This is a genomic window from Arthrobacter sp. AZCC_0090, from assembly GCF_014207375.1.
Classification (GTDB): domain Bacteria; phylum Actinomycetota; class Actinomycetes; order Actinomycetales; family Micrococcaceae; genus Arthrobacter.
On the sequence record NZ_JACHEE010000018.1, the window covers coordinates 1 to 57,411 of the forward strand.

Below are 57,411 nucleotides of genomic sequence, written 5' to 3' on the forward strand. Positions count from 1 at the left end.
ACCCGCACAACCTCACGCAACACCTCAGGCCGACCAACACCCACCACAACACCCACCAATCACTCAGGTGTTGCAACGACCCCCTGAACCCGCCGCCGAAAAGTACGCTAAAAGTGAGCGGGGATCGGATCTACGCGGCCGTGATGCGCAGCGGGAGGGAACGCCATCCTCGGAGGGTGTTGTGCAGGTATGGCAAGGGCTCGCCCACCAGCTCAATGCCTTTGATCCGCTTGGCCATGGCCGTGAAGAGCACGTCCATCTCGAGCCGGGAAATCGGCTGGCCCACGCATTGATGGATGCCCATGCCGAAGGCGAGGTGGCCGCCGGCGTTCCGGTCGATCATGAACTCGTCGGCCGTGGCTCCCCAGTGCGCGGCATCCCGATTGGCAGAGCCCATGAACAGCAGCACCTTGGCTCCGGCCGGCAGCGGGATTCCCCGGAATACGGTGTCCGTTGCGACGGTCCGGAAGAAGGACTGGAACGGCGATTCGTACCGGAGGGCTTCGTCAATGGCGAACTTTGCCAGCCGCGGATTCGCGTGCAGGCTGGCCCACTGTTCGGGGTGTGCCGCCAAAGCCTGCAAAGTGTTCCCGATGGAGAACACCGTGGTATCCAAGCCTGCGGAGAGCATGGCCCGTACTAGCAGGGCGGCCTGTTCGGGAGTGATCTCGCCGCGATCGGCGAATTCCCAGATCTGGGCTCCCATGCCATCCGGGGAGAGGTTTTCCCGGGCGCAGTTGTCCATAACCCACTTGTGGGTGGGTTCGCCTTTTTCGAAGAACTCGCGGGACCGTTCGTCGTCGGGCCCGAAGGAACTGAAGTTCATGGCTCCGTGCGGCAGCAGATTGGCTTCGCGGCCTTCCCGCGGGATCCCGACGGCGTCGCCGAAGACCCGGATGGGAAACAACTCGGCGAGGTCGGTGACGCCGTCGAACGTTTCCCGCTCGATGAGGCTGTCCACCAGCTCGTCGGCGAACTCTTCAAACCTGGCCCTCAGGGAGCGCACTCCACGCGGAGAAATGACACCTGACATTGCTGCGCGCATGGGCCCGTGGACCGGGGGATCCGATTCCAGGATGCCTTGGGGACGCCAGGCGGGCTCGTGGTGCAGGTTCTTGGGGCCCACACCCGCACTTGAGATGAACGTACGGTAGTCCTCCAGAATCTCCTTGCACTCCTCGAAACCGGCGAAGGCCAGGACCCCGTACTTCCCAAGCCACACTGCCGGTCCGGCCGCCCGCATGCGTTCGAACAGGGGATACGGGTTGGTGAGGTTTTCGTCCGTGTACGGATCATCGTGCAGACCAGAGAGTACGGGAATGGCTTGCGGGGGAGTGCGTAGTGACATCGTGGGCCTCATTACCGTCGATTTTTGCCGAGATCCAATCTGCGGGCCAACCCCTGCAAGGGACCGGACAAGCGGATTCGTGGCATCAAAGTATCGGTCTCAAAGAGCAACGGTTAAACATGATTCTCACTCTGTGGGAATCTGGTTTGTCGCAATGCTTTGCCGCCCTGCACGATCAGTTCATGAGCGGCGACACAGTGTGACCGATCCAGGAAGGAGGCATACCGTGGCAACCCACACTTCATTTGAACGGGGCCTCATGATCCTCGCGGAAATCGCGGACAGCGGAGATGCCACCGTGGAGGGTGTGGCCCTCAAGCTGGGCATTCCCGTCAGTACCACCTATCGCTATTTTCGCCAGCTTCGCGAACGTGGATTCGTCCAGGAGGACGCGGGAATCTATCGGCCGGGTCACGCGCTGTTGGCCTTGACCGGACGGCACCTGACGCAGAGCCATCTCGCGGAAGTTGGCACGGCTGTGCTAAAAAGCATCGTTGATGCCGTGGGGGAAACGGCCGTGATGGTGATTCGGGTGGGAACGCAGGCCATGTGCCTGCGCCGAGCGGAACCGGACAAGGCCTTCAAGTACACGTTCGCCGTCAATGAGCTCCTGCCCCTGACGGCTGGCGCAGGCCCCCGGACGCTGCTCGCTTGGGCGCCGTCCGACGTCGTACGCCAAGTGCTCGACGGCGACCTTCCGCGCTTCACTGAAAACTCACCTTCCGCTGAGCAGATTCTGCTCAGCCTGGCGCAGATCCGATCTTCCGGCTGGGCAGTCTCCCGAGGCGAGCTGGATCCGGGTGCAGTCTCGGTGGCCGTACCGGTGATGCTGGACGGCGAGGCGGTATGCGCGCTCAACGTGGCCGGCCCGGAGAACCGCTGCGGTTCCCGGGCCTGGCTGAATTCGACTTTGAAGACAATGAACGAGGCAGCGGAGAACCTGGCGGCGTCGCTTGGTTCCCTCGCAAGCCGCAGAACAACCCGAGAGGTAAGCGATGACGCTCAAAACTCTGCTTGACACGGCACCAGTGGTCCTGGGGACGCACCGCGCAACCCTGCAGGATCTGATCCAGGTTGCGCGCCACCGGCGTCCCGTTGTGGTGGACGAGCAAGCCTTGGCGCGGATGAAGCCCAGTCAGGACTGGCTGGACGGCGTCATGGATGACATGCGGGCCGGAAAGGAAACGGCGCCGATCTACAGCATCAACACCGGTTTTGGTTCCCTCGCTGGCCGCAAGGCCTTCGATGAGCCGTCCGACGCCGCCGAGCTCTCCCGGCGCCTGGTCCTCTCCAACGCTGCCGGGGTTGGCCGCTACGTGGACGAAGAAGTGGTGCGGGCCACCATGTTCATCCGGATCGTCAGCCTGACACAGGGCTACTCCGGCGTACGGGCGGACATCGTGAAGACCCTCGCCGAGATGCTCAACCGCGGCGTGTACCCGGCTATCCCGGAATACGGTTCGCTGGGAGCTTCGGGCGACCTTATTCCGCTGGCCCACGTGGCGATTGTCATGTCGCGCTCCCACACCGGCGAGGATGAGGAGCTCGACTCCGGCGAGGCCTTCGTGGACGGTACTGTGGTGTCCGGGATCGCGGCCATGGCCCATGCGGGAATCGAGCGGCTGCCGCTGGGTGCCAAGGACGGCCTTGCCCTTTTGAACGGCACCTCGTTCTCTTGTGCCCAGGCTGCGTTGGCCCTGTACGACGCCCAAAACCTCCTCGAAACCGCCCAGATCACCGCGGCCATGACCATCGAGGCACTCCTGGGCTTCGGAGATGCCTTCATCGACGAGCTCCACCAGGCCCGCGGCCAGCGCGGCCAGATCGAGGTGGCCGCGCGGTTGCGCGAGCTCCTCTCGGGCAGCGGTTTGGTGGATGGCGACGCTGGACAGGACCCCGTGCGACAGCCGCCGCAAGACGCATACTCGCTGCGCTGTATTCCGCAGGTTTTCGGTCCGGTCAAGGACACCTTGGAATTCGCCGCAGGCATCATCGATAACGAAATCAATGCCGCCACCGACAACCCCCTGATCTTCCCTTCGCTTCCTTCCACTCGCACCCTCAAGGCGGTCTCGGGCGGCAACTTCCACGCCGAATACGTGGCGTTCGCGGCAGACTTCATCTCGATCGTGGTCACCGAAATCGGCAACATCACCGAGCGTCGGCTCTTCAGGCTCGACGACGGCACCCTCAACCGGGGCCTTCCGGACATGCTTGTTGCCAGTGAGCAGATCGGGATGGACTGCGGCTACATGCTGCCCCAATACCTTGCCGCTGCCTTGGTGTCCGACTGCAAGACCCTCGCGCACCCGGACAGCGTGGACTCCATTCCGACGTGCGCCAACCAGGAAGATCACGTGTCCATGGCCAACAACGCCGGCCGGCACGCGCGCCAGATTGTCGCCAACATCGAGTCCGTGGTGGCTGTGGAGTTGCTGATGGCAGCCCAGGCGTTGGAACTACGGATGGACATGTCCGCCACGGCAGGCGCCAAACCCGGAGCAGCGAGCTTGGCAGCATTGGCGCTGCTGCGTTCCACCGCCGCAGCCGACGGCCGGGCGATCGACTACATCAAGCAGGACGTTGTCCTGTATCCGCGGCTACGCAAAGCCGGGGAACTCGTTCACGATGGCGCCGTCGTGGCCGCTGTGAATGCCGCGATCGGCGGAGGCAGCGATGACGCTCCAGGCCACTGACGCCGCCAAACCGGGCACTCCGACGCTCGCCGCAAAGGGCTTTTTCCAGCTAGCGGCCAGCGAGCTCCGCACGGAGGCGGACGGTGTCGTTTCGGTGATTCTCAAGGATCCCGACGGCGGTGCGCTACCGGTATGGGAGCCTGGTGCCCACGTTGACGTGCTGTTTTCCAACGGAATGCTGCGCCAGTACTCGCTGTGCTCCGAACCTGCGGATCGGTCCGCGTGGCGCATCGCAGTGTTGCGTGAGCAAACCAGCCGGGGCGGTTCGAGTTTTGTCCATGAGGTGTTGCGGGCCGGGGACGTCCTCGATGTTCGGGGCCCCAAGAACAATTTCCGTGGCACCGCGGGCTCCGGGGAGAAGCTTTTCGTCGCCGGCGGGATCGGAATCACGCCCCTGCTGCCGATGATCCGAGCAGCGATCCGGGCAGGGGAGCCTTGGCGCCTCTTGTATCTGGGGTCCAATCTCCGTTCCATGGCTTTCCTGGACGAGATCGCCGGACTTGACCCGGTGGGGCACAGAACCAGGATCCATGCCAAAGAGGGATCCGGCGCCCTGGACTTGGCCGGGTACCTTCGCAGCGAAGGACTCGCTGCGGACTCGACCGTCTACGCTTGCGGTCCGCCGCGGTTGCTCAGCGAACTCCGCTTGGCCCACGAGGCTGGTCTGGTTCCGCAGTTGCTCTTTGAGGACTTCGGTCAAGACGAGCCCGACGCCGGAACCCGCCCAGGCGGCGCCGTTCCAGGCAGCGGCGCACAAGGCGGTTCCGGGCAGGAAAGCCGGAACACTTCCGGCGATAACTCGCCTTTCGTCGTGGAAACAGCCGACGGAATGGAGATCGATGTTGCGGAAAATGAAACAATCCTCGATGCCCTCCAGCGATCAGGAGTTCCCGCGTTGAATTCCTGCCGAAAAGGAACGTGTGGGACGTGTGAAACGGTGGTGCTGGACGGAATTCCCGATCATCGCGATGAAATTCTCAGTGACGAAGAACGTGCGTCAAATGAAACAATGATGATTTGCGTTTCACGCTGCCGCGGGGAGAGGTTGGTGCTGGAACTCTAGGCCGGGCAAGCGCGATTTTCCCTTTGTTTGCGGGGGAATGTAGGCCACATTCGCTCTCCTGTGTGGAGCCGTGTGCCCGCGGCGGAACGGGGATTTCAACGTTTTGCGATGTAGCTTGCCCATTTTCAAATGCCGGATCCGATGCTCTTCGGACCCGCATTTGTCATTTAAGAATACTTTGTGAATTCGCGTTGAATGGCTATTGTGATGCGCGTCATTCATCTCTATGCTGAATCAAGATCGCGCAGATTCATTCTGAATTTCCATCCCGGTAGCAGTTGTCCCGTGGTTCGCCGAAGCCGTAATAACCCAAGGAGCACACATTGAGTATTTTCGAATTCTCCCTCCGCAAGCCGGCCCTCTCGGCCATTGCACTCGCCGCCGTCGTCGGGCTGACCGCTTGTGGCGGCTCGGCGAGTGCGGGTGGCGACGCAAGCGCGGCGGCAAATGCGGCAAAGGCGCCGCTCTTCAGCCAGTTGCCCAAAGAGATCCAAAGCGCGGGCACCATCAAGGTGGCCAGCAACGTCGAGTACCCTCCGTTCGAGTCCATCGACAAGGACGGAAAGACCATCGTCGGGATTGACCGTGAGCTCGCGGACGCCATCGAGAAGAAGCTCGGCGTTACGCTCGCCTTCGACAACATCGCTTTCGATGCGATCATCCCGGGCCTGGCATCGGGCCGCTATGACATGGGCATGTCCGCGATGTCGGACACTCCCGAGCGGCAGAAGCAGGTCAGCTTCCTGGACTACTTCTCGGCAGGTGCGGGCATCATGACCACCAAGACCAACCCGCACAACGTGAAGTCGCTTGACGATCTGTGCGGCGCAAAGGTGGGCATCGTCAAGGGCACCACCGAAGACGCCGATGCCGCGGACCAGTCCAGCAAATGCCAGGCCGCGGGGAAGGACCAGCTCGCCATCACCATCTATGCCGGGCAGAACCAGGCAGTCCTGGCGCTGCAGAGTGGACGGGTGGACGCCTTCCTGCTTGATACGACGTCAGGTTCCGTAGTCGCCGCCGAGAGCAACGGCGACTTGGTGATGGGCAAGCCGTACCAGCAGGGATTCTTCGGCATCGTGTTCCCCAAGGAGAGCACGGACCTGACCAACGTGGTGCAGAAGGCCATGGAGCAGATCAAGGCAGACGGTACCTACAAGGCCATCCTGACCAAGTACAAAATGGATGACCACGTCATCGAGAAGTTCACCGTCAACGGAGCTACCAAGTGACCCTGTACACGGCAACGGAGGAGGAACAGAATCTCTCGATTGTCCCGGCCCGCTACCGCGGGCGCTGGGTCATGGCCGGAGTGGTGGTCCTTGGCGTAGCGCTCATGGTCTACGGCATGGTCACCAATCAGCGGTTCCAGTGGGGCACGGTGGGAGAATACCTGTTTGCCGCTCCGGTGCTGGCCGGATTGGGCAATACCCTGATGCTGACTGCTGTTTCGATGGCCATCGGCATCGTCCTGGGAATCGCGGTGGCCGTCTGCCGCCTGTCCCCGAATCCCATCCTGTCCTCCGCTGCGTGGGCTTACTCCTGGTTCTTCCGTGGCACCCCGCTCATGGTCCAGCTCCTTTTCTGGTTCTTCATGGCGGCACTCATACCGAAGCTGGTTCTCGGCGTTCCATTCGGCCCCAGTTTCTTCGAGATCTCCACCAACACGCTGATCTCCCCGTTCACCGCGGCCATCTTGGGCCTGAGCCTCAACGAAGGCGCGTACATGGGCGAGATTGTCCGCTCCGGCATCCGGGCTATCCCGGCGGGCCAGACCGAGGCAGCCAAAGCCATGGGAATGACGAGGCTGCAGACGATGCGCCGCGTGATCCTCCCGCAGGCCATGCGCGTCATCATCCCGCCCACCGGCAATGAGACCATCGGCATGCTCAAGTACACCTCCCTGGTGATCGTCATCGGCTACAGCGAGCTCTTGACGTCGGTTTCGATCATCTACTCGCGCACGTTCCAGACCATTCCGCTGCTGATCGTGGCGGCCCTTTGGTACTTGGCCGTCACAGCGGTCCTGTCCGTGGGCCAGTACTACTTGGAACGGCATTTTGAACGGGGCTTCACACCAATGAAAGCCGCCAAATCACTCCCGGGGGCCGCAGCCAACGCCCGCTTGAAGAACGGTCTCCCGCCGGCGTCGAGCGCCTCTTTGGCGATCCCAAACGGTCCCGCAGAAGAACTGGAGAAGGTCAAGTGAAGGAACCAATCGTTCGGGCCCGCGACATCCGCAAGTCCTTCGGACATCTGGAGGTCCTCAAAGGCATCAGCCTGGATATCAATGCGGGCGAGGTCGCATGCCTGCTGGGGCCGTCGGGCTCGGGAAAGAGCACCTTCCTTCGGTGCATGAACCACTTGGAAAAGATCGACGGCGGCCAGCTTTGGGTCCAGGGTGAACGCATCGGGTACCGGCGCTCCGGCAACAAGCTCCACGAACTCAAGGAGCACGAGACCGCGAAGCAACGCGCATCCATCGGCATGGTCTTCCAGCAGTTCAACCTCTTTCCACACCGCACTGCGCTGGAAAACGTGATCGAGGGTCCCACAGTGGTCCAGCGCATCCCCAAGGAGCAGGCCGTCGAGGAAGGCCGGCAGTTGTTGGCGCGCGTGGGGCTGGCCGACAAAGCGGACCACTACCCGGGCCAGCTCTCGGGCGGCCAGCAGCAGCGCGTGGCGATCGCGCGCTCGCTCGCGCTCAAACCCTCGGTCATGCTTTTTGACGAGCCGACCTCGGCCTTGGATCCCGAGCTCGTGGGTGAGGTGCTGGACGTGATGCGCTCGCTGGCGGACTCCGGTATGACGATGATTGTGGTCACCCATGAGATGGGTTTCGCCAAGGAAGTTGGCAACGTGGTTCACTTCATGGCCGACGGACAGCTCGTGGAAAGCGGCGATCCGCACCAGGTCCTTGAGGACCCGCGCGAGCCGCGCACCCAGGCGTTCTTGTCCAAGGTCCTTGCATGAGCATTCCGGCGCAGTTGGGTGCATTGCTGGAGGTCAGTGATGTGGAGCGCCCGACGGCGGCCGCGTCCGCCGTCGTCGAACTCCAGCTGGCGCTGGGCGGCAAGGTCGCCGTCGATACCCCCGTCCGAGCAGCCCGTTCACATGACCGTTCGCACCTTCCGTCCGGGCTGCCGGCCGCCGTCGTGCGTCCGTCCTCCACGGAAGATGTTGCGACGGCGGTGCGGATCTGTGCCGCCCACGGCGTGGCCGTGGTTCCGATCGGGGCCGGAACGGGCCTCGAAGGAGGTGCCAACGCCCGGGCCGGGGTGGTCACGATCGATCTTTCCGGAATGACCGGCATCCTGCGGCTCAGCCCGGCGGATCTGGATGTCACGGTCCAGGCCGGAGTGATGAAGAGTGCCCTCAACGCGGAACTGGATCCGCATGGCCTGTTCTTCCCGGTCGGCCCCGGCGTGGACGCGAGCGTCGGTGGCATGTGTTCCACGCGGGCCAGCGGCACCACGGCAGTCCGCTATGGGACCATGCGGGAAAGTGTTCTGGGACTGACGGTGGTTCTTGCCAGCGGCGACATTGTGCGCACGGGCGGCCGGGCGAGGAAATCCGCGGCCGGTTACGACCTTACGCATCTTTTCGTCGGCGCGGAGGGCACGCTGGGGATCATTACCGAGGTGACGCTCCGCGTCTACGGCCAACCGCAAGCGGTCTCGGCCGCCGTGTGCGGATTCCCTTCGCTCGAAGCGGCTTCCCTGGTGGTGCAGGAAGCCATTCAAAAAGGTATTCCGTTGGCTCGCGTGGAGTTGATGGATGACACCACCATCGCCGCCGTCAACGCGTATTCCGCGCTCGAAGTGTCGGGAACCGCCAGCTTGCTGTTCGAGTTCCACGGGACCCCGCGCGCAGTGGAGGAGCAGACGGGGCAAATCCAGGCCATCGCCGTCAGGCACGGTGGAAGTGGCTTCGAGTTCGCCACGGAGGAGACGGACCGCCAGCGGCTGTGGCAGGCCCGGCACGATGTCCTCCCGGCCTGCCAGGCCCTCGTGGACGGCGCGCACACCTGGTCGACGGATGTGTGCGTACCCATTTCACGGCTGGCCGAATGCATTGCCGCCACCAAGCAGGACATTGTCGCCTCGGGACTAGTGGCTCCGATTGCGGGGCATGCCGGCGACGGAAATTTCCACCTGGCCATTGTCCTCAAACCCGGAGACAAGGATGCCTTGGTTGCGGCCTCGGCCCTGAATCAGCGACTCGTGGCCCGAGCCCTCTCGATGGGAGGCACCTGCACGGGCGAGCACGGCATCGGTGCAGGCAAAATGGACTCGCTCCGCGCCGAACATCCTGCCGGGGTGGGCGTCATGGCCGCCATTAAGGCAGCTCTGGACCCGCACAGCCTGATGAACCCGGGCAAGGTCCTGGCTCCTGCCGGTACTTCCCGGCGGGTTTCGCAGACTCTTTCGGGCAGGTCGTCGCATCCGGCACCTCGACCCGAAATAGCGGCGCTTCCAAGCTATTCCCGGGCCTCAGGCTTGGGCAGCGTCACCTGGGTGGCGTCTTCCAACGAGTCTTCCGTGCCGCCGTCGTCCGCTGTCCAGAACGCCATGGCGGCGGCGACCGTCGGTCTGAACCGCTATCCGAGCCTCTTTGGCGACGAACTGGTGGCGGCGATCGCCCGGCGCTTGGGGCTGGGCGATGGGCAAGTGCTGGTGGGGGCCGGCTCCCTAACCCTTCTCCAGCAGCTGCTCACGGCGTACAGCGGGCCCGGCGCCGAGGTGGTTCATGCCTGGCGCAGCTACGAGGCATATCCGATTCTGGTGACGGTGGCAGGGGCGGCAAGCACTCGGGTGGCGCTCGACGCCGGGCTCCGGCACCGGCTTGACGCCATGGCGGACGCGATCACAGAGCGCACGAAAGTGGTGATTGTCTGCAACCCGAACAACCCCACGGGCACCGTGATCCAGCACGATGAACTGCTCCGTTTCCTGCGTCGGGTGCCCGCAAACGTGGTGGTGGTGCTCGATGAGGCCTACCGCGAATTCACCCAGCCGGAAGAGGACGAAGTAGCACTGCTGGCGACGTTCCCCAATCTGGTGGTCCTTCGCACCTTTTCCAAGGCCTACGGGCTCGCCGGCGCGCGGGTTGGATACCTGGCAGCGGCCCCGGAAATTGTTGGCAACCTGCGGAGGTCGGCGCCGCCGTTCGGCCTGAGCAGGGTGGCCGAGGCAGGGGCTGTTGCAGCCTGGGCAGAAGATGAAGTCCTGCGGGACACCGTGGCGGGTGTGGTGGCCGGGCGGGAATTCCTGGCCGAGGAACTGCGGAACCGAGGCTTTCGAGTGCCGGAAAGCGGCGGGAACTTCGTGTGGATTCCCGTGGAGCAGGCGCGGGAATTGGAGCAAGCCTGTGTGCGCCACGGCGTTTCGGTCCGGGCGTTCGACGGCGAGGGCGTGCGCGTGACTATCGGCGGACGGGAGGCGTCGCAGGCTGTGTTGGCAGCAGTGGACTCGTGGCTCCGGTGTTGAGGGAAGCCTGGATGGTGGGAACCGCCGTCTCTCTCGCCGGTCACGTTCGCCGTGCCGTCACCGGCCGCAGACGCTCGCTCACCTTTGGCGGGTTTTTCCCAGACGCTCGCTCGCCTTTGGCAGGTTTTTCCCAGACGCTTGCTCACCTTTGACGACCGCGCGGGCAATTGCTCATTTTTGGTGAGCGAGTGTTGGGTGGGATGCGCTCAAAAGTGCAGGAGGGTTGTCGAAAAGTGCGCCAGAGGTGAAGGAGCGTCGGGGAAAAGCGCCCTAAAGGTGAGCGAGGGTAGCCGGGGCGCGTGAGTAATTTTCCAACATTCCGTCCGTAAGTTACCCTGCGTTAGCCTTTTGTCTGGTTGGATTGGGTTTATTGGGGCAGACACTGGAGGCGCCGTCTCCTACCGACCCGAAGGTAGTAATGGAGCTCATCGAGGCTGAATATCCTCGGCCAGGACACGTCCTTCTGCACCTTAGCGACTCCCATCTGGTGGGAGGGTCGGAACCCCTTTACGGCGCGGTAGACAGCGAAGCCCATCTCAGACAACTCTTTTCTGAAGTTCATGCGTCAAAGGTCCGCCCCGACGCCGTGATCTTCACGGGTGACCTGGCAGATCAAGGCGAGCCGGAAGCCTACGCCAAACTCCGGGCGATCGTCGAGCCTGCCTGCCGCGAGATGGGCGCACGCGTGATCTGGGCGATGGGAAACCACGACGACCGTGCCAATTTCCGTGCGGGCCTGTTCGACCAAAGCGGTAATGACGCCTCGGTGGATCACAGCTACTTCGTCAACGGGCTGCGGATCATCACGCTGGATACTTCCGTGCCGGGCTTCCATCACGGTGAACTCAGCCAGGGCCAGCTCGACTGGTTGGCGTCGGAGCTCGCAACCCCTGCCCCCGACGGCACCATTCTTGCCCTCCACCACCCGCCGGTCCCGAGCGTCCTTGACCTCGCCATCCTGGTGGAGCTGCGCGGCCAAACGGCGCTGGCCGACGTCGTACGCAATTCCGATGTCCGTTCCATCCTGGGCGGCCACTTGCACTACTCCACCACAGCCACGTTCGCGGGCGTCCCGGTATCAGTGGCTTCCGCGAGTTGCTACACGCAGGACCTCAACGTTCCGCAGGGCGGTACCCGAGGACGGGACGGTGCCCAAGCATTCAACCTGGTGCACGTCTACGAGCAAACGATTGTGCATTCGGTGGTGCCGTTGGGGAAGTCACCGACCGTTGGCGACTACGTCAGCCCGGAAGCCACCAGGCGTCGGCTTGCCGAAGCAGGCGTACGGATTCCCCAGCGACCAACCCACGAACGCGGCGTCCGGGTGGACGCGAAGCGCCCGGAGATGACCCGGCGCTAGCGGCCTACTTCTCCCACGGAGCCTTAACCGGGAAGTACTTCTCCATGAAGTCCGTCACGAGCCCGGCCCGTTCATCGGCAGCCACCTCGGGGAAGCTGCCGTCGTTGAGGCAGAAGAAGTCCACGTTGCGTTTCGCCAGCAGCGTTGGCAGGTAGTGCAGCCCGGACCACAGGGTGGTATCCACATATCTGACTTTGGCGGCCGTCTGCGTCACCGCCCGGCCCGTGAGCAACGAGTAGTAGTGGTAGAACGAGTTGGTCACGGAAATGTTGTCCGCCGCGCGGAACCTGCTGCCGGCCGTCTTGGCGAACTCGGCCGGAAACTCGCGCTCCATCTCTGCGACCACGCTGCGGCGCAACGGAGCGGCGGTGTGCTCCAAGTGGCGCGTGGTGATGCGGCCGAACCGCTCCCAAAGGAGCTTTCGGTTGACGCGGGCGGCATTCTCGAAGCCGCTGCGTTCGGCGTCGTTCCCTCCCAGCCCAATCCTGGTGGAAGCCTCGATGAACTTGGTGATTCCGCCGGGAGTGAAGAACATGTCCGGTGCTACGGGGCGGCCGAAGAACATGTCGTCGTTGGAATACAGGAAGTGCTCGGACAGGTCCGAAATGTGGTGCAGTTGGGATTCCACGGCTTGCGAGTTATGCGTGGGCAGCACTGAGGGGTCCTTGAAGAACTCCTCGCTTCGCACGATCCGGACGTCCGGGTGTTCAGCCAGCCACTCGGGCGCGGGGGAGTCCGTGGCGATGTAGATCCGGCGAATCCAGGGCGCATACATGTACACGGAACGAAGGGCGTATTTGAGTTCGTTGATCTGCCGGAAACGGGCCTCGTGGGCGTCGCCCTCGCCTAGGACGACGTCCTTCATCTGCTGACGGCGGGCCGCGATATACGCAGGATCGTTGCCGTCCACCCACGAAAAGACGATGTCGACGTCGAAGTCGATGTCGCTCGCATGGTCCGCGAACATGTTCTCGATGGTCGGCCAGTTCAGACCGTGGCGATTCACAGTTCCCCGAACGGCGTCCTGGCGCAGCATGGTTCGCCGAGTCAGCGAGTTCTCCACGGGCAACACGAGTTGATCGCCGTCGAACTCCCACAATTCCAGCTGCACGCCGAGGGAGGGGCCGTAGGTCAACCCGCCCCCGGGTTCCACACGTGGACGGAAGAGCCTGAAGATCCGTGCCTTCCGGTTGCTGGAAAGCTCGCCGTCCGCCACCAGCAGCGTGGACTTCTTCCTGGCATCCACGGTCATGGAGTAGAACGGTTCGTTCCGGAAAGCGGCGACCAAAGCCTGGCGCAACTTCTTGCGGAGCTTCCAATCAACGGCGATCACGGGCCGGTGATCGTTGCCGCGGACCAGGATGAAATCCAGTCCCGCCGCGTCCAATGCCGCGCGAATGAAAAGGAGGTCTTCGACCATCACCTGCTGCGGCGTGCGGTTCTGGTTCAGCAAGCTGTATCGGCCACGATGGCGGACGACGTCGGCGCGGTGCTTGAGGCGCGCCTCGACGGCGGGCGACGTCGGCTCAGGAACGACCGCGTCGTCGTCGGAGGCGGGGCTACCGAAGTAAATCGCTTGCTGGTCCATGACTGTGATGGCTTTTCTCCGAAAGGTTGTGGTGAAGCGTGGGCTTAGCGGACTCAGCCCACCAAGGCTTCGCGCCAGCTGCGCAAGAATGCGCCGCCGGCGTCGTCGTGAATGACGTCCTCGCCCAGGCCGAGGTCTGTGGCTGTAAGAACATCGTATGGCTTGTTGGGCACACCGTCTGCGGGGCGGACATCGATGTGCTTGACGCTGTGGTCATTGTGGTGGAGCCAATCGGCCATGGCGTAGTCGGTGCGCGAATCGCCCACCGTCCGCCAGGCCTGCGGGGTGATTCCCTGGGCGGCGAGGAGTTCCACCGCACGGCTGGCGCCCAGATCCTTGCCGAGCCGGACGGACTCGATGTCCGTGGAGATAATGGTGGGATCCAAGCGGTAGTCGGCGGCGTCGTCGGACTCTGGTGCGTGGTGGTCAAGGAGCGCGGCGGAGAGCCCGTGCCTGCCCATGAGCTCCAAAGCGTCGGCGTCGAAGAGCTTCTGCTCGGCCAGGTAGTCGTCATTTGAGACGTCCAGATGCTGCTCCACGGACACCATGGCCCGCTTGGTCTCATCGAAGAACATGTGGGCCGCGTAGTCCTCTGCCACCATGCGGCGGACGTCGTCGCCGTACGCTTTCGGGACAGCGAGTTCATGGTCCATATGGATGGGTCCCGGGCCGCCCGAGGTGTAGCTGAACCACACAGCGCCCTTCTCGCAGATGGCGTGGACAACGGTTCCTGTGGGCATTCCCGCTGCGATCATGGGCACCATGACCTGCTCGCGGATGAAAGCGTCGGAACGGCCGGTGTTGAAAATGACGGGGATGCCGGCGGACGCCAAACTGACAAGATCGGCGATGATTTCCGGCTTCACGTCCCGCGTCACGGGACTCGCGACGGGGCCGTCAACGTCGAGGAGGAGTGCGAGGGCGGGAGTAGCCGGGTGAGTGGCGCCGGGCATCGGAGCAGTCATGCTCCCATTCTGTCAGCCCCGCGCCTCTGTTAGTCCCGCTGCGGGGACAGCGGTGCGACGGCCGACGGCGGCAGCGGGCTCCGACTGTGGGAGTACCGGCCGCCTACGGTTACCATTTGGCCACAACCTTGGCGGGAGTCTTCCTGTAAGTTCCCTTGGACGGCTTACTTCTTTAGGCTTGCAAAGTGATCTTCAAAGCTGTGGGCGAGGGACGCCCGTACCCCGACCATGGTTTTTCCACGCCCAAGGACTGGGCCTCGCTGCCGCCACGTCCGGTTCGGCTCGACGAACTTGTCACCACCAAGCGGACGCTTGACCTGGAAGCGCTGTTGGCCGAGGACTCAACTTTTTTCGGGGATCTTTTCCCGCACGTGGTGCAGTACCAAGGTGTGTTATATCTCGAAGACGGACTTCACCGGGCCGTCCGTACTGCGCTCCACCAACGCACGGCCATCCACGCCCGGGTGCTGGTGATAGATGGTTAACGAGACACTCCCGGAAGAGCAGGTGGACGTGCCCCAGAACGGTGCTCCGAAGAAGTCCCGGAGGCGTCCAAACGACGTGACGCGTCTGCACGGGCATCGCATTGTCACCGGCCCGGAACTGCGGGCCACTTTTGCCGAACCACCCGGGCCCGAAAACCATCCGGGGTGGTTCAGCCGCCGCCTTTTGCACGGCATCGTACTCGTGCTGCTCGTGGGGGTGATCGTTGCCGGGGTGGTGGGGGCCTGGGCAGTCATGAACGGAGTGATCCGCTTCCCCTCGGCCGTCGCCAGCAAGGCTCCGACGACCCTTTGCCCGACGACTGTCTTCGACTACACGCCCAACAACAAGGTCAAGGTCAATGTCTACAATGCCGCTGGCAAGGCTGGCCTGGCGAAGAGCGTGGCTGACCAGCTGAAAGCGCGGGGATACAACGTTGCCGGCGTTGACAACACCACAACTAGCTACACCGGATCGGCGGTAGTTGTTTCGGGATCCGGCGGCCAAGCGGCGGCGTTCAACATCCAACGGAACATCGCGGGCACCGACTACTTCCAGGACCAACGCACGGATGCCTCCGTGGACCTCATTCTCGCGCCCGCTTTCTCTGCCCTGGTCCCGCCCGAACTCGTGGACAACACGCCGGGCAAGCTCAGTTGTCCCCGCGAAGACCAACGGATTGCGGACAATTCGAAGCTGCCGGTACTACCGAAGCCGACGCCTTAGCCGCGGGCCGCGGGCGGCGGGCTCTGCGGGTGACGCCGGCCCCAGCGGGAGTGTCACGCTAGGCGCGCGGGCCGGCCGCCGTCGTCGAACCTTGCTCCCGCGCCCAACTGGATGAACCGCACCGTCTGGACCAACCGCTCCTCAAGCTCGTCCGGCTCCGCCCCGTTGACCGCGTTGCCCCGAGCCGCGCTGGAGGAGAGGGTTCCGTGAATGAGCCTGGCGAGTTGCGAGACGTCGGCGGGCGGAAGATAGCCTGCCGAGATTCCGTCGCGCAGGATGTCCTGGAGCAGCAGGTTGAGTTCGCCCACGTGATCCGCCAATTTCGCAAAGGAAGCGGGGGAGAGGACGGCCGCCATCGCGGGGCCCGGCGGGAGGTGCCGGCGGCTCAGGTCTTCCACTTGGGCGCGAACGTACAGGGCCAGGCGGTCCACCGGGTTCTGCAGTGCCGCGAGGGATTCGCGCAGGTCGCCCAGGAAGCGTTCGGTCTCGTCCAGGGCGTACGCGATCAGGAGCTGTTCCATGTCGGCGTAATAGTTGTAGACCGCAGTCCGGCCGACGCCGGCATGCCGCGCGACGTCGGTCATGGTCAAGCCGGGCAGGCCGTGGGTGAAGAGCAACTCGCCGAAAGCAGTCAGGATCCGGCGTCGGGTTTCAGCGCGTTGCGCCGCATTGTTGGCGGCCGTAATCCTAGGCATACAGACACTTTACAGTGATCTGTCAGCAAAGCTGCGTGTATGTGGGGCGAGCCTAAATCGCGCAGCCGTCAGGACCGCAGGCTTCGGCGTCGGAGCTGCCGACGGCGACCAACGGATTGGCTTCTTGCCACGCCTGGGTGAGGGCCTGGGCGAAGACCTCGGAGGGCTGGGCACCGGAGAGGCCATACTTGCGGTCGATGACGAAGAAGGGCACGCCGGTGACGCCGAGCATCCGGGCTTCGGCGATGTCGCCGCGGACGTCCTCTGCGTACTTGTCGGTGCTGAACAACTCCGCGATTTCGCCTTCCGGCAAGCCCAGGTCGTTGCCGAGCTTGGTCAAGTAGTCTTGGCTTCCGATATCCTCGCCGTGTTCAAAATGGCCGCTCAGGAGCCGTTCCTTGGCTTCGTCCTGCTTGCCGTGGGCGGCGGCCAGGTGGATGAGGCGGTGTGCCGTGAAGCTATTGGCCACTACGACGTCGTCGAAACGGTAGTTGAGACCCTCGCCCTTTGCCTGCAAGGCGACGTGATCGAACATCTGGCTGACCTGCGCGGGGTTCATGCCCTTGCGCTTGCTGAGGTAATCGAGCTCCGTGCCGTCGTAGTGTTCCGGAATGCTCGGGTCCAACTGGTAGCTGCGCCACTGGATCTCTACCGAGTCGCGGTGCGGGAAATCGGCGAGGGCCGTTTCGAACCGACGCTTTCCGATGTAGCACCACGGGCAAGCGACGTCTGACCAGATCTCAATCTTCATGATGGCGACAACCGGGAATTCAGGTGCACCATTCCCGGAATGGCCTGTTGGACTGGTCACAGAGGGCGTTCATGCGGGGCCGCTCGCGACGCGCAAAATGATGTGCGACGCGGAATCAGGATTGCGCTACACACAGGGAATTCGGGTGTCGTGGGGCAATTTGTGCATCGCGGGTCCATTTCCGCGTCGCTGGGCGCGTGCTACAGCGCCCGCTCCATCACGAAATCGTGTTCAACCGCTTCTCCCAGTCGGAACGACTTGGTCCCGACCTTCCTGAATCCACTCTTCTCATAGAAACGGATGGCCTTGGCATTCTGGCTGTTGACGCCAAGCCACACGCCCGCCGCTCCAGTGCCTGCGGCGTGGTCCAAGGTGGCCTTCATGAGCTCGGCGGCAGCACCCAGGCCGTGGTGTTCAGGATGGACATAGCATTTGCTCAATTCCGCGGATGGCGCCAGCGTCAGCGCCGAAGAAACGTCAGTATCCGCTGCGGGCCGGGCGACGAGCATGCTGTAGCCGCGGAGTTCACCGGCGGCGTCGATGGTGAGGATGGTGACGTCCGGATCCGCGAGGTACTCCGTGAACTTCTGCGCGCTGAGCGTTTTGCGGAGGTGCGCGGCGATGTCCTCGGGCGAGGAGTCCGGAGGGCAGGCGAGCGGAAAGGTGACGGCAGCAAGCTCCGCCAGCCGTCCGGCGTCGTCCGCTGTTGCTTCACGGATTGTCTGGCTCATGCGGTCCTCTCGGAAATGCGGGCGCGGAAATGCCCCTCAAGACTGATCTTAAGGGGCATTTCAAGAAGGACTACGACGGCGGTGGCCGGCCGGACCGTTCCTCCTCCGGGAGCGCGGGGGGTGCTTAGGCTCGGGCCTCCTGGAGCAGGCGAAGGTCCTCTTCCGGCTGTGGGTCCCTGCCCAATGCGAGGCCAATGATGGTCACGACCGCCGTGGCCAGCAGGTATCCGGCGATGAGGAGCCAGTTGCCGGAAGCGGCGTAGAGGGCTGTAAAGATCAAGGGGGCCACGGCTCCGCCGACGACTCCCGCCACGGTGTAAGCCAGGGAACTGCCGGCGTAGCGCAGCCTGGCCGGGAATTGCTCGGTGATGAAGGCGGCTTGCGGGCCGTACATGAAGGCGTGAAGTCCGAGGCCGATCACGACTCCCACGGTCAAAACCAGCACAGAGCGGGATTGGATCATGAGGAAGAAGAGCGGGATGTACACCGCGGTGGCCGCAGCTGTGATGCCGTAGACCAACCGGCGGTTGAACCGGTCCGTGACGGCTCCAGCGGCCGGGATCAGGATCAGTTGGAAGGCCGAGCCCACCAAGACGGCGCCCAGGACGTTGCCGGTGCTCATGCCCAGTTCCTTGGTGGCGTAGACGGCGACGAAGACGGTGAACAAGGAGTACAGGACGTCGGGGCAGATCCGGCACAGGGCGGCAGCAAGGAGGGGGCGGATCTGGGTAGTGAGGACCTCCTTGATGGGAGCCTTGGGCCGTTCACCCGTGGCCTCAATGGCCTTGAATACCGGGGTTTCCTCAAGCTTGAGCCGGATGACCAGTCCGAAGGCGACCAGGATGGCCGAGCTGAGGAAGGCCACGCGCCAACCCCACGCGATGAACGCTTCGTTGCTCATGACGGCGGCCAGGACGGCCAGTGCGCCATTGGCGAGCAAGTTGCCGGCGGGCGGGCCGATCTGGGCGGCGGAGGACCAGAATCCGCGCTTGTTGGGATTGGCGTATTCGCTCGACAACAGCACCGCACCGCCCCATTCGCCGCCTACGCCGATGCCCTGGATCAGGCGGAGGAGGACCAAAATGATCGTGGCTCCAATGCCGATGGTGTGGTAGTCCGGCAAGGCGCCGATGAGGACCGTGGCCGCGCCGATCAGGACGAGGGTGATGACCAGGACATTCTTACGTCCGATCTTGTCCCCGAGCCGGCCAAAGACAACGCCGCCGATCGGCCGGGCAAGGTAGCCCACAGCGAAGGCCGAGAAGGAGAGCAGGAGGCCGGTGTATTCGTCGTTGCCCGGGAAGAAGATCTTGGGAAAGACGAGCGCTGAGGCAACGGAGTAAATGGCGAAGTCGTAGTACTCCAGGGAGGTGCCTGTGACGCTGGCAATGAAGGCTTTGATGGCGCCTGCCGAGGGTTTGCTGCGCCGTGTTGGACTTGGCGAAGTGGTCGCGGACATGGTTCCTCCGTGGAACGTTGGGCGGATTTTGTGATCCCGATCTCAATCGGGGCCTACACCCAATGATGCATCACATGGAGGAATTGTTCAACAATTTTTTGGAGGGAGTTTGCGTTTCAGCCGCGAGATGCTGGCGGATGCCGTCGACAATGAGGTCATGATCCTCCTGCGATGAAAGGCCCGAAGCCGTGACGGCCGCGACGACGCCGACGCCACGGACCCGCACGGGAAAGGAACCCCCGGTCACGGCATAGTCGGCGTCCAGCCACCCGACGGCGGCCGCATCGATGCCGGCGGAGGAGAGCCGTGCGTCGACAAGTGCGCTGCTTGCTTCCATCCGCAGCACGAGCGCGGATTTCCGGGCGATCCACGATTCCTGGTCCGGTGTGATGCCGGGCAGCGCAGCGCGGAAAAGGATGAGCCCGGGGCGCCGGATATCAATGCCGATCGCATGACCGGCCGCCTGTGCCATCTCGGTGAGCCGGGAGCCGAGCCTCCAAGCGTCTGCGTGGTCGAACGAGTCGAAAAGCAGTTCTTCTTCCTGGCGTTCAAGAGCTTCTATTGCTTCAACCGTGGGAATGTCAGTCATGGAGCCTCTTCTGGGAGATGGACTGGCTCGTATCAGTTGGCCGGATAGGCCACAAACGCGAAGCGGTTGGAACCGGGTGACCAGCTGTTGACGTTGAGGGTTCCCTGGCCGCCGAAGAGGGGCCAGGTGTGGAGCGGCGTCGCCCAGTCGCTAGTGGAAACAACGACGACGTCGACAGGCAAGTCCGCGGGGTGGCCCACCGTTCCGCTGGGGAAACGGATGTAGCTGGCAAAGCGCCCGTCTGGCGAGAGATGCGGGAACCAGTCCACGGTCCCGCTGTCGAGGAGCCGTTCAAGGCCGGTGCCGTCTACGCGCACGCGGGCAATCTGGGCATGCCCGGCCTGGCTGGTGAAGGTCTCGGTGTTGAAGTAGAGCCATTTTCCGTCGGGAGAGTACTCCGGACCGTCACAATGTCCAGGGCCAGTGTCCACCACCGCTGATGGGCTGCCGCCGTTCGCAGGCATCGTCATGAGGCGGCCTGGCTTGCTGAAATCGCCGCCGTCGATCCCCACATAGGCGAGTTCGAGCCCGTCTGGACTGACGCCATGCAGGAAATGGAAGGTTCCGTCCTCGGCGGTCAGACGCTCCGCCCCGCTACCCCGAAGCTCGGCCTTGTAGATGTGCCCGTCATTCGCCGAGAGGAAGATACCGGCGCCGTCGGGGGCAAGGACGTGGTCATTGTTGAGATCCGGGATGCCAGTGATGGCTATCTTTTCGATCGCTCCTCCGGAAAGATCCAGCTGCCACAGCGCACCATCTCCGTTGAGGATGAGGGCCTGGCCGTCGAGCGTCCAGTTGGGTGCCTCCAGCAGCATGTCATCCGTGGCAAGGGCCAGTTCGCACTCACCCGTTGCCGCAGAAGCGATCCAGACCTCGCACCGTTGACCGGGTTGAAGCGCGCGTATCACAGCGACGCCTTCCCGGAGTCCGCCGAAAGGTCCTTGATCCGGATGTGCCGCCACCTGCATTGCGCTCCGACGCCCCAGCGGGCTTCGCCGAACATGGCGTCGTTGTCGTGGACTTCGAGGGCGATATGTCCGCTGTCGCCGAGCACTTCAAGCACGGCATCGGGGCCGTAGTTGGGGGATTCCAGCGTGGCGGTGTCCAGCTCCGCGATCTTGAGGCCGTTGATCCACGTCGTGATGACCGGCACGGCGCCGACACAGCGGATGCGGAGGTCGTTCCAGTCGTCCCAGCGCCACACGTTCAGGAAATCGTCGACGTCGGCCGCGTAGCTCAGGCGGGCACGCTTCTCTTCCGTCACTGGTTCCACAGAGGTGGCCGGGTCATCGGCCTTGAGACCGGTGGGCCGGCCGGCGTCGTCGCGGACGACATCGATCGCGAACGGAACCGCCGAGAAGCTCGCGAGGCCGTTGCCGAAGAAGCCTCCGATTCCGCCGGATGGGCGGTGGTCCACGAGGACTTGGAATCCTTCCCAACTGTCCCGTTGACGCCGGATCATGACGCCGGTGTCGGCAGGCCAATCGGGGCGCATTTCGAGCTTCAAATCGAAATCTCCGAACGCTTGATCGCTGACGAGGTAGCCGCCGTAGCCACTCCCGGGAGCATCCTGCTCGCCGATCAGGACGCCGTCCTCGACCTTCCAGCGGGCAGGATGCTTCTCCGGCGTGTGCCACCCGGCCAGGCTGACGCCGTCGAACAGCGGGACGAATCCGTCGTTGCTCACGTCGGACATCCCTCAGTCCTGGCTGAAGGCGGCGTCGAAGGAGGTCTGCGACGGCGGGAAGTCGAACTTTTTGAGGGCGGCGAGGGCTTCGGGGGCGCCGTGGAGGCGGTCCATGCCGGCGTCTTCCCATTCGACGGAGATCGGTCCGTTGTAGCCGATGGCGGTGAGGGCGCGGAAGGAGGATTCCCAGGGGACGTCGCCGCGTCCGGCGGAGACGAAGTCCCAGCCCCGGCGCGGGTCGCCCCAGGGCAGGTGGGAGCCCAGGACGGTGTTCCGGCCGGTCGGGCGCAGCTTGGTGTCCTTGCAGTCCACGTGGTAGATCCGGTCCTTGAAGTCCCAGATGAAGGAGACGGGGTCGATGCCTTGCCACATGAAGTGGGAGGGGTCCCAGTTCAGCCCGAACGCTTCCCGGTGCCCGATCGCTTCCAGGGTCCGCACGGTGGTCCAGTAGTCGTAGGCGATCTCCGAGGGGTGGACTTCGTGGGCGAAACGGACCCCGTGTTCGTCGAAGACGTCCAGGATGGGGTTCCAGCGGTCGGCGAAGTCCTGATAGCCGGCCTCGATGACCTTCTCCGGGACGGGCGGGAACATGGCGACGTACTGCCAGATGGAGGAACCGGTGAACCCGACGACGGTATCCACCCCGAGCGCCCGGGCCAGGCGGGCGGTGTGCTTCATTTCCTCGGCGGCGCGTTGGCGCACGCCCTCGGGCTCGCCGTCACCCCAGACCTTGGCGCCGACGATCGCCTGGTGGCGGAAGTCGATGGGATCATCGCACACGGCCTGGCCCTTGAGGTGGTTGGAGATGGCCCAAACCTTGAGGTTGTATTTGTCCAGGATGGCGAGTTTGTTCTCGACGTAGCCGGGTTCGTCCCAGCGCCAGGCGTCCAAGTGGTCGCCGGACACGGCGATTTCCAGGCCGTCGTAGCCCCAGCCGGAGGCGAGCCTGGCGACTTCCTCGAAGGGCAGGTCGGCCCACTGGCCGGTGAACAGGGTGTACGGGCGGGGCATTGGTTCTCCTTGGGAAAGATTTTCGGGGGAGGGTGAAGCCGGCAGGCCGGCGGTTTTCAGTGGGTGGTCAGTGACCGGCGACCTGGATGATGGCGCTCTTGGCGTCGGCGGATTCTTCGATGGCGGCCAGCACCCGCTGGACGGCGAGTCCGTCCTCGAACGACGGGGACGGCGGGATCCCGGCGTCGATGGCGGCCAGGAAGTCGCGGATTTCGTGCGTGAAGGTGTGCTCCCAGCCGATCACGTGGCCCTGCGGCCACCAAGCACCCATGTAGGGGTGTTCGGGTTCGTTGACGAGGATGCGGCGGAAGCCCTGCTCGCGGATCGGAAGGGTGGCGTCGAGGAAGCCGAGTTCGTTGATGGATTCCAGGTCGAAGAGCAGTGAGCCTTTGTCTCCGTAGATTTCCATGGTGAGCGAGTTCTTCCGGCCCGTCGCCATGCGGGAGACTTCCACGGAGGCGATCGCCCCGGAGGCGAGGGTCAGCGTGGCCCAAGCGGCGTCGTCGACCGTTACTTGTTCAGGACCGTCCGCACCGGGGCGGCTGTTCACGAACGTGTGCAGCCGCCCGGAGACCTCGGTGACCGTGTCCCCGAGCAGGAACAGGACCTGATCGATCGCGTGCGAGGCGATGTCGCCCAAGGCGCCGGACCCGGCGGTTTCCTTGTTCAGCCGCCACGTCATGGGCGAGTCGGCGTCCACCAGCCAGTCCTGAAGGTACGAGGCCCGGACGTGCCGGACATTGCCCAGCCTGCCCTCGGCGATCAGCTCCTTGGCCAGCGCTAGCGCCGGTACCCGGCGGTAGTTGAAGCCGATCATGGACTGGATGCCGCGCGCACGGGCGGTGCGCGCGGCTTCCGTCATCGCTTCGGCCTCGGCCAGGGTATTGGCGAGGGGCTTCTCCACGAGCACGTGCTTGCCCGCTTCCAGCGCCGCGATGGCGATTTCCGCGTGCATCCAGCCCGGGGCGCAGATGTCCACGATATGGATGTCATCGCGTTCCAGGACCTGGCGCCAGTCGGTGGCGGACTCTCTCCACCCGTACTTCGCCGCGGCCTGGGCAACCTGTTCCGGGTCCCGGCCCACGAGTACTTTCTGCTCGAAGGCCGGGACATCGAAGAAACTGGCCACGTTCCGCCACGCATTGGAATGGGCTTTGCCCATGAACGCGTAGCCGATCGCGGCAACACCGAGGGTTGTCTTGGCTGCGCTGGTACCCGCACTAGTTCCCTCCGGGAAGGCGCCGTTCTGCGGGTTGGTGGGGGTAGGGATGGAGCTAGTCATGAGTGATTCCTAGAGGGTGGCGGCCATCGGGTCCCAGTCCTCGGGGAGGGCCTGGGATGTCACGGCGGAGCTGTCGACGCCTACAAAGGTGCCGGTTTCGGCGGACTCGGAAATCGAAACCAAGGTATCGACCACATGGTAGGCGAGCGCGCCCTGTGCGCGGTGCGGGACACCGGCGCGGAGGGACCGGGCCATGTCCAGCACGCCCATGCCGCGGCCGTTGGCCGGTCCCGTGGCGGGAATGGTTTCGGCTTCTTCGGCTCCCGGACGCCACAGCTTGAGGTCGCCGTCGAAGTAGTTCGGATCCGGCACTTCGAGCGTGCCCTCGGTACCGGTGATCTCCACGAAGCCCATCCGCAGTCGGGGGGACTCGAAGCTGAAGACGCTGTGCGAGGACTGGCCGCCCTCGAACTGGAGCATGGCACTGACATGCGTGGGGACCTCGACGGCGAATTCCTCGCCGGCCTTGGGCCCGGAACCGACCACCCGGACTTCTTTGGCTTTGGACCCGACGGCGGCGACGCGCCTCACCGAGCCGAAGGCCTGGACCAAGGCGGTGATGTAGTACGGGCCCATGTCGAAGAGCGGACCCGCACCCTGCTGGAAGAGGAACGCCGGATTCGGGTGCCATGACTCCGGCCCCGGGGTCTGGAACATGGTCAGGGCCGTCAACGGGGTGCCGATGTCACCGCGTTCGATGATCCGGCGGGCCGTCTGCAGCCCGGCGCCTAGGAAGGTGTCCGGCGCGCAGCCCAGGCGGATGCCCGCGGCGTCGGCCGTCTTCAGCAGGGTCAGGCCGGATTCGCGGTCCAGGGAGAACGGCTTCTCGGTCCAGACGTGCTTGCCGGCGTTCACGGCAGCCGTGGCCACCTCGACGTGCGCGGCCGGGATGGTCAGGTTCACGATGATCTCGACGTCGGGATGGTTCAGTGCCGCGTCTACGCCGCCCCACTCGGGGATGCCGTATTCCTTGGCCCGCGCTTGGGCGGCTTCCTCGAAGAGGTCGGCGATGACGTGGACTTTCAGGTCAGGGAAGACCGTCAGGTTGTCCAGGTAGGCCTTGCTGATGTTCCCGGCGCCGATGACCGCGACGCCCACGGGCCCCCGGCGGGTGGACGGGGTGTTCTGGTGCGTAGCGGCGCTCATGCGTTCACGTCCTGTGCTGCGTTGTTCTGGAGGAAGGCGAGGCTCTCGGTGATGCCTTCGAAAATGTCTCCGGCGTAGTCGTCGAACTCCACGACGCCCACTTCCAAGGACGTGGCGGCAGCAACGACGTCGAGCACCGGGATGGTGCCCTGGCCCGCAGGCTGCTGGGCTTTCGCGTCCGTGGTGCCGGGGCCGTCCTTGATGTGGATGAACTTCACGCGGTCACCGAGGCGGGCAAGCAGCTCCACGGGGTTCTGGCCACCGACCGATGCCCAGTAGGTGTCGACTTCGAGCACCAGTTCCGGGTCGAGGAGGCCTTCGAAGTACTCCAGGGCGGTCTGGCCCTCGATGATGGACTCCAGCTCCCATTGGTGGTTGTGGTAGCCGACGCGGATGCCGTATGCGGCGCCCTTCTTCGCGGCGGCGTTGAGCTTGGCGGCTGTGGCCTGGATGTCCTCGGCGTTCTGCCAGTGTTCGGCAGGCAGGTACGGGTCGATGACCGTGGAGATGCCAAGTTCCTTCGCGGCAGCGAAGATCTCGTCCTGGTCTTGGCTCAGCAGGGGCGCATGGCCGGACGGGGCGGTCAGCCCGTTCTCCTTGAGTGCGGCGCCGAGCTCCTTGGCTGTGGCGACGAAGTTGTAGGGTTCAACCTGCGTGAAACCGATCGCGGCAACCTTCTTGATGGTGCCCGGCAGGTCTTCCTGCAGGGCATTGCGAAGGGTGTACAGCTGGATGGAGTAAGACATGGTTTTCCTTTGCGTTGTCAGTTGCGTGAAAAAGGTTCGGTTAGCGGCCGGCGAGGGATCCGCCGATGCCGCCGACGCTGAAGTATTTGTTCAAGGTGGCGAAGACGATGATCGGCGGGAGCATCATGACGACGGCGAGTGCCATGACGCCGGACCAGTCGGTGAGGTTTTGCTGGAAGAAGGACTGCACGCCCACGGGGAGGGTGAAGATCTCGTTGGAGCGCAGGAACACGATCGCGACGAGGTAGTCGTTCCAGGCCAGGAGGAACGCGAAGATGGCCGTGGACAAGATGCCGGGCAGGGAATTGCGGAGCACCACTTTGGTGAACGATCCGAACACGGAGCAGCCGTCGATCCATGAGGCCTCCTCGAGGCTGACCGGGATGGAGTCGAAGTATGCCGCCATCATCCAGGTGGCCACGGTCATTGTCGAGCCGACGTAGATGATGATTAGGCCGAGGAGGTTGTCCACGAGCCCCAGGCCTGCGAAGAGGATGAACAGCGGCACCACGGAAGTGATGATCGGCAGGGACTGCATGACGAACAGCAGCAGGGAGTAGCCGGAGACTGCCTTGGAGCGGCCGCGGGAAAGGACGTAGCCGGCGGGTGCAGCGACGGCGACGGAGACGATCACGGTGGACAGCGTAGTGATGAGGCTGTTTGTCAGCCAGGTGCCGGCCAAGGTCTTGGAGAAGACACCCGTGATGTTTTCCAAGGTCAGGCCGGTGGCGGTGCTGTTTGGGCCCGGGGTGAGGGCCAGGACCACGGTGACCATGATCGGGACGAGGACGATCGCGGTGATGGCCAGGATCAGGACAAAGCGCCACCAGCGTCCTTGCATGCCCGCTTCGGAGAGGACTCGGCGGGATTTTTCAGGACCTGCAACGCCGAGGGCGGGTCCTGATTCCGGATGTGCGTGGAGTACTGCGCTCATTATTCGACGCTCGACTTTCGGATCTGGCGGTACAGGAAGACCGACACGAGGACGAGGGTGAGGGTCATGAGGAAGGCGATGGCGACGCCGGTTCCGGTCTGGAAGTCCTGGAAGACGCTGCGGTAGGCCAGCACCACGAGGGAGGTGGTGGCGTCCACGGGGCCGCCGCCGGTGAGGAGGTAGATGGTGGGGAAGTCGTTCACGCAGAAGATCGTCATCAGGATCCAGCTGATGTAGGTGGAACGGGCGATCATCGGCAGGGTGATCTGGGTGAACTGCTGCCATTTGCTGGCACCGTCCATGCTGGCGGCTTCGTAGACGGTGGTGTCTACGGAGGCCAGTGCGGCGGAGATCATCATCATCATGAAGGGGAAGCTGACCCAGACCTTGAAGACCATTACCATGACGGCGGCGAGGTGCGGGTCCGCCAGGAACAGGGGCGTGCCTAGTCCCAGGTTGCGGAAGATGGAGGGGATGAGGCTGTCCGGGGTGGCCACGAGCCAGTTCCAGGCGGTGGAGGACACCACGATCGGCACCACCCAGGGCAGCAGGAGGAGGACCTTGAAGGTTCCCCCGGCCGGGATCTTGGTGCGCAGGAGCAGGGCCAGGCCCAGGCCGACCAGCCAGGAGCCGAAGACACCGACGATGGTGAACCACAAGGTGAACTGGGCGGCTTTCCAGAAGGCGGGCGAGGACAGGACGGTGGCAAAGTTGTCGACGCCGACGAAGTTGCCGGTATCGATCAGGGAGCCGTCGTGGGTTGCCTGGACGCCGGCGTAGATCAGCGGGTAGCCGTTGATCAGGATGAGCAGGACGATGGAGGGCAGGAGGAGCCAGAAAAAGGTCCGGCGGGTCTGGCTCGACAGTTTGCTCTTGCGGTTCACGTTGCCGGGGTGGTCCAGGGACCCGCCCCCGGGCCCGCCAGGGGCAAGCCCCCGGCGGGCCCGGGCCAGGCCGGACTGTGCTGTGGTGGATGACATGGTGACGGCTTTACTTCTTGAGGACTGACTGGAGACCGGTCTGGAAGGCCGTGAGTGCCGACTTCGCGTCGGTCTTGCCCGTGAGGATGGTCTGGGTGAACTGGTTCAGTGCCTGGCCGCCATCGAGGACTGCGAGGTTCGCGTTGAGGGAGGATCCCTGCGCGGCGAAGGTCTTCGCGATCGGCTGGTATTCCTTGACGATCTTGACGTTGTTGGGATCGCTGGCAAACTCGGGAAGTTCGGTGATGGACTTGAAGACCGGCAGCGCGTTCATGAGCTTCTGCTGCCACAGCTGCTTGAGCTGGCCGAGGTAGTACACGAGGAACGCCTCGGAGGCCTCCTGGGAGGGGGTGTTCTTGTACATCATGATGTTGTTGGGGAACACCAGTGCGGCCTTGTCACCGTGCGGACCTGCCAATGGGCTTGCCACCAGGAGGTCTCCGGAGGTGTCACCAACGCGCTGCGGCAAACCCAGCACATACATGCCGAAAGCGGCCTTCTTGTTCTTCCACTGCGCGTCGAGGTTGTCCGTGGTGTAGCTGACCGCAGCGGGGTCGATGACACCGTTGGAGACCAGTTCGAGCAAGAACTCGATGGCTTCGACGTTGCGGTCGTTCATGACGTCCAGCTGGCCATCCTTCGTGAAGACCCCACCACCGTTGTTGATCATCATCATGATCATCAAGTGATTGCCGATGTTGTTGCCCGCGCCGGAGCCCGTCGCGAAGCCAACGGCACCGATGCTCTTGAGCTTCTTACCGGCCTCGAGCAGGCTGGGCCAGTCGGTCGGAACGCCAACGCCAGCCTGGTCGAACAGGGACTTGCGGTACCACAGCGGACGCATGTCCAGCTGCCAGGGAACAGCGACGTAGCCTTTGTCCGACTTGAAGGGTTCCAGCACGCCGGGAAGGAAGTCGTCGAACTGCCCGTTCTTCTTCAGCGCGTCGATGACCTTGTCCGCATGGGCGATCTGGCCCTGCTGCTCGAACTGGAACGCCTGGAAGCCACCGCCGGTGGACACCGCGGGGCCGGTCTTGGAGGCGATGGCCGAGGAGAAGGTCTGGTAGAAGTTATTCCACTGGATGGTCTGGTAGCTGGCCTTGCTGTTGGCCCCCGAGAAGCCCTCAGTGATCTTCTTCGCGTCATCGTTATAGGCCGGGGTGCCCCACGGCATGTCCCAGAATTTGATGCCGCCGGCGGAGCTTGAGCTGGAGCCGCCGCCGCAGGCCGCGAGCAACGGGACTGCCGCTGCCGCTGCCGTGAGGCCGAGGAAGCCTCGGCGGGAGAAATTGTGGCTGGCTTCGGACTTAACATTCATGATGATTCCTTTCGGGACCGCTGCGTGGTCTTCGCGTTTGTGCGGTCCGGCTCGTCGTCGAGAAGGCGAATGATTGCTGTGGTGCTGCGTTATTGCGGGTCGGTTGCCGAGGAGAAATGCGGGTTCAGTAGAGGTGCGCGATCGATTCCGTCAGCCGTGCAAAGGCGGTCAGATCGGAGGGGAGAGTTCCGGCGTCGAGGTGTTCCTTGAGCCGGCGCCACGTGGCACGGTGGGCGGATTCGTAAAGCGTGGGCAGGAGGATTTCCCCTTGGGGTCCGGTCGCGCGGACTTCCGCCGGCCAGGCAGCAAGCGGTTCGGGGACCGCTATGCTGACACCGCCGTCGTCGGTGTAGAGCCGGAAGTCGACGCCGGCGGGCCGGGAATTGCTCAGGACGCCCTGGAGCGAAACCGGAGCACCATTGGCGAGCCGACCGGAAACCGTGTAACCGTGCGTGCCGCGGCGCAGGACCTGAAGCGCGTCCAGTTGACCGGTGACACGTACGACGGCGGCCAGGTGCTCGGTGAGCAGCCGTTCCGGATCCGAGCCTGCCGCGGCCGTCGCGACCGAGTCCAGCATGGCGGCGCGGCCGGCCACCGAACGGACGGGGTCTTCTGCTCCAGCGAGACCGGGGTTCGATGCCCAGCGCTGGTCCAGGATAATCGCGACGCCGGACGCTTCAGCGGCGTCGAGCAGGGCGGCGGTGCTTTCCGGGACAGGGTTGACGACGACGATGCCCGATGCCCCGCCGTCGATCGCTTTGATGGCCTCGGTGGTCCAGCCCGCGGCACCGTCGATAGCGGAAATTTGTGCGGCGTCACCGGCCGTCGCGGAGGCTTCGCTGGCGGGACCGAAGCTCACCGGCAGCGAGGCGACGGCGAGTTCCACAGCGCCGTTCTCTTCGGCCTGTGGGGTGGCTGTGACCGTGTATTGGGCGCTCATGAGTGGGCTCCTGCATGGCTGTTGGCGTATTCGGCCGCGGCGACATCCACCGTGGCGTCTGCGATGGCGATCGCGAACGTGAGGTCGTTGATCAGGCTTTCCGCGGCTGGTGGTTGCTTGGTTCCGAGGGCCAATTGGGCGAGTTCCCGCCACTCACCCTCATAGCCGTTGTGCTCGTACGGCCCGTAGGTGGTGCTCGTGGTGCCGCGGGTGATGGTTGCGACGGCGGATCCCGCCTGCACGTATGAGGGAGTGAAGTCCACGCGGAGGGCTGAGTCGTCCGAGATCGCTTCGAAAGTCCATTCGGGCTTCCAGGTCTTGTTCATGGCTGCGCGCAGTTCAATAATCCGCTCGCCTGCACGCAAAGAGATCACGTAGCCGAAGGGGCGGACATGGCGCGCCTGCAGCACTTCGAGGTCTTCGAAATCCGGGGTGAAGCGGCGCACGAGCGGAAGGTCGTGGATGGCGAGCCCCATGATTCCGCCTCGGAGGGCGTTCTTGACGACTTCGACGTCGCGGTAGTCCGGGGTGCCGCTGGCTGGCCGGGTGATGATTTCGGTGGCGAAGTCTTCGAAGCGGGCATTGGGAGGGAGAACGATGGAGGAACGGATGGTGTGGGCGGTTTCGGGGAGATCGCCCCAGTTGGCCTCGGCTGCGAGCCAGCCGGGATCGAAGGTGTGCATGGCGCCCACGATGATCGGTACGCCGGTCTCGGCCGAAACTGCGGAAATCCGTGCCGCTTCCTCGCCGCTCATCGCGAAGGGCTTTTCGCAGAGGACGGCTTTCTTTCGGGCGCGGCATGCTGCGATGACCTGGTCTGCGTGGAACTGGTGGGGGCTGCAGATGGCTACGATGTCGACGTCGGGATCGCCCAGGAGCGCGTCCATGCTGGTGCTGTGTTTGGCGCCGACGCGGGCTGCGACCGATTCGGCGACCGCGGCGTCGACGTCCATGATGTGGCGGACTTCCAGGATGTTCCGGAGCCGGGCCAGGGAGGGCAAATGGATTGCTTGGGTGACGGGGCCGGCGCCAAGGATGCCGACGCCAAGGGGCTGTAGTGATCCTAACGGTGTTGCCGGTGAGTGGCTGGACAAGATCAGTTACCTCTTCGTCAACGGAGTCTCTGAGTGTCAGCGTGGCTTTGTGGGCTACGTGACCCTTCTCACAAACAACCTATGCGGACTTTTGCCGATGAGCAAGCAAAAGTTGAAAATCAATCGACAATCTTTTGTTGCGTGACACCCATAAGCAATCGTGCTATCACTGATGCATGACCTCAGCACCCGTCAAAGACCCCGGTAAAGACGGCTCCGTACCGGACGCCGGGAGCCTTTCGCGTGCAGGAGATCTATTCCAGCTTCTTCGCGACGGCCAGGCACGGACCCGGGCCGAACTCGCCATCACCACGGGACTGGCACGTTCCACCGTCGCCTCGCGCATCGACGCCCTCATGAACTCCGGTCTCGTGGGCCCTGCCGGCGAGGCGAGCTCCAGTGGCGGCAGGCCGCCGTCGCGCTTTGCCTTCAACCCGGCTGCCCGCGTTGTCCTGGCGGTCGACGTCGGCGCGACGCACGTGATCGTCGCCGTCACCGACCTCGGGGGAGCCGTCCTGGCCGAGCGCCGCCTGGCACAGGAAGTCGCCGACGGTCCCGATGTGGTGCTCGGCAGGCTGGTGAAGGAAGGCCGTGAGCTCCTCGCTGACGCCGGCCGTGGTCTCGAGGACCTGGCGGGGATCGGCATCGGACTGCCTGGCCCTGTGGAACATGACACCGGCCGGCCGATCAAGCCGCCGATCATGCCCGGCTGGGACGGGTTCGACGTGGTCCGTTACATGCAGCGCTCGCTCCCGGTTCCGGTCCTGGTGGACAACGACGTCAACATCATGGCCTTGGGCGAACGCACGGCGTATTGGCCAGACCACGACAACTTGCTCTTCATCAAAATTGCCACGGGCATCGGCGCGGGCATCATCAGCAGCGGCCACCTGCAGCGCGGCGCCAACGGCACTGCCGGAGACCTCGGCCACGTCAGGGTTCCCCGGGGAGACGACGTCCTCTGCCGCTGCGGGAACTACGGCTGCCTCGAAGCACTCGCGTCCGGGCCCGCCGTCGCGCGCCAACTGCAAACCCTAGGCTTAGAGGCCACCAATGGGGGCGACGTGCTGCGGCTCGTGGCCGACGGAAACCTCCAGGCCATTCAGGCGCTCCGGCAAGCAGGACGCGACGTCGGCGACGTCCTGGCAACAGTGGTGAACTTGCTCAACCCCTCGATGATCGTCATCGGCGGCAGCGTGGGGGAGGCCGGCGAGCACCTCGTTGCCGGCATCCGTGAAGTGGTCTATCGGCGCTCCCTGCCGCTGGCCACCTCGCACCTACGCATCGGCATTTCGATGGCAGGGGACCAGGCCGCGATCCTCGGCGCGAGCCAGATGGTCACGCAGCACGTTTTGTCCCCGGCAGTGATTGAAGCCACGCTCCAAGCAACGGGCTAATGCGCGTCTTATGGCGTTCCGCCCCGGCACGCCGTGATAGCAATGAAAGGGATGGCTACTTTCACCCGCCCAGTCCTATGAAGACCCCGTTCTTTGGGCGGATTCCCCGCAGCTGGATCGTGCTTGCCTGCGTTGCCTTGATCTCCTTGAGCATGCGGGCGCCAATCGTTGCCGTGGCTCCGGTGCTGGACACCATGCAAGCTGAACTCGGGTTCCCGCCGGTGGTGCTGGGCTTGCTCACGAGCATTCCCGTGCTCTGCTTCTCGCTGGCCTCGCCATTGGCGGCCCTGGCCGGGCGAAAATTCGGCGCCGAGTTTGCCATCACGCTGACCCTGCTGGGAGTGATCGCCGGAGTGGCCGTGCGCTCCGTGGGAACACCGGCCCTCGTGCTGCTCGGCACCGTGGTGATTGGTCTGGCAATCACCGTGGGCAATATCTGCGTGCCGCTCATCATCCGCCGCGATGTGTCACCCGGGCGCCAAGGCACGGCGATGGGCCTCTACTCAGCCTTCCTGAATGTTGGCGCCTTCCTGACGTCCGTGGTCACTGCTCCGCTTGCCGAACTCCTCGGCTGGCGGCTTGCCCTGGCCTCCGTGGGAATCCTGACGATTGCGGCCATGGTGACGTGGGCATTTGCCTTCGGCACCCGCCGCGTCTTCTTCCCTTCCCGCCCCGAAGTGCCCATTTCGGCGTTGGTGGCCGGCCAGCGCGGGGCCTCCTGGATCACGACTGGACTGACCATCGGCTTCGCGGGACAGGCGTTCTCCTATTACGGCGTAACCACCTGGCTGCCGAGTTTCCTCAACGACACCCTGCGCATGTCCGCCACAGAGGCCGGCGCCGGCTCTTCCATCTTCCAGATCCTCGCGATCGTCGGAGCCCTCGGAGTGCCGATCCTCTCCAAATACTGGAGCCCGACGGCGGTCACCGTCACCTTGGGCCTGTTCTGGGCGACCGTCCCCGCAGGCCTGCTGCTTGCTCCATCACTCTGGTGGCTGTGGTCCGTCCTTGCCGGTATCGCGCAGGGCGGCGGCTTCACCGTGATCTTCAGCGCCATCATCAGGGTGGCCACGGACATGGGGATGGCTGCCCGGATGTCCGCCGTCGTGCAAGGGGTCGGATACTGTGTGGCGGCCCTCGCGCCGAGCGTCGTCGGCTTCGTCCACGGCAGCACCCATTCCTGGACGCCGCCGCTGCTCCTGCTCCTGGGTTCGGTCCTGGCATTCATGGTCTGCACCACGCTGGCCGTGCGGAAGGTGCGCTAACCCCCGCGAACCCAGCGCGAGGTGAGTCCCGCCGTCGTTCGCTCGTTAACCCCGCGCGAACTGGCTGCAGATGACGTTTCCCAGCGTTTTTGGGGTCATCTGCTGCCAGTTCGCGCGAGGGTTGGCTTCTACAGTCCGGCCAATGTGGCAGGGGACAAGGCTGCGCTCAGCTGGCGTTCGTCGAGGATGCCACGCTCGCGAACCAACTCGGTGATCGGCCGCCCCGTGGCGAGTGCCTCCTTGGCCAGGCCAGCCGCCGTGGCATAGCCGAGCAACGGGGTGAGGCCGGTGACCACACTGAGCGATTCGGCCATCCTGCGCAGGAGCAACGGTTCGTTGGCTTCGATGCCCGTTACGCAGCGTTCGCGCAGCAGCCGGCAAGCCGCGGTCATCCATTGGAGGGACTCCAGCAGGGCATCGGCCATGACGGGTTCGAAGGCGTTCAGCTGAAGTTGCCCGGCCTCCGCAGCCATGGTGATGGTCGAATCGGCGCCCACTACCCGGTAGGCCACCTGGTTGACCATTTCGGGGATCACCGGGTTCACTTTGCCCGGCATGATCGAGGAACCTGCCTGCACGGCCGGCAGCGTGATTTCTCCGAACCCGGCTTGCGGTCCCGAAGAGAGCAGCCGAAGGTCGTTGCAGATCTTGGAGAGCTTGACCGCCGCGCGCTTGAGCACCCCCGAGGCCAAGAGGAAGACTCCGGCGTCCGAGGTTGCCTCCACGAGGTTGCCGGCACTCACTATTGCCAGCCCGGTGATGTCCCCCAGCTCCCGTACGACGGCGGGCCGGTAGCCGGGAGGGGCAGTGATGCCTGTCCCGATGGCCGTCGCCCCGAGATTCACCTCCAGCAAGTGCGGGAGCAGTTCACACAGGCGAAGGCGGTCCTCTGCCAACGTGTCGGCAAAGGCGCCGAACTCCTGGCCGAGCGTCATCGGCACAGCGTCCTGCAGTTGCGTGCGCCCCACCTTGATGATGTCCGCGAAAGCGTCGGAGCGCTCGCGGAACGCGTCCGTCAACAGTGCGTGCTCAGCACAGAGCTCCTCCACTGCCCGGTGCACGGCAAGCTTCACCGCCGTCGGGTAGATGTCGTTGGTGCTTTGGCTCCGGTTGACGTGGTCGATCGGGTCCACGGCCGAATAGTCTCCAAGTGCGTGGCCGAGGAGTTCGAGCGCGCGGTTCGCGATCACCTCATTGGCGTTCATGTTGGTGCTGGTACCTGCGCCGCCCTGGATGCGATCCACGACGAACGAGTCGTCAAAGCGCCCGTCCATCACCTCACTGCAGGCCTCTTGGATGGCAGCCGATCGGCGTCCGTCCAAGAGGCCCAAGGACTCGTTGGCGCGGGCCGACGCGAGCTTGACGGCCCCGAAGGCCCACACGATGTTGCGGAATGAACCGACGTTGCGTCCGCTCACCGGGAAGTTCTCCAAAGCCCGCAGAGTGGAGATGCCCCAATACGCTGTGGCGGGCACGTCGCGGCTGCCGAGGCTGTCCTGTTCCGTGCGGGTTGCACTCGCAGGGGCTTTGGGCACGGCGGTCACCTGTCTCCCTCGTTGGGCGTCTCGGAAGGTTCGACGCTTCCGGAAGATCCCACGCTTCCGGAAGGTCCCACATAGTCCAGCGCCGTCAACGCAAGGGCGGCGGCGCCGTCGTGGATGGCTCGGTTGGCGGCGTCCCCGACGCAGTGCGCGGCGAACTCGGGCTGGTGGTTGGCCGCCGGGAAACACCCAAGCCCGATGTAGGGATGGATTGCCGGGACAAGCTGGGACACATTGCCCATGTCCGTGGAGGCCCGGTTCATGGTGGCCTGCTCCGGCGGGGCGTCGAAGTGCCGGCCCAGGGATTCGGCGTGCCGGATGTACAGCTGCAGCGCCCGGTGCTCTGTGCGGAACTCCGAGTATGGTTCTGACTCCGGGACGATCTCCAGTTCGCAACCGCTCGCCAGCGCTCCGGCCTCGAAACAACGCCGCACCCGCTCTTCGAGCACTTCCAGTTCCGCCAGCGACTCGGCGCGCACATACCAGCGCCCTTCGGTGCGTTCCGGGATGGCGTTGGGCGCTTCGCCGCCCCGGGTCTGGATCCCGTGTACCCGCGTGCCTGGCCGCAGTTGTTGGCGCAGCATCCCGAGGGCAACCTGGGCAACGACAAAGGCATCGTTGGCGTTGACGCCCTGGTCCGGGTAGGCGGCGGCGTGGGCGGACTTTCCCCGGTAGGACACGTGGTGGTGCGCGACGGCGAACGGCTTGGCCTCAGCCGCGTCGACCGGGCTGGGATGGGCCATCATGGCCAGATCCAGGCCGGCGAAGGCACCGCGCTTGAGCAACTCGATCTTGCCGCCGCCACCCTCCTCTGCCGGGGTGCCGTACAGCTCCACCGTGAGGTCATGCTCGACGGCGAACGCGGACAATGCGATCGCCGCTCCCACCGAGATGGCCGAGATGATGTTGTGCCCGCAGGCATGCCCGAGCCCGGGTAGCGCATCGTATTCAGCCATGAGACCGATGCGCCGGCCGCCGTCGCCGAAAACGGCTCGCAGGGCCGTGGGGAAACCGAGGTAGCCCCGTTCCACCGCGAAGCCGTGTTGTTCAAGGAGCTCGGCCGTCCATTCGCTGGCCCGGTGCTCCTGCCAGCCGAGTTCCGGGTTCGCGTGGAGGCGTTCTGAGTAGTCGATCAGCGTGGGCAGCTGGGCCGCGACGTTGCCCAGGATGCGTTCCCGGACTCCCTGGGCCCGGGCCGTCGTGGTGGCTTCAGCGGTCATCGCCGGCGACCCCGTAGCCCACCGAAGCTGCCGGGTCGAGGCCCCGGACGACGTAGTCCTGTCGCTGCGGGAGCCACACGTCCAGGAGCCGGCCAAGCTCGGCCACGGGGTCCTCGTGCCAGTCCACGCGCAAGTCCGTGTCCCGCCAACCGTGGCCGGATACCACACTGATCCCGGCGGAGCAGACCGGTCCGGCTTCGCCGCCGGCGGCCAGCCCGGCACGCAGGGCGGCCAGCAAACGGGACTCGAGTTCGCCGTCGGCCGCTTCGAACGCCTCGCACATCGCTTGCGGCACACCGGGACCGGAGAGCATGTTCCCTGCCGCAACGCTGTGGGGGCCGCGGCCTTCGCCGAAGGTGCCCAAGGTGTGTACTCCGCTGAACACGGCGGTACCGCCGCTGCTGTCGAGCACCACCAACTGGCGGTAGTCGATGCCGGGAGAGTCACGCACGACGGCGGTCAGCGCCTCTTCGGCGCTGGCTCCGGCTGAGAGGGCGTCGAGCAGGGCCGTGCCAAGCCGAGGGTCGGTGATGTTTTGCGAGCTGACGGCCCCCACGCCGTCGCGCAGGTGTGCGCAACGGGCGGCGACCGCGGGAGATGAGGACGTGACGGCGATCCCGAAGCGACCAGCCGCGTCGGTGGCGGCGATGCTGAAGGTCATGCTGGCTCCCCGGTGGTTGTCGCTGGGGAAAGCACCGCGGTGGCATCGATTTCCACGAGCCACTCCGGGCGTGCCAAGGCGCTGACCACGAGGCCGGTGGAAACGGGGAAGACGCCCTTGAGCCAGCGTCCCATGGTGCGGTAAACCGTCTCGCGATAGCGGGGATCCACCAAGTACACGGTGACCTTCACGATGTCTTCGAGAGTGCCGCCGGCCTCCTCAAGCAGCATTTTGATGTTGGCCATGGCCTTGTCTGCCTGGGCTTCGACGTCGCCGATGCCCACCGACTCGCGAGTGTCCAGGTCCTGGCCGATCTGGCCGCGAAGGTAGACCACACCGTTGGCGACGACGGCCTGGCAGAGATCGTTGTCCAGGTTCTGCTCCGGGTAGGTGTCCTTGGTGTTGAACGTGCGGATGCGGGTGTGTGTCGACATCAAAGCGCTCCGATCGCCACAAGCGCGGCTTGTTCGTTGTGGGCAAGATAACCCCGCTGGATCGCGATCTGGTCAGCGATGTATTTTGCGTCGTGCCATACCCCCCAGATGAAACTGGATCCGCGGCGTGACTGCCATGGCAGTCCCAGGAAGTAGACGCCGGGTTCGGAAGATACTCCGCGCTGCTGCCGCGGTTTGCCGTTCTCGTCGAACGCGTCCACTTGCAACCAGCTGTAGTCCACGGCGAAGCCGGTCGCCCAGACGATCGAGGCGACTCCGGCGTTGGCGAGGTCGAGTTCGAGGATGGGGTCGGTGACACTCTCCGGGTCCGGCAGCCGGGTGCGGGCATCGGGCTCCTCGGGGAGATCGAGGCCGTTTCGCTCGACGTACGCGTCAGCTTCGTCGAGTAGCTCCAAATAGTGGGCGTCGCCGTCGGAGATGTTGGTGCGGAGATCCTCGGCAAAGCGCATGGTGCCGTTGTCGAACGCAACGGTCCGGCCGACCAGCGTGATGCCGTTCGCGGCGAGGGCGCGGAAATCGACCGTGTGGCCGCCGTCTGCGCCGCTCACGGCGATCGTTACATGTTCCGCGCCCAGAGCGGGGGTGGAAGCGTCCCACTTGCCGAGCACTCCCAGCCACCAGCAGAAGTCCCGTCCGCGATAACTCCGCGGGGGACGGTCGTGCGGCCCTACGGAGAGGTACACCTGCCGACCCGACTGCTGGATTTCGGCGGCAATCTGCGCGCCCGAGGATCCAGCCCCGACAACCAGAACAGCGCCCTCCGGCAGTTGTCCCGGGTTGCGGTAGGAACTGGAGTGGATTTGCATGAGGTCGGCGGCGTCGGGAACGACGGCGGGGATCACCGGGTGCTGGAACGGCCCCGTCGCTGCCACGACGTAGCGAGCGTCGAAGTTTCCGTCCGATGTCTCCACGAGGAAACCAGCTGCACCGACGTTCCTGTGCACGGACGTCACCTCGACACCGCAGCGGATCGGCGCACCGATTTTCTCCGCATAGGCGACGAAGTAATCTGCGACCTGTTCCTTCGACGCGAAAGCGCCGGGCTCGAGGTCGCTGAACTCCAGGCCCGGAAAACGGTCGTGCCACGCCGGGCCGTTCGCAACCAGGGAGTCCCACCGCTCTGAGCGCCACCGTTCGGCGATGCGGTGGCGCTCCAGAACCAGATGCGATATGCCGTGTTCGCTCAGATGTTCGCTCATCGCAACCCCGGCCTGGCCTGCGCCGACGACGAGGACTTCAACCTCTTGGCTTGACATGTCAATCTCCTATTTTTCGAGCATGTTGACGAATGATCCAATTCTCAGGTGACGAACCTGCATCTGCATAGCGAATAAATCTGCTCAATGGCATCTGAATTGCAGATGATCCGGCTATGCTGGTGCCATGGACGTCACCCTTACCCAATTGCGCTATTTCGTGGAGGCGGCGGGCCAGCTGTCCATGACCGGGGCGGCTGGGCGGCTCAACGTCGCGCAATCCGCTGTTTCCGCCGCGGTATCACAGCTCGAACGGCACATCGGCTCCCAATTCTTCATCCGGCAACGCTCCAAGGGGTTGGTGCTCACCCCAGCCGGCGAACTGTTCCTCCGGGATGCGCAGGCTGTGTTGGCGCATCTGGAAGAGGCGCTGGACCATGCGCGGGGGGAGCAGCGCAGCGTGGAGGGCCGGGTACGCCTGGCCTGCTTCAGCACCCTCGCGCCCTTCCTGTTGCCAGGATTGCTGGGCAGGCTGCGGACAGAGCACCCGAAGCTGGTTCTCGACGTTACTGAGGCCGATGCCGCGGGGTGCTCTGCCGCCCTGCTGAGCGGGCAGGCAGACCTGGCGCTCTGCTACGACCTCGGACTCCCGGACGGCCTGGCCGTGACGGCGGTCGATGCGGCGCGGCCGTACGTGGCCCTGCCCCCGAAACATCCCCTAGCGGGCCGCCCGCAGGTGGCGCTCGCCGAACTGCGCGATGAACCGTTCGTGCTGCTGGACTTGCCGCATACACGCGAACTGATGCTGTCAATCCTTCGGGGAGCAGGCGTGGAACCGGACGTGAGGTTCCGTTCGGCAAGTTACGAGACCGTGCGCACTTTCGTGGCCAACGGCCACGGCTATTCGATACTCCACCAGCGGCCGCAGCATGGGCTGACGTACGACGGCGGACACGTCGCCGCCGTCGCCATCACGGACAACGTCCCCGAACTTCGGACCGTCTTGGCGCACCTTCGCTCGCAACGGGCCACGGCCAGGCTGCGCGCCGTGGCCCAGGCGGTGCGGCATCAGGTGGCGGCCGCGCACAGGAGCGCTTAGCCGGCGCGGGAAAGCCGTCCCAATGCCCGCTCCACCAAGTGGCGCTGACGGGAACCCGTGACCGCTTCCGGGTCCAGCATGGACGTCACATGCAGGCCCATCATGATATTCAGTAGCTCATCGGCCACCGCATCCGGATCCGCCAAAGGGGCGCATTCGCCGTCGTGCTCTGCTTCCGCGAGGAAACCCATCACCAGGCCGCGCCAATACAGCAGCGCCTCCCGCCCCACCGTCCGCAAAGCCTCTTCTGTTTGTGCACGCTGCCAAAAGGACACCGCCACGCGGGCCTCCACCACGGTGAGAGGGTCCGCCGGAATGATCTCCAGGCACAGGCCCCGCAAAGCCGCAAGGCCGCGGCGGCCGCGGGTAGTCGCGATGATCCGTTCGTTGGTGCGCTCGCAGATCAGTTGGTAGGCGGCCAGCAGCAGCGCGTCCTTGTTGGGGAAGTAGTACGCCAGCACGCCGGGAGCCGCATAGCCGCATTCCCTGGCGATGTCCCTCATGCTGGCGTTCTCGATGCCCTGCCCGGCAATCAGGTGCCAGGTGGTCTCGATGATCGAGCGGCGCCGCTCCTCGTGGTCGACCAGCCGCGGCATGGTGCTCCTCGTGTTCGTAGGCAAGATCGTGTGCACACTACCACTGCGGAGACCGGAACCGTGCCCGGCCCCCGCAGCGTGGCGTGCTGCCCGGGTCAGTGCCCGCAATGGCCGTTTTCGGATTGCCCTGCGGCGGGCGAGTTGGGCGCGGCGCAGTGTCCCGACGTCGACGGCGGCAGGTTCAGTGTGGGGTTCGCGTCGAAGAAGCCGTGCGGCTTCAGGGTGAAGCCGGTAGTGTCCACGGGCATGATGGGCCAATCTTCGGGACGCGGGAAATGCGTGAGGCCGAAGGAGTGCCACACCACGAGGTCCTCGCCGTCGATGTCGCGGTCCTGGGCAACGTAGGCAGGCAGCCCGGCGCCGCCTGGGTGCTGGTTGACGAAGTCGCCGGCCGCGTAGCGCTCTTCTTCCGCGTGGTGCGTGACCCACAAGTGGTGGCGTGCGAAGGCCGCCCGCGCGGCGATCGAAGAGTCGTCGGCCATGGCCAGCGTGGGATTGTTCTCCGGATACAGGGTGTAGCCCACGGGGTGCCCCAAGTAGTTCAGCGAGTTGGGGTTGCTGATGTGCCACACCCGGCCCTTGGCGCCATCGGCATCACGCACAGCCTCGGACTCGCGGGCCAGGAGGGTGCGTTGCTGGGTGAATGCGTTGCCGTGCGGGTTGCCCGGGCCTTTGGGGAGCCTCACGAGGTCCAGTTCCTCCACGCGGTTGGTGGGGCCATCGATGAACATGTCCAGCCGGGCGCTGAAGAGGTGCTGGTGGTACGGCGCTCCGAGGCCCGGCGCTATTTCCGAGGCATAGGCGTAGCCCTTGTCCGGCAGCGCGGCGGTGAAGACGATGCCGGTGGCTTTGGCCTCGAATTCGATGGTGCCGTCCAGGTAGAGGTACCAGTAGAAGCCGTAGTCGTAGTTCCCCACCGTGGTGAAGAAGGAAACCACCAGGCGGCGGTTGCGGCGCACCTCGTTGGAGCCGGCCCATTCGTCGGTGTGCTTCCACAGGATCCCGGCATCTTCCTCGTGGATGCAGATGCCGTTGTCAATCGTGCGTGGGTTGCCGAAGTCATCCGCGACCACCGGGGACATGTACGTGATGTCGCCGAGGCAATCGCAGCCAAGCTGCAACGAGTTCGCGTCCCGGCCCACGAGGTACTCGCCCGAGTCAAAGTAGTTCTGCCAGCTCCGGTACGGGGAAGGATCGCCATACGGGACCACCATTTCGGAGATGGACGCGCGGTGGACCACGGGACGCCGGCGGCCATTGTGGGTGTGGTGGAGCTGGTGCAGGACCAAGCCCTCACGGGCATCGAAACCCACGCGAAGGTCCCAGCCGAGCCATGACAAGTGGTTGCCTTCCAGCGTGAAGCTGGGGCCCTCCGGCTGGATGACCTCGATGGGTTTCAGGTCTGTCCGGAGCTCGCCGTGGATGGCGGGATCGGTGTAGTTGCCACTCACTTCGGGGACCGGAACGGGGCCGTCGTCGATCAGGTGGTTCACACGCCGGTTTTCGACGTCCACGAAGGCCACGAGCCCGTCGATCGGGTGTGCCCAGGCGTGGTCTCCCGGGTGGTCTTGACGGAAGCCCAGGCCTCGCAGGAGCCGCTTTCCTTCTTCTTCCTCGTACTCGAAAACCCCCGCGGAGAGCGGTGCCACACGGACCTGCTCCGGAGCCAGGCCGCGGGAGGCCAGGGCGGCCATCCATTGGGGATCGTCCGCGAGGATGTCTTCGATGATCCCGAACTCCTCCACCAAGACGGGCAGTTGGCCGTCGACGGCGGGGTCCAGTTCGCGCTGTTGCAGGACTTCTCCGGTGGCCAGGGAGAGCCGAACATCCAGGGAGCGGGACAGCGATGCGTCCCACAGCATCGCGCGGACGGTGCGGCCGGCGCCAAGGGGGTCCGCGTCGTCGCGGTAGAAGTCGCCGTAGAGGGCGTCTTTTGGCGGTTCAACGAGGCCGAGGTAGGCGAAGCGGGTGGTTTCGGCCACCAGCCCGGCCTCGGCCAGGATCCGGCGGCTTTCATGGATTTCGTGGGCCGAAAGCTGCTCAAGAGGGTGCGTCTGCAAGGTGGCCGGAGGGCTTGTCTGGAGAGTCATGGTACTTCCTGAAGTCGAATTTTGATGGTACAACTGTTCAACCAACGCTTTGATGTTATCCAGCTCACAGGCCAGACGTAAAGGGCCGGATTGAAAACAGCTGGCAGTCAGGAGGGCCATGAACCAGTTCACCCGTATGCGCACCGGTGGAGTCGTCTCCCTGCGTCCGGGGTCCTCACAGGTTCCGGGCGCGGTGGTTTGTACCGCAGTGATTGCAAGCTCCGTTGCCCACTTGGTCGCAGCCGCAATGGGTCCCGGTGGTGCCATGGCCTGGTGGATGGCAGCCATGGGGGTGGCCTGCCTTACTTGTGCGGTGCCCATGTTCGGCCGGCGCCGCATTTCAATCAAACACCGTGCCAACCGGGCCGCCGGGCATCTGTGGGCCATGACTGCCGTGATGACCCTGATCCATCTGTCGTTGCTGCTGTTCGCCGGAACCGGGTCCCACCACGGGGGTGGCTCCAGCATCACCCCCGCTGGCCAAGGCATCCCCGCCGCAGGCCATGGCGCTGCCATGCTCGGCCTCATTGCCGTGGAGCTCCTGTGCCTCTTGGGTGCTTCCATGGCCCTCCGGCTAACCCGCGTTGCCGCTGTCCCGGCGTCGGCCTTGCTACCCCTATCCCCGAAACCCCAATCCGCGAAACCTCAATCCGCAAAACCTCAACCACAGGAGCCATGATGAACACCTCCACTACCTTTTCTTCCGCTTGGCATGGCCGGGCAGACGCCTTGGCGATCGACGGCCGGGCGTTCATTGACGGAAAACGCGCAGCGGGTGGTCATCCGTCCCGCCGCACCACGAGCCCGGCCGATGGCCGGGTGTTGGCCGAGCTTGCTGCATGCACTCCCGCGGACGTCGACCGTGCGGTGTCCGCCGCGCGCCGGGCCTTCCCTGATTGGTCCCGTAGAAGCGCTGCCGACCGCAAGGCGCACCTCCTGGCTTTGGCCGACCTCATGGAGCGGCACTCGGACGAGCTGGCACTGCTCGAGACCTTGGACAGTGGCAAGCCGATTCTGCAGACCACTACGGTGGATGTCCCCGGGGCGATTTCCACGCTTCGCTGGTATGCGGAAGCGGCGGACAAGCAGAGCGGCGAGCTTCCAGCGGTGCCTGCAGGGGCCACTGCCCTGGTCACGCGAGAGCCGCTGGGGGTGGTGGCCGCCATTGTCCCGTGGAACTTCCCGCTGGAGATTGCCGTCTGGAAGCTGGCTCCCGCGCTGGCGGCGGGAAATACGCTGGTGCTCAAACCTGCGGAACAGACCTCGCTCAGCGTGCTGCGCCTGGCCGAGCTGGCTACGGAGTCGGGCCTTCCCGATGGCGTGTTGAACATCGTGACAGGCTCGGGGCGGGAAGTGGGTGCTGCCTTGGCGCATCATATGGACGTCGATGCCCTTGCGTTTACTGGATCCACTGCCGTCTCCCGTACCCTCCTCGAAGCGTCCGGGCGCAGCAACCTTAAGCGGCTCAGCCTCGAAGCCGGGGGCAAGAGTTCCAACATCATCTTCGCGGACACGGCGGATCTCAAGGGGGCCGCGGCCAAGGCGGCCTTTGGTGCGTTCTACAACCAGGGTCAGGTGTGCTCGGCAAACTCCCGCATCCTCGTCCAGCGGGCGGTCCATGACGAGTTCTCCGCCTTGCTCGCCGGCGCTGCAGCCGCCTATTCGCCGGCGGACCCGCTGGCGGGTTTGCAAGGCAATGGTGCGCTGATCAGCAGCGCCCACGCCGACGACGTCGAGCGGTGGATTGTGCGCGGGCGCGCCGAAGGGGAGGTGCTTTTCGGCGGCGCAAGGCGGGACATCTCCGGTTCCGACGCGTACCTGGAGCCCACTCTGCTGGGTGGACTCCCTGCAGACCACGATGTGCACCGTGAGGAAATTTTCGGTCCCGTCGCCGTGCTGCACCCTTTCGACACCGAGGACCAAGCTGTGGCCTTGGCCAACGCTACCGATTACGGGCTGGCCGCCTCCGTGTGGACCTCCGACTTGTCCCGGGCGCATCGGGTGGCCGGCGATTTGCTGGCCGGGACTGTTTCCGTGAACACGGTGGACGCGTTGGGAAACACCACTCCCTTCGGCGGCTTCAAGCAATCCGGCTTTGGGCGCGATCTCTCGCTCCATGCTTTCGACAACTACACGGCGCCCAAGACCACGTGGATTCAATTCGGCTAGCAGCCCGGGGTGCTCCGCCTACTGCATCTGCATTACAGATGATCTACATCGAGATTCCATTGTTTACGTGATGCAACTCACACGCCTACGCTGGGTCTCGACAGCAGGCAATGCCAGGCAACGAATCCGGGGGAACTGCCGGCCCGCCAACGTCTGCATTTCTCCTTCCTCCCTCGTCAGGACACATGCCATGAAATCCATGCTCCGTTCACAACTCTTCGAGATCGAACAAGAGTCCATTGCACCCATCCCCGAAGACGCCCGCCACGGACGGTCCCGGGAACTCTTCACCATCTGGTTCGGGATGAACATGACGCCCCTGACCGTGGTCACGGGCGCCACTGCCACCACGCTCCTCGGCCTGCCAATGCTGAGCTCCATCATCGCGATCCTCTTGGGCCACGCGCTTGGCGGAATCGGCATGGCCCTGCACGCGGCGCAAGGACCGCAGTTGGGGGTACCCCAGATGCTGCAGGCACGCGGCCAGTTCGGTTCGCGCGGAGCGGCCTTGATCGTGCTCGTCGCAATCTTGATGTTCGTGGGCTATTTCTCCTCGAACCTGATTGTCTCCGCCGATTCGATCTCCGCCCTTCTTCCTGAGGCCAGCGGACCCGCCATGATCATCGGCTGTGCCCTTCTCAGCTTCGTGATCGCTGCTTTCGGCTACAACTTGGTGCGCAAAGTGACTGCGCTGGGCGCCTACATCGTCGGTGCACTGGTGCTGGTGTCTTTCGCTGCGCTGCTCTCCAACGGTGATTTCTGGGGGCAGCTGAACCAAGGCGAATTTACCTGGACCGGCTTCCTGGCCATGCTGGCTATCGGCATCGTCTGGCAGCTGACCTACGCTCCCTATGTCTCGGACTACTCCCGCTACATGCCTGCGAAATCCGGCACACGGGGCGCATTCTGGGGAACCTATCTGGGTTGCGTCCTGTCCAGTGCCCTGCTGATGGTGCTTGGATCCGGCGTCGGCCTGGCGGTTCACGGGGCAAGCACCATGTCCGGACTCAACGGCATTTTGGGGCCCGTGCTCGGTGCCGTGGTTCTTGTGGGCTTCGCCCTGGTGGCCGCCTCGGGCAACTCCGTGAATGCCTACTGCAGCGCATTGTGTGCCTTGACGTTCGTGGAGACCTTCGTCAGCGGCTGGCGCCCGGGCGCAAAAGCCCGCCTGGTGACTTCCGTGGTGCTGCACGTACTGGGCGTGGTGCTGGCCCTGGCTGCGGCCACCAGCTTCGCTTCCTCCTACTTCAGCTTCCTGAGCGTGTTGCTCTACGTGCTCATTCCGTGGTCCGCAGTGAACCTAGTGGATTATTACATCATTAGGCACGGATCGTACGCCGTGGATGAGTTCTACGCCGCGGACGGCGGCCGCTACGGACGCTGGAATGCCGGTTCCCTGATGGTCTTCGCCATCGGCGTCCTCGCCCAGATCCCCTTCATGGCGACCCCCTTTTACACCGGCGCGATCGCCGAAGCCATGGGCGGAATCGACATTGCCTGGCTCGTCGGACTCAGCGTCAGCGGCTTGGCGTACATTGTCCTCGCGCGCACCGCACCCTCCCTGGTGCGTCTCAACTCAGGCTCACATGAACCGACCCCTTCGAAAGTAATGCCATGACCCATGCAGATTGGATCTTCAGCGGTGGACCCGTCCACACCATGGACCCGTCCCGCCCATACACGGACGCCGTTGCGGTGGCCGGAGGCAAAATCGTGGCCCTCGGCGCCGACGCCGCAAGGTGGCGCGGTCCCGCCACCGAACTGGTTGACCTCGCAGGGAAGGCGCTGCTGCCAGGCTTTCAAGACGCCCACGTTCACCCGATCGCGGGAGGACTGCAGATGCTTTCTTGCGACCTCGGCGGGGTCCACTCCCTGCAGGGCTACCGCACACTGATTGCGGAGTGCGCCAGCGCCAAACCTGGAGCGGAATGGATAACGGGTGCCGGATGGTACGGGGACGTGTTCGACGGCGGTTTCCCGCACCGCGCGCTGCTGGACGAACTTGTCCCGGACCGCCCGGTGTTCCTGATCAGCCATGACGGACACGGTGCCTGGGTGAACTCAAAGGCGCTGGACCTGGCAGGGATAACAGATAGCACTCCCAACCCTGACGGCGGCATTATCGCCCGCGACGGCTCCGGAAAAGCAACGGGCATGCTCATCGAACACGCCGCCGATCTCGTATCGTCCCTCATCCCGGACCCGGACGAACGGCACATCCGCGCGGCACTTCTCGCGGCGCAGTCCTATCTGCACTCCCTTGGGGTGACCGCTTGGCAGGATGCCGCCGTCGGGCAGGCCCTCGGCATGCCTGATTCGTTCGAGCATTACCTGGCTCTTGAAGGTGAGGGGCTGTTCAGCGGCACCGTCACCGGAGCGCTGTGGTGGGACCGTGACCAGGGCATCGAGCAATTGGAACTGTTCAAGACCCGCCGGGCCCGGGCCACCGGGGGCTTCCGTGCGACCGCAGTGAAGATCATGGTGGACGGCGTTTGCGAGAATCTCACCGCGGCGATGACCAGGCCCTACCGGGGCCATCCGCACGAGCGGGGGATGAGCCTGATCGAGCGGGCCGAACTCGCACGGATCGCCGCGGCCGTTGACGCGGAAGGCTTTGATCTTCATCTGCATGCCGTGGGCGATCAAGCGGTCCGCGACTGCGTCAACGCCTTGGACCTGCCGCGAAGGGAGGGCTGGGACCCTCGCCACCAGATCGCCCATCTTGACCTGGTGGATCCCGCGGATGTGACCCGCTTCGCGCAAACGGGGGCGATCGCCAACATCCAGCCATTGTGGGCGCGTATGGATCCCGTCCTCGTGGAAACCAAGCTGCCCTATCTTGACGAGGCCCATCAAAAGGTCCATTTTGCCTTCGAAACGCTTCGTCGCGCCGGCGTTGCGCTGGCAATCGGCAGCGACTGGCCGGTCTCCAGCCCGGACCCCCTGTGGGGCATCCACACCGCCGTGAACCGCACCGGCCCGCCTGCCGATCCGCACGCCGGTGACTTTCGCTCCCAGCACGAACCGCTCCTGCCCGGAGAAGCCATTACCCTCGGAGCCGCGCTCGCTGCCTACACAACGGGAGCAGCGCGGGCCAACCGCCTCGATGCGGAGCGGGGAGCCGTGCGGGTAGGACTCGCCGCCGATCTTGTGGTGCTCGACGCCGATCCCTACGCCACCGAGGCAGCCGGACTGGGCGGAATCGGCGTTGAGTTGACCCTCGCGGGAGGTCGCGCGGTCTACAACCGGGCCAGCGACGCCGTTTCCTCCCTTCTGCACTAACGCAAACCAGAGTCGTAGCAAAGGACCGATCATGGATCAGCAAACAGCTTCAACGAGCCTTGCCCAAGAACAAAGCAAACATCTGCAAAAATCACTGGGCCGCTTCGACATCCTCCTCTTGGTGGTCGCGGCCGTCATCTCGGTGGAGGTCCTCGGACAGGTATCGGGATTTGGCGGGGAGACCTTTACCTGGACCCTGATCCTGGCCATCACCTTCCTGATTCCGTATGGCCTCATCTTCGCCGAGACAGGCGGAGCCTTCACTGAGGAAGGCGGAGTCTACGTCTGGACCAAGATGGCCTATGGCCGGGCGATTGCCGCCATCACGTCATTGTTCACGTGGGTCACCCAACCGGTCTGGGTGGGCGGCGCAATGTCCTTCGTCGCAGTGGAGACCTGGTCCGAGTATGTGGGGCATGTTGAAGCGGGCGGCGTCTGGGATTACCTCTTCAAACTGGCGTTCATCTGGATCACGGTGACGTCCGCGATCATCAGCCTCAAGCGAGGCAAATGGCTGCCCTCCCTTGGCGCCATCCTCAAGGTGGTCTTCCTGACCTTCTTCATCATCGTCACCTTGGTCTACGGGCTGCAGCATGGATTCAACGGACTGGATCTGGGGTTCTTCTCGCCTACGCTGGCGGGCTTCCTCGGCGTCACACCGCTCCTGCTGTTCTCATTCCTGGGCTTTGAATCCGGCAACAGCGCTGCCGGGGAAATGAAGAATCCGGCCAAGGACGTGCCGATTTCGGTGGCCCGTTCCTCCATGATCGCGGCGGCGAGCTACCTGCTGCCGATCCTTGCGATCCTGCTGGTGGTGCCGCTGGACCAGATCACGGGCATCAGCGGGCTCTTCGGCGCCGTAGCCACGGTGTATTCCGTGTTTGGTCCCGCGGCACAGGCCATGCTGGCGGTTTCGGCGGTGGTCTTCTGCTTCATCTTGGTTTCGCAGGGTGCGGCGTGGATGATCATCAGCGACCGCATGCAGGCCATGGCGGCCGCGGACGGCTCGTTCTTCGGGGGCTTCTTTGGCCGTTTCCACCCCAAGCTCGGCACACCCATCCGCGTGAACACGCTCTCCGGCGTGGTCGCCACGTTCTTCATGTTCGCGGCGATGCAGCTGAGCGGGACCAGCAGCGCCTTGTTCCAGGTGGTGTTGACCATTGCGATCTCCACTTTCCTGCTCAGCTACCTGTTTGCCATTCCGGCAGCAGTGCGGTTGCGCAGCAAGTACCCGCTCGCGGAGCGTCCCTTCAAAGTTCCAGTCTCCGATGCCGTTTTCCGCCTCATGGGAGCCATTTGCTTCGCGTGGATCCTGATCGGCTCGTGGGTGGCCATCTTCCCGGGAACGCTGGACATGCTCTTCGGCCTGACGTACGACTTTGACACTGCCTGGGGTGTTTCACAGTTCACTTTCGAAGCATTCGCCCTCGGGACGCTCTGCTGCATCCTCGCCCTGGGAATCGTGGGCTATGTCCGGGGCAAGAAGGTTCGCGAGGGCGTAGCTTCCGCGGAGGTTCCCGACGCCGGCCTGCACAGCGAAGGTTCCCCCAGCGAAGGTTCGCACGGCTCAGGTTCCCTCCTCCCGGGCGGCTGAGCCGCCGTCGTACACCCAACTGGCTCGCAGTTGTTGTCGTTATGAGAGCTCAAAACGACAACAACTGCGAGCTACTTGGGTAGGGTTCCGTCGCTGGGCTGCCTCCCCGGCCATCGGGGTCACTTGTTGCGAAGAGTGCAGGCAGCCCAGCGGCCGGAAGTTCTCAGGCGGCCACGAGCTCTTCCTTGGTAGCTTCTTCGCGGGCTTCCGTGAGGTAACGGGCGTAGGCCGGGATGGTCAGGAAGGTGGGGAACTCCTCGGCGAGGGTGACCTCCTCGAAGATGCTGCGGGCATCGTTGAAGCGGTCGTCGTCGAAGCGTTCCAGCCGTGCGAACTCTTCGTCCAGCAGGTCGTTGACCCATTCGCGGGTGATGACTTCACCGGTGTCCGTGATGGCGTGGGAGTAGATCCACTGCCACAGCTGTGAACGGGAGATCTCCGCCGTGGCGGCGTCTTCCATCAGGTTGTGGATGGCCACGGCGCCGTTGCCGCGCAGCCAGGACTCGATGTAGCGGATGCCCACTTCGATGTTGTTCCGGATGCCGGTTTCGGTGATGGTGCCTTCAGTGGAGGCGACGTCGATCAGCGCACGGTCGTCCGGGGTCACATCCTCACGCGAGCGGTCCAGCTGGTTCGGACGGTCGCCGAGGACGCCGTCGAACACTTCGCGGCAGACCGGAACCAGATCCGGGTGCGCGACCCAGGAACCGTCGAAACCGTCGCCGGCTTCGCGGGTCTTGTCCGCGCGGACCTTCTCGAACGCTGCCGTGTTGGCGGCCTCGTCCTTCCGGTTCGGAACGGCTGCGGCCATGCCGCCGATCGCCATGGCGCCGCGGCGGTGGCAGGCCCGGACCAACTGCTCGGTGTAGGAGCGCATGAACGGCTGGGTCATGGACACCTGGCCGCGGTCCGGCAACACGAAGCGGGGGCCGCGGGTGCGGAAGTTCTTGATCACGGAGAAGATGTAGTCCCAGCGGCCGGCGTTCAGGCCCGAGGCGTGATCGCGCAGTTCGAAGAGGATTTCCTCCATCTCGAACGCCGCCGTGATGGTCTCGATGAGCACAGTGGCACGGATGGTGCCCTGCGGGATGCCGAGCAGGTCCTGGGCCATGATGAAGATGTCGTTCCAGAGGCGCGCCTCGAGGTGGTTCTCGATCTTGGGCAGGTAGAAGTACGGTCCCTTGCCCTGTGCCAGCAGACGGCGGGCATTGTGGAAGAAGAACAAGCCGAAGTCCACCACGCCACCGGCAACGGGCTTCCCGTCGATGAGCATGTGCTTCTCCGGCAGGTGCCAGCCGCGGGGCCGCACCACGATGGTCGGCAAGTCCTCGGCGGCCCGCAGCTTGTACTCCTTGCCCTCCGGCGAAGTGAAGTCGATCCGGCGCTCCAGCGCGTCCGTGAGGTTCAGCTGGCCCTGGATGACGTTGCGCCACGTGGGGGTGGAGGAGTCTTCCATGTCGGCCAGCCACACCTTGGCGCCGGAGTTGAGCGCGTTGATGGTCATCTTCCGGTCAACGGGCCCGGTGATCTCCACCCGGCGGTCTTCCAGGCCAGGGGCCGGGGGAGCGACGCGCCAGTTCGGGTCATTGCGGATTTCCGCGGTCTCCGGGAGGAAACGCGGATCCTGGCCACCGGAAATCTGGCCGCGGCGGGTGTGCCGAGCCCGCATCAGCTCCTGACGGCGCTCCGCCGTCGCCCGGTGCAGCTTTGCCACGAACGCCAGGGCATCCGGAGTAAGAACCTCGTTCTGCCGGTGAATCGGCTGGGCGGTCAGCGTGATGCCGTTGATCGTGTAATTGTCGGTGAAACTGTTCATTTCAATCTCTCCTCAGAGAAGCAAATGTTCGACGGCTGGCCGTTTAGTGCGGTGCCGGGGCGGGACGGGTGCATGGCGGGGTTCGGGGCCGGGCAAGGCAATCCTCCGCGTGCTATTCCCCATCCCCGCCCGAAGAGGCCTCGCAAAGCTCGGCCGGGGCGGGGACAGGGCCCCTTTTACGCACGCTTCCGGATCACCTTGCCCGGCTGCCGGAAAGGCGCCTTACGCTCAAGGCCGGAGGGCCGGTATTGCGGCAGTCTGCGTAAAAGGGGCCCTACGTCCCGGTCCGTCCTCGCTCAGCGAGGTCGAAACCGGGACGTGGGGAATAGCAGGCAGAGCATTGCCGGTCCGTAGGCCCGGGGTGACGCCGGCACGCGCCGGAGGTGAGCCGCACGCTTCGTAACGAATGCCGGTTCGCCGTCGGAATGGGCTAGTGGAACTGGCCTTCTTCGGTGGATCCCACCAGGGCCAGGGTAGATGCGTTCGGGTTGAGCGCAGTTGCGATGTCGTCGAAGTAGCCGGTGCCGACTTCGCGCTGGTGCTTCGTTGCGGTGTAGCCGCGGGACTCGGAGGCGAATTCCTTTTCCTGGAGTTCGACGTAGGCGCTCATGCCTTCGCGGGCGTAGCCGTGGGCGAGGTCGAACATCGAGTAGTTCAGGGCATGGAAGCCGGCCAGGGTGATGAACTGGAACGTGAAGCCCATGGCGCCGAGTTCGCGCTGGAACTTGGCGATCGTGGCGTCGTCCAGGTGCTTGCGCCAGTTGAACGATGGCGAGCAGTTGTAGGAGAGCATCTGGTCAGGGAACTCGGCCTTGACGGACTCGGCGAACTTGCGGGCCAGCTCAAGGTCCGGGGTGCCCGTTTCCATCCAGATGAGGTCGGAATAAGGGGCGTATGCCTTGGCGCGGGCGATGCAGGGTTCGATGCCGTTGCGGACCTTGTAGAAGCCCTCAGCGGTACGGACCGGCTGTCCCCCTTCGCGGAGGATGAATTCCTGGTCGCGCTCGTCGACGTCGGAGGTGATCAGGGTGGCTGCCTCGGCGTCGGTGCGGGCGATGACGACGGACGGGGTGCCCGCGACGTCGGCTGCCAGCCGGGCGGCGTTCAGGGTCCGGACGTGCTGCTGGGTGGGGATGAGCACCTTGCCGCCGAGGTGGCCGCACTTCTTTTCCGAGGCGAGCTGGTCTTCCCAGTGCACGCCCGCGGCGCCGGCCTGGATCATGGATTTCATGAGTTCGTAGGCGTTCAGCGGGCCGCCGAAACCGGCTTCGGCGTCGGCAACGATCGGGACCAGCCAGTCCTCGACGGTCTGGATGCCTTCGGAGAACTCGATCTGGTCGGCCCGAAGCAGGGCGTTGTTGATCCGGCGGACCACCGTGGGAACCGAGTTGGCCGGGTAGAGCGACTGGTCCGGGTAGGTGTGGCCGGAGTTGTTGGCGTCGGCGGCGACCTGCCAACCGGACAGGTAGATGGCCCGCAGTCCAGCCTTGACTTGCTGCACGGCCTGGTTGCCGGTCAGGGCACCGAGGGCGTTCGTGTACTTGCCTTCCTTGTGCTCTTCCGTGAGCTGCTTCCACAGCTTCTCGGAGCCGCGCTTGGCCAGGGTGTGTTCTTCGGAGACACGGCCGCGGAGGCGGACGACGTCGGCGGCTGAGTAATCGCGGGTGACGCCTTCCCAACGCGGGTTGGCAGCCCATTCGAGCTCCAGTGCGGCGGCCTGCTCGGATGCGGTGGGCTGCTCTGGTTCAAATGCTGCGGTCATTGTTCTGTCTCCTTTGACGCTACTTGGCGTGTTGCTGTGTATGTAGCCCCGGCTGATCTTCGCTGCGCCTTTGCAGTCAAGGCGAGCCGGGGTTTCCGTAGTTCTTACTTTTCAGTACTTCCAAGAGGCTTTCTAGAGGAAAACCATGGAAAGAAATGCACTTCTTCGCGTATCCTCAAGAAATGTCACCTGTGAGCTGGAACCGCGAAGTACCGCCGCCGTCGTCGTCCGCTTCCACCGCCGAACTGGACGTCATCAGCCTCGGCCGCCGCGTGCGGTATCTGCGCAAGCAGGCCGGGCTGACCCTCGACGACGTGAGCGCCGCCGTCGGGACCGCCCCTAGCCAGCTGAGCCTTATTGAGAACGGCAAGCGGGAACCCAAACTGGGCTTGCTGAAGCAGCTCGCGGCGGCATTGAACGTGGGCATCGACCAGTTGCTTGGAGCGGAGCCGCCCAGCCGCCGTGCCGCCCTGGAAATCGAGCTGGAACGGTACCAGCGCGGGCCTCTGTACGAGTCCCTGAACCTGCCGAAAATCCGCGTCAGCGCGCGGCTTCCGCTTGATGTGCTGGAGTCTCAAATAGGCCTCCTGCAGGAGCTTGAGCGCAGGCTCAACGAGCAGATCGCGACGCCGGAAGAGGCCCGCCGCGCGAATGGCGAACTGCGTGCCATGATGCGCGAGCGCGGCAACTACTTTCCGGAGTATGAAGCCGAGGCACAGAAGGTCCTCAAGGGCGTTGGCTATACCGCCGGTCCCTTGAGCCAACACGTCATTGCGGACATCGCGGACCACCTCGGATTCACGCTGCACCACGTGGGTGATTTGCCGCATTCCACCCGTTCAGTGACCGATCTAAAGAATCACCGAATTTATCTCACGCAGAGCCAACGGCAGGACCACGACCCCCGTTCGGTGCTTCTTCAAGCCCTCGGGCACTACGTTCTTGGCCACGAGACGCCCAAGAACTACGGCGACTTCCTGGCACAGCGCGTTGCGACGAACTATTTCGCCGCGGCGCTCCTGCTGCCCGAGCACGCCACCCTGGAGTTCCTCCAGAAGGCGAAAGCCGCCAAGGAGATCGCTGTCGAGGACATCCGCGACGCTTTTGCCGTCTCCTATGAAACAGCTGCGCACCGCTTCACCAACCTGGCCACGAAGCACCTGGGCATCACCACCCACTTCCAGAAGACCCACCAGAGCGGCATCATCTACAAGGCCTACGAGAACGACGGCGTGGCCTTCCCCCAGGACCACACCGGCGCTATCGAGGGGCAGCCGGCGTGCAAGGCATGGACTTCGCGGGCCGTGTTCGACGTTCCGGACAAGTTCAGCGCCTACAGCCAATACACCGACACTGTCTCCGGCACCTATTGGTGCACGGCGCGCACCGAACGCTCAGCGGCGGGGGAATTTTCGCTCAGCATCGGCGTGCCGTACCAGCACGTGAAGTGGTTCCGCGGAAGGGAGACGACGGCGCGGGCTACCTCGACGTGCCCGGACCCGAACTGCTGCAAGCGCCCGCCGGCGTCGTTGGCTTCTTCCTGGGCAGGCAACGCCTGGCCGTCCGCCCGCGCCCACTCGCACCTGTTGGCCGCCATGCCGCCGGGCGCCTTCCCCGGCGTGGACGAGACCGAGGTGTACGCGTTCCTGGAGGCGCACTCGGGGTAGCGTGCTTGGGCTGTTGCTTGGGACGCGTCACGCCACGCACCTTTTTGGATTCCCGTAGGTTGAGCCACCCCGGAATTCCGCGGCTTCGCCCATGATGTGGACCCAAAAACTTGCTTGGCGTGACGCCGACATCGCCAGGGGCTACTGCTTGAGGACCGGGTAGTTCAGGTGGGTCACGCCCACGCCCTCGACGACGGTCGGGTTGCCCAAGGTGAAAGGCGCGTTGCCAAGACGATCGAACAACCGGATACCGGATCCGAGCAGGAGCGGAACCAGGTCGACGCGGATCTCGTCGAGTAGCCCGGCGTCGAGGCACTGCCGAATCGTGTCCGCGCCGTGCATGCCCACGATCTTGTCGCCCGCTGCTGCCTTGGCCTGCGCGACCGCGCTTTCCAGCCCGTCGGTGACGAAATGCACCGTTGAGTCGGATCGGGTCCACCCTTCGGGCACCTGGTGAGTCACGACGAACGCAGGCACGCCGAACGGGTGCTGTCCGCCCCACGCGTCGGCGCGGTCGGATGTGCGTCGCCCGGTGAGCATCGCGCCCACCTCGCCCATAAGCGCACGTACGTGTTCGGCGCTCGCGGCGGAAACGTGGAAGGTGAACTCCGGCTTGACGGTTGGTACGTCGACGTCGCCTGCGAAGTACCAGTCGAAGACCTCGTCGACGCCGTCCTCGAGATCCGCTACGTAACCGTCGAGGGACATCGACATGAGCGCTACTACCTTGGTCATTACCTTGCTCCTTCACTTTCGGACGGGTTTGGGCCGGCCGGGGCCAGGTCAAACGGACATGGCCCAGGACAAAGCCGCATCGCGGCGCGTCTCGGAGGGGTCTATCAGCCGGATTCGGTCCACGAGCCGGACGCGGTCTATCAGGGACGATTCGATGAGTGCCAGGACGAACGCATGATCCTTGGGCCGTGCGGCGATGAGCTTCGCCGCGCAGAGATCGTAGGGATCCAGGCAAAGCCCGGTGCTGTTCCGGGTCCGCTCATTGCGCACACCGACAAGGCGGTACTCCCAGTCGGCCGGCAGCACCGCGGTCTCCCTTTCGACTGCCTGGACATAGAACCCGAACTCGTTGTGGAAGGGAGACCACTCACCGAGCGCCGAATCGAGGCTGTCCGCAAGCGTGCCGGTGTCGTCATCGGAAAACGGGGCGATGTCGACGGCATCCGACATAGTGATTGCGGCAGGTAGCTGGTCCTCCGCGAAGGACCCCAGAATTGACTGGCTGCCGATCACGATCACCCGGTCGCCGTGAATGATATCGGCAGCGGCCCGAATGGCGTGCTCGAGCTCATCGCGGCGCATGGCTGTACGGTACCCCGGCGCAGCCCGATTGTCAGTACCCGCCCCGTGCCCGCTCGCGCTCAGCCAGCAGCGTCGCCACTTTTTCGATGAGCTCGTAAGGCATCGGCTTCCCCAGAGGGAACTTCAACGTGCCCTTGGTTGCCCGGAAAGGGGCGATTTCCCGCTCGAATTCCTCGTCGCCGTCGGGCACTGGATAGACGGAGATGTGGTGCTTCCACGCCGCGAAGTACACAACGTAGTTGCCGCCGAGCGTGATGGTGGGGATGCCGTAGCTGATCCGGTCCCCGCCTCCGGGCACAGCTGCCAGGGCCCGCCGTCGGATCTCCTGAAGGATCGTTTGCACCTCGCCGGGCCGCGACGCGATGTACTCGTCCACCGTTTCGAAATGCTCAGCCATGCGCTTCGCTCCTCAGTACCCGCCGCTCCGCCGCTTTTGGACCAAGCTTGCCTTAGCGCGCGCCGCCTTGCCAGAGGGCGTCGAACGGGGCATTGGAGGAAACCCGGGCCGTAATCCCGGCCGTGACAAAAGCCTTCGCCGTCCTGGCCGCCCCAAGCGGCGAGGCGCCCTTGGCGAGCTCGGCCGTGATCGCCGCAGCCAAAGAACAACCCGCACCGGAGACTGCCACTTCGCCCACTTTGGGGGCTGCGAGCACTTCGAGAGTCTCGCCGTCGTAATAGACGTCGACGGCGTCCAGGCCTTCCAGCCGCACCCCGCCCTTGGCGAGCACAGCGGCACCGCTCAGTTCATGGATGCGGATGGCGGCGGCTTTGAGGCCTTCGACGTCGGCGATCTCCAGTCCGGACAGCGACTCTGCTTCGAAATGGTTCGGCGTGACGAACGTGGCCAGCGGAAGAATCTGGGCCTTGAGTGCTTGGTCGGTGTCTAGTGCGTGGCCGGGCTCCTGGCCCTTGCAGATCAGCACCGGGTCGAGCACGACGTTGGCGAACTGGCCACCCTTGAGCGCCGATTCCACTGTGGAAATCGTGGCCGGGCTGCCCAGCATGCCGATCTTCACCGTGTCCAGGGCCTCGGCGCCATAGGCCGACGTCGTTGCCTCCAACTGCTCGGCGATTACCTTCTGGTCCACGGGCATGAAGCGGTGGTTCCAGTTGTCCTGGGGATCGAAGGAAACGATGCACGTGAGATTGGCAATGCCGAAGACACCGAGTTCTTGGAAAGTCTTCAAGTCAGCTTGAGCCCCC

The 57,411-nt window shown here is 64.5% G+C and carries 51 protein-coding genes (1 of these 51 only partly in view); 19 read left to right on the forward strand and 32 right to left on the reverse strand.

What is annotated here, in order from left to right; all coding sequences use genetic code 11:
* Positions 1-130: 130 nt before the first annotated feature.
* Complete coding sequence (locus HNP00_RS21225) at positions 131-1,348, reverse strand: cytochrome P450 (protein WP_184741697.1); 1,218 nt, start codon at positions 1,346-1,348, stop codon at positions 131-133.
* A gap of 226 nt (positions 1,349-1,574) precedes the next feature.
* On the opposite strand from HNP00_RS21225, the gene HNP00_RS21230 reads away from it, so the two are divergent.
* The 8 genes from HNP00_RS21230 (at position 1,575) to HNP00_RS21265 (ending at position 11,956) form a co-directional block, all read left to right on the forward strand.
* Positions 1,575-2,366, forward strand: coding sequence for an IclR family transcriptional regulator (locus tag HNP00_RS21230; RefSeq protein WP_311770644.1), 792 nt, complete (start codon positions 1,575-1,577; stop codon positions 2,364-2,366).
* A complete protein-coding gene (hutH, locus tag HNP00_RS21235; protein ID WP_184741698.1) occupies positions 2,344-4,044 on the forward strand; it encodes a histidine ammonia-lyase in 1,701 nt (566 codons plus the stop codon). Before HNP00_RS21230 ends, hutH begins: the two co-directional genes overlap by 23 nt.
* Positions 4,025-5,107 (forward strand): PDR/VanB family oxidoreductase, encoded by a 1,083-nt coding sequence (locus HNP00_RS21240; protein WP_184741699.1) that lies wholly within the window; start codon positions 4,025-4,027, stop codon positions 5,105-5,107. Before hutH ends, HNP00_RS21240 begins: the two co-directional genes overlap by 20 nt.
* Positions 5,108-5,430: 323 nt before the next feature.
* A complete protein-coding gene (locus HNP00_RS21245; RefSeq protein ID WP_184741700.1) occupies positions 5,431-6,339 on the forward strand; it encodes an ABC transporter substrate-binding protein in 909 nt (302 codons plus the stop codon).
* Complete coding sequence (locus HNP00_RS21250; RefSeq protein WP_221451723.1) at positions 6,336-7,316, forward strand: amino acid ABC transporter permease; 981 nt, start codon at positions 6,336-6,338, stop codon at positions 7,314-7,316. The genes HNP00_RS21245 and HNP00_RS21250 overlap by 4 nt, the downstream gene beginning before the upstream one ends.
* Positions 7,313-8,080 carry an amino acid ABC transporter ATP-binding protein gene (locus tag HNP00_RS21255; protein WP_269996046.1) on the forward strand — a complete coding sequence of 256 codons (768 nt, stop codon included), beginning with the start codon at positions 7,313-7,315 and terminating at the stop codon, positions 8,078-8,080. Before HNP00_RS21250 ends, HNP00_RS21255 begins: the two co-directional genes overlap by 4 nt.
* On the forward strand, positions 8,077-10,596 hold the full coding sequence (locus tag HNP00_RS21260) for a histidinol-phosphate transaminase (protein WP_184741701.1): 2,520 nt from the start codon (positions 8,077-8,079) through the stop codon (positions 10,594-10,596). The genes HNP00_RS21255 and HNP00_RS21260 overlap by 4 nt, the downstream gene beginning before the upstream one ends.
* A 418-nt stretch (positions 10,597-11,014) precedes the next feature.
* Positions 11,015-11,956 (forward strand): phosphodiesterase, encoded by a 942-nt coding sequence (locus tag HNP00_RS21265; protein ID WP_184741702.1) that lies wholly within the window; start codon positions 11,015-11,017, stop codon positions 11,954-11,956.
* Between the two features lie 4 nt (positions 11,957-11,960).
* Here HNP00_RS21265 and HNP00_RS21270 read toward each other — a convergent pair whose 3' ends face one another.
* Positions 11,961-13,544 (reverse strand): stealth family protein, encoded by a 1,584-nt coding sequence (locus HNP00_RS21270; RefSeq protein WP_184741703.1) that lies wholly within the window; start codon positions 13,542-13,544, stop codon positions 11,961-11,963.
* A gap of 53 nt (positions 13,545-13,597) precedes the next feature.
* Entirely contained in the window at positions 13,598-14,509 is a 912-nt protein-coding gene (locus tag HNP00_RS21275) for a hypothetical protein (RefSeq protein ID WP_184741704.1), read from the reverse strand.
* A 185-nt stretch (positions 14,510-14,694) separates the two neighbouring features.
* Here HNP00_RS21275 and HNP00_RS21280 point away from each other — a divergent pair, with 185 nt between their 5' ends.
* Complete coding sequence (locus HNP00_RS21280) at positions 14,695-14,994, forward strand: type II toxin-antitoxin system VapB family antitoxin (protein WP_184741705.1); 300 nt, start codon at positions 14,695-14,697, stop codon at positions 14,992-14,994.
* A 76-nt stretch (positions 14,995-15,070) separates the two neighbouring features.
* Positions 15,071-15,718, forward strand: coding sequence for a LytR C-terminal domain-containing protein (locus tag HNP00_RS21285; RefSeq protein WP_311770646.1), 648 nt, complete (start codon positions 15,071-15,073; stop codon positions 15,716-15,718).
* A 53-nt stretch (positions 15,719-15,771) separates the two neighbouring features.
* On the opposite strand, the gene HNP00_RS21290 is transcribed toward HNP00_RS21285, so the two are convergent.
* The 16 genes from HNP00_RS21290 to HNP00_RS21365 all read right to left on the reverse strand — a co-directional run bounded on the left by HNP00_RS21290 (position 15,772) and on the right by HNP00_RS21365 (position 31,081).
* Positions 15,772-16,413, reverse strand: a complete 642-nt coding sequence (locus HNP00_RS21290; RefSeq protein WP_184741707.1) for a TetR/AcrR family transcriptional regulator — start codon at positions 16,411-16,413, stop codon at positions 15,772-15,774.
* Positions 16,414-16,465: 52 nt separating this feature from the next.
* Entirely contained in the window at positions 16,466-17,164 is a 699-nt protein-coding gene (locus HNP00_RS21295; RefSeq protein WP_184741708.1) for a DsbA family protein, read from the reverse strand.
* A 200-nt stretch (positions 17,165-17,364) separates the two neighbouring features.
* Positions 17,365-17,895, reverse strand: coding sequence for a GNAT family N-acetyltransferase (locus HNP00_RS21300; RefSeq protein ID WP_184741709.1), 531 nt, complete (start codon positions 17,893-17,895; stop codon positions 17,365-17,367).
* A 124-nt stretch (positions 17,896-18,019) separates the two neighbouring features.
* Positions 18,020-19,354, reverse strand: coding sequence for an MFS transporter (locus HNP00_RS21305; protein WP_184741710.1), 1,335 nt, complete (start codon positions 19,352-19,354; stop codon positions 18,020-18,022).
* Positions 19,355-19,424: 70 nt separating this feature from the next.
* Positions 19,425-19,943, reverse strand: a complete 519-nt coding sequence (locus HNP00_RS21310) for a heme-degrading domain-containing protein (protein ID WP_184741711.1) — start codon at positions 19,941-19,943, stop codon at positions 19,425-19,427.
* A 32-nt stretch (positions 19,944-19,975) separates the two neighbouring features.
* Entirely contained in the window at positions 19,976-20,851 is an 876-nt protein-coding gene (locus HNP00_RS21315; RefSeq protein WP_311770645.1) for a biopolymer transporter Tol, read from the reverse strand.
* Positions 20,848-21,630 (reverse strand): DUF1080 domain-containing protein, encoded by a 783-nt coding sequence (locus HNP00_RS21320; RefSeq protein WP_395893846.1) that lies wholly within the window; start codon positions 21,628-21,630, stop codon positions 20,848-20,850. The genes HNP00_RS21315 and HNP00_RS21320 overlap by 4 nt, the downstream gene beginning before the upstream one ends.
* A gap of 12 nt (positions 21,631-21,642) precedes the next feature.
* Positions 21,643-22,641 carry a sugar phosphate isomerase/epimerase gene (locus HNP00_RS21325; protein ID WP_184741714.1) on the reverse strand — a complete coding sequence of 333 codons (999 nt, stop codon included), beginning with the start codon at positions 22,639-22,641 and terminating at the stop codon, positions 21,643-21,645.
* Between the two features lie 67 nt (positions 22,642-22,708).
* Complete coding sequence (locus HNP00_RS21330) at positions 22,709-23,923, reverse strand: Gfo/Idh/MocA family protein (RefSeq protein WP_184741715.1); 1,215 nt, start codon at positions 23,921-23,923, stop codon at positions 22,709-22,711.
* A 9-nt stretch (positions 23,924-23,932) separates the two neighbouring features.
* Positions 23,933-25,069: a Gfo/Idh/MocA family protein gene (locus HNP00_RS21335; protein ID WP_184741716.1), complete on the reverse strand. Its 1,137-nt coding sequence runs from the start codon at positions 25,067-25,069 to the stop codon at positions 23,933-23,935.
* Entirely contained in the window at positions 25,066-25,815 is a 750-nt protein-coding gene (locus HNP00_RS21340; RefSeq protein WP_184741717.1) for a sugar phosphate isomerase/epimerase, read from the reverse strand. Before HNP00_RS21340 ends, HNP00_RS21335 begins: the two co-directional genes overlap by 4 nt.
* Before the next feature lie 40 nt (positions 25,816-25,855).
* Positions 25,856-26,749, reverse strand: a complete 894-nt coding sequence (locus HNP00_RS21345; RefSeq protein WP_184741718.1) for a carbohydrate ABC transporter permease — start codon at positions 26,747-26,749, stop codon at positions 25,856-25,858.
* The gene (locus tag HNP00_RS21350; RefSeq protein ID WP_184741719.1) at positions 26,749-27,729 is read right to left on the reverse strand and encodes a carbohydrate ABC transporter permease; all 981 of its coding nucleotides are present in this window, start codon (positions 27,727-27,729) and stop codon (positions 26,749-26,751) included. Before HNP00_RS21350 ends, HNP00_RS21345 begins: the two co-directional genes overlap by 1 nt.
* A 10-nt stretch (positions 27,730-27,739) precedes the next feature.
* Positions 27,740-29,047, reverse strand: coding sequence for an ABC transporter substrate-binding protein (locus HNP00_RS21355; protein WP_184741720.1), 1,308 nt, complete (start codon positions 29,045-29,047; stop codon positions 27,740-27,742).
* Positions 29,048-29,171: 124 nt separating this feature from the next.
* Entirely contained in the window at positions 29,172-29,987 is an 816-nt protein-coding gene (locus HNP00_RS21360; RefSeq protein ID WP_184741721.1) for a hypothetical protein, read from the reverse strand.
* Complete coding sequence (locus HNP00_RS21365; RefSeq protein ID WP_184741722.1) at positions 29,984-31,081, reverse strand: Gfo/Idh/MocA family protein; 1,098 nt, start codon at positions 31,079-31,081, stop codon at positions 29,984-29,986. Before HNP00_RS21365 ends, HNP00_RS21360 begins: the two co-directional genes overlap by 4 nt.
* 176 nt (positions 31,082-31,257) lie before the next feature.
* Here HNP00_RS21365 and HNP00_RS21370 point away from each other — a divergent pair, with 176 nt between their 5' ends.
* Positions 31,258-32,478 carry an ROK family transcriptional regulator gene (locus tag HNP00_RS21370; protein WP_184741723.1) on the forward strand — a complete coding sequence of 407 codons (1,221 nt, stop codon included), beginning with the start codon at positions 31,258-31,260 and terminating at the stop codon, positions 32,476-32,478.
* Between the two features lie 77 nt (positions 32,479-32,555).
* Entirely contained in the window at positions 32,556-33,743 is a 1,188-nt protein-coding gene (locus tag HNP00_RS21375; protein WP_184741724.1) for a CynX/NimT family MFS transporter, read from the forward strand.
* Between the two features lie 128 nt (positions 33,744-33,871).
* Here HNP00_RS21375 and HNP00_RS21380 read toward each other — a convergent pair whose 3' ends face one another.
* Genes HNP00_RS21380 through HNP00_RS21400 form a run of 5 tightly spaced genes read right to left on the reverse strand, consistent with a single transcriptional unit; the run spans position 33,872 to position 38,876 of the window.
* A complete protein-coding gene (locus HNP00_RS21380) occupies positions 33,872-35,287 on the reverse strand; it encodes an aspartate ammonia-lyase (protein WP_184741725.1) in 1,416 nt (471 codons plus the stop codon).
* Complete coding sequence (locus HNP00_RS21385; RefSeq protein WP_184741726.1) at positions 35,284-36,504, reverse strand: M20 family metallopeptidase; 1,221 nt, start codon at positions 36,502-36,504, stop codon at positions 35,284-35,286. Before HNP00_RS21385 ends, HNP00_RS21380 begins: the two co-directional genes overlap by 4 nt.
* Positions 36,494-37,165: a DUF1028 domain-containing protein gene (locus tag HNP00_RS21390; protein WP_184741727.1), complete on the reverse strand. Its 672-nt coding sequence runs from the start codon at positions 37,163-37,165 to the stop codon at positions 36,494-36,496. Before HNP00_RS21390 ends, HNP00_RS21385 begins: the two co-directional genes overlap by 11 nt.
* The gene (locus tag HNP00_RS21395; RefSeq protein WP_184741728.1) at positions 37,162-37,599 is read right to left on the reverse strand and encodes a RidA family protein; all 438 of its coding nucleotides are present in this window, start codon (positions 37,597-37,599) and stop codon (positions 37,162-37,164) included. Before HNP00_RS21395 ends, HNP00_RS21390 begins: the two co-directional genes overlap by 4 nt.
* The gene (locus HNP00_RS21400; protein WP_184741729.1) at positions 37,599-38,876 is read right to left on the reverse strand and encodes an NAD(P)/FAD-dependent oxidoreductase; all 1,278 of its coding nucleotides are present in this window, start codon (positions 38,874-38,876) and stop codon (positions 37,599-37,601) included. The genes HNP00_RS21395 and HNP00_RS21400 overlap by 1 nt, the downstream gene beginning before the upstream one ends.
* 127 nt (positions 38,877-39,003) lie before the next feature.
* Here HNP00_RS21400 and HNP00_RS21405 point away from each other — a divergent pair, with 127 nt between their 5' ends.
* Positions 39,004-39,915 (forward strand): LysR family transcriptional regulator, encoded by a 912-nt coding sequence (locus tag HNP00_RS21405; RefSeq protein WP_184741730.1) that lies wholly within the window; start codon positions 39,004-39,006, stop codon positions 39,913-39,915.
* On the opposite strand, the gene HNP00_RS21410 is transcribed toward HNP00_RS21405, so the two are convergent.
* Together HNP00_RS21410 and HNP00_RS21415 are read right to left on the reverse strand one after the other, a co-directional pair.
* Positions 39,912-40,511 (reverse strand): TetR/AcrR family transcriptional regulator, encoded by a 600-nt coding sequence (locus HNP00_RS21410; protein ID WP_184741731.1) that lies wholly within the window; start codon positions 40,509-40,511, stop codon positions 39,912-39,914. The genes HNP00_RS21405 and HNP00_RS21410 overlap by 4 nt on opposite strands.
* Positions 40,512-40,606: 95 nt before the next feature.
* On the reverse strand, positions 40,607-42,601 hold the full coding sequence (locus HNP00_RS21415; protein ID WP_184741732.1) for a primary-amine oxidase: 1,995 nt from the start codon (positions 42,599-42,601) through the stop codon (positions 40,607-40,609).
* A gap of 118 nt (positions 42,602-42,719) precedes the next feature.
* Here HNP00_RS21415 and HNP00_RS21420 point away from each other — a divergent pair, with 118 nt between their 5' ends.
* The 5 genes from HNP00_RS21420 (at position 42,720) to HNP00_RS21440 (ending at position 49,646) form a co-directional block, all read left to right on the forward strand.
* A complete protein-coding gene (locus tag HNP00_RS21420) occupies positions 42,720-43,280 on the forward strand; it encodes a hypothetical protein (RefSeq protein ID WP_184741733.1) in 561 nt (186 codons plus the stop codon).
* The gene (locus tag HNP00_RS21425; RefSeq protein ID WP_184741734.1) at positions 43,277-44,770 is read left to right on the forward strand and encodes an aldehyde dehydrogenase; all 1,494 of its coding nucleotides are present in this window, start codon (positions 43,277-43,279) and stop codon (positions 44,768-44,770) included. The genes HNP00_RS21420 and HNP00_RS21425 overlap by 4 nt, the downstream gene beginning before the upstream one ends.
* 190 nt (positions 44,771-44,960) lie before the next feature.
* Complete coding sequence (locus HNP00_RS21430; RefSeq protein ID WP_184741735.1) at positions 44,961-46,388, forward strand: cytosine permease; 1,428 nt, start codon at positions 44,961-44,963, stop codon at positions 46,386-46,388.
* The gene (locus HNP00_RS21435; protein WP_184741736.1) at positions 46,385-48,052 is read left to right on the forward strand and encodes an amidohydrolase; all 1,668 of its coding nucleotides are present in this window, start codon (positions 46,385-46,387) and stop codon (positions 48,050-48,052) included. The genes HNP00_RS21430 and HNP00_RS21435 overlap by 4 nt, the downstream gene beginning before the upstream one ends.
* 31 nt (positions 48,053-48,083) lie before the next feature.
* Positions 48,084-49,646, forward strand: a complete 1,563-nt coding sequence (locus HNP00_RS21440; RefSeq protein WP_184741737.1) for an APC family permease — start codon at positions 48,084-48,086, stop codon at positions 49,644-49,646.
* 163 nt (positions 49,647-49,809) lie between these two features.
* Here HNP00_RS21440 and aceB read toward each other — a convergent pair whose 3' ends face one another.
* The gene (gene aceB / locus HNP00_RS21445) at positions 49,810-51,462 is read right to left on the reverse strand and encodes a malate synthase A (RefSeq protein WP_184741738.1); all 1,653 of its coding nucleotides are present in this window, start codon (positions 51,460-51,462) and stop codon (positions 49,810-49,812) included.
* Between the two features lie 430 nt (positions 51,463-51,892).
* Positions 51,893-53,224 (reverse strand): isocitrate lyase, encoded by a 1,332-nt coding sequence (gene aceA, locus HNP00_RS21450; protein ID WP_184741739.1) that lies wholly within the window; start codon positions 53,222-53,224, stop codon positions 51,893-51,895.
* A 155-nt stretch (positions 53,225-53,379) separates the two neighbouring features.
* On the opposite strand from aceA, the gene HNP00_RS21455 reads away from it, so the two are divergent.
* Entirely contained in the window at positions 53,380-54,891 is a 1,512-nt protein-coding gene (locus tag HNP00_RS21455) for an XRE family transcriptional regulator (protein WP_184741740.1), read from the forward strand.
* A gap of 141 nt (positions 54,892-55,032) precedes the next feature.
* Here the strand turns inward: HNP00_RS21455 and HNP00_RS21460 are convergent, their stop codons facing one another.
* The 4 genes in view from HNP00_RS21460 to HNP00_RS21475 are tightly spaced (at most 52 nt apart) and all read right to left on the reverse strand, a layout consistent with a single transcriptional unit that may run on beyond the window.
* On the reverse strand, positions 55,033-55,626 hold the full coding sequence (locus HNP00_RS21460) for a dihydrofolate reductase family protein (RefSeq protein ID WP_184741741.1): 594 nt from the start codon (positions 55,624-55,626) through the stop codon (positions 55,033-55,035).
* Positions 55,627-55,674: 48 nt separating this feature from the next.
* Positions 55,675-56,208, reverse strand: a complete 534-nt coding sequence (locus tag HNP00_RS21465; RefSeq protein ID WP_184741742.1) for a DUF6036 family nucleotidyltransferase — start codon at positions 56,206-56,208, stop codon at positions 55,675-55,677.
* Between the two features lie 31 nt (positions 56,209-56,239).
* Positions 56,240-56,605, reverse strand: coding sequence for an iron chaperone (locus HNP00_RS21470; protein ID WP_184741743.1), 366 nt, complete (start codon positions 56,603-56,605; stop codon positions 56,240-56,242).
* Positions 56,606-56,657: 52 nt separating this feature from the next.
* Positions 56,658-57,411 carry the 3' portion of a hydroxymethylpyrimidine/phosphomethylpyrimidine kinase gene (locus tag HNP00_RS21475; RefSeq protein ID WP_184741744.1) on the reverse strand. The gene runs 77 nt beyond the window's last position, so the window shows 754 of its 831 coding nt (coding positions 78-831); the start codon falls outside the window, past its right edge; it ends in the stop codon at positions 56,658-56,660.

Coding starts and splice junctions, on each gene's coding strand:
- HNP00_RS21415 (WP_184741732.1), bottom strand. CDS start 42,601: ATGACTCTCCAGACAAGCCCTCCGGCCACCTTGCAGACGCACCCTCTT.
- HNP00_RS21310 (WP_184741711.1), bottom strand. CDS start 19,943: ATGACTGACATTCCCACGGTTGAAGCAATAGAAGCTCTTGAACGCCAG.
- HNP00_RS21405 (WP_184741730.1), top strand. CDS start 39,004: ATGGACGTCACCCTTACCCAATTGCGCTATTTCGTGGAGGCGGCGGGC.
- HNP00_RS21440 (WP_184741737.1), top strand. CDS start 48,084: ATGGATCAGCAAACAGCTTCAACGAGCCTTGCCCAAGAACAAAGCAAA.
- HNP00_RS21400 (WP_184741729.1), bottom strand. CDS start 38,876: ATGTCAAGCCAAGAGGTTGAAGTCCTCGTCGTCGGCGCAGGCCAGGCC.
- HNP00_RS21265 (WP_184741702.1), top strand. CDS start 11,015: ATGGAGCTCATCGAGGCTGAATATCCTCGGCCAGGACACGTCCTTCTG.
- HNP00_RS21225 (WP_184741697.1), bottom strand. CDS start 1,348: ATGTCACTACGCACTCCCCCGCAAGCCATTCCCGTACTCTCTGGTCTG.
- aceA (WP_184741739.1), bottom strand. CDS start 53,224: ATGACCGCAGCATTTGAACCAGAGCAGCCCACCGCATCCGAGCAGGCC.
- HNP00_RS21290 (WP_184741707.1), bottom strand. CDS start 16,413: ATGCCTAGGATTACGGCCGCCAACAATGCGGCGCAACGCGCTGAAACC.
- hutH (WP_184741698.1), top strand. CDS start 2,344: ATGACGCTCAAAACTCTGCTTGACACGGCACCAGTGGTCCTGGGGACG.
- HNP00_RS21295 (WP_184741708.1), bottom strand. CDS start 17,164: ATGAAGATTGAGATCTGGTCAGACGTCGCTTGCCCGTGGTGCTACATC.
- HNP00_RS21325 (WP_184741714.1), bottom strand. CDS start 22,641: ATGCCCCGCCCGTACACCCTGTTCACCGGCCAGTGGGCCGACCTGCCC.
- HNP00_RS21390 (WP_184741727.1), bottom strand. CDS start 37,165: ATGACCTTCAGCATCGCCGCCACCGACGCGGCTGGTCGCTTCGGGATC.
- HNP00_RS21270 (WP_184741703.1), bottom strand. CDS start 13,544: ATGGACCAGCAAGCGATTTACTTCGGTAGCCCCGCCTCCGACGACGAC.
- HNP00_RS21385 (WP_184741726.1), bottom strand. CDS start 36,504: ATGACCGCTGAAGCCACCACGACGGCCCGGGCCCAGGGAGTCCGGGAA.
- HNP00_RS21420 (WP_184741733.1), top strand. CDS start 42,720: ATGAACCAGTTCACCCGTATGCGCACCGGTGGAGTCGTCTCCCTGCGT.
- HNP00_RS21355 (WP_184741720.1), bottom strand. CDS start 29,047: ATGAATGTTAAGTCCGAAGCCAGCCACAATTTCTCCCGCCGAGGCTTC.
- HNP00_RS21345 (WP_184741718.1), bottom strand. CDS start 26,749: ATGAGCGCAGTACTCCACGCACATCCGGAATCAGGACCCGCCCTCGGC.
- HNP00_RS21430 (WP_184741735.1), top strand. CDS start 44,961: ATGAAATCCATGCTCCGTTCACAACTCTTCGAGATCGAACAAGAGTCC.
- HNP00_RS21260 (WP_184741701.1), top strand. CDS start 8,077: ATGAGCATTCCGGCGCAGTTGGGTGCATTGCTGGAGGTCAGTGATGTG.
- HNP00_RS21300 (WP_184741709.1), bottom strand. CDS start 17,895: ATGAGCCAGACAATCCGTGAAGCAACAGCGGACGACGCCGGACGGCTG.
- HNP00_RS21460 (WP_184741741.1), bottom strand. CDS start 55,626: ATGACCAAGGTAGTAGCGCTCATGTCGATGTCCCTCGACGGTTACGTA.
- aceB (WP_184741738.1), bottom strand. CDS start 51,462: ATGAACAGTTTCACCGACAATTACACGATCAACGGCATCACGCTGACC.
- HNP00_RS21455 (WP_184741740.1), top strand. CDS start 53,380: ATGCACTTCTTCGCGTATCCTCAAGAAATGTCACCTGTGAGCTGGAAC.
- HNP00_RS21360 (WP_184741721.1), bottom strand. CDS start 29,987: ATGAGCGCCCAATACACGGTCACAGCCACCCCACAGGCCGAAGAGAAC.
- HNP00_RS21470 (WP_184741743.1), bottom strand. CDS start 56,605: ATGGCTGAGCATTTCGAAACGGTGGACGAGTACATCGCGTCGCGGCCC.
- HNP00_RS21410 (WP_184741731.1), bottom strand. CDS start 40,511: ATGCCGCGGCTGGTCGACCACGAGGAGCGGCGCCGCTCGATCATCGAG.
- HNP00_RS21335 (WP_184741716.1), bottom strand. CDS start 25,069: ATGAGCGCCGCTACGCACCAGAACACCCCGTCCACCCGCCGGGGGCCC.
- HNP00_RS21465 (WP_184741742.1), bottom strand. CDS start 56,208: ATGCGCCGCGATGAGCTCGAGCACGCCATTCGGGCCGCTGCCGATATC.
- HNP00_RS21330 (WP_184741715.1), bottom strand. CDS start 23,923: ATGACTAGCTCCATCCCTACCCCCACCAACCCGCAGAACGGCGCCTTC.
- HNP00_RS21425 (WP_184741734.1), top strand. CDS start 43,277: ATGATGAACACCTCCACTACCTTTTCTTCCGCTTGGCATGGCCGGGCA.
- HNP00_RS21350 (WP_184741719.1), bottom strand. CDS start 27,729: ATGTCATCCACCACAGCACAGTCCGGCCTGGCCCGGGCCCGCCGGGGG.
- HNP00_RS21305 (WP_184741710.1), bottom strand. CDS start 19,354: ATGTCCGCGACCACTTCGCCAAGTCCAACACGGCGCAGCAAACCCTCG.
- HNP00_RS21340 (WP_184741717.1), bottom strand. CDS start 25,815: ATGTCTTACTCCATCCAGCTGTACACCCTTCGCAATGCCCTGCAGGAA.
- HNP00_RS21275 (WP_184741704.1), bottom strand. CDS start 14,509: ATGACTGCTCCGATGCCCGGCGCCACTCACCCGGCTACTCCCGCCCTC.
- HNP00_RS21395 (WP_184741728.1), bottom strand. CDS start 37,599: ATGTCGACACACACCCGCATCCGCACGTTCAACACCAAGGACACCTAC.
- HNP00_RS21240 (WP_184741699.1), top strand. CDS start 4,025: ATGACGCTCCAGGCCACTGACGCCGCCAAACCGGGCACTCCGACGCTC.
- HNP00_RS21375 (WP_184741724.1), top strand. CDS start 32,556: ATGAAGACCCCGTTCTTTGGGCGGATTCCCCGCAGCTGGATCGTGCTT.
- HNP00_RS21370 (WP_184741723.1), top strand. CDS start 31,258: ATGACCTCAGCACCCGTCAAAGACCCCGGTAAAGACGGCTCCGTACCG.
- HNP00_RS21435 (WP_184741736.1), top strand. CDS start 46,385: ATGACCCATGCAGATTGGATCTTCAGCGGTGGACCCGTCCACACCATG.